The following is a 57,671-nucleotide window of genomic DNA, read 5'->3' on the forward strand; positions in this document are numbered from 1 at the left end:
AGGCAACTGTTCAATGTCGGGATCTGCAAACTTATACATGACACCCGGCCGCACCAGTTGCAGTGGATAACTTTCATCAGGCGTTGCCAACAATACCTCTATCGCGGTAATAAGTTTATTTTTAAATAACTCATCAGGATAGCCCTGCTCTGCATAAGCTTGTTGTAATAAGGGTTCATAACGGTCAAATAACGTTATCAATTTTGCTGGAGGAACACTTTCTAATAACTGAATATAAGGTTGGAAACGAGCAAAACTCTCATCATTGAGCTGCATAGCGTCCTGACCAGATGGCGTAAATTTTTGCTCAAGGGGTTGCAGTAGAGGATGTTTTTTTGCCAATTGTCCCTGAGCAATATTATCAACTTGCAGCGCAAAATTACGTAACATATCTTCGGTAATAAATAATCCAGCCAAACCAGGCTGCCATTCTAACGCCAGTAATTTTTGCTTTACCTCCTGATCAGAATTATCTAATGCAGGAAGGGGCAACTCAACCGGCGCCTCAACAATGTCAACACTCTCATTCTGCGCTGATACCTCAGGTTCTGGCTCAGCCTCCTCATTGTCAATCTCAGGCTGTGGTTCTGGTGGCAGGTCAATTATTACTGGTTCAGTAACTACCTGCGGCACGATAACGGCAGGTTTAGCTGGCATGTCCTCTTTTTTCAACAACATCCAGGCGGCAATAAGTATCACCACAACAATTGCTGCAATGGCCAACAAATAAACCTGTTGGTTTTTGTTCTGCTCTTGGTCTTTTTCCTGTTCAGCCATAATACCCTCTGTAGCAATATAATCGCACAACGCGATTAAGCGTTGCATTCTGCATTGAATCCAGCAATATATTAAGCAATGAGCATATATACTGGAAAAAGTTCAACTAAGTTATGTCTGAACACGATGTCAAAACGGTAAAAAAAACGGCTTTGCTATTAACCGGCGGTGGCGCTAGAGCAGCGTATCAGGTTGGCGTATTAAAAGCGATTGCCCAGCAATTCCCGCGTAGTAGCAAGCTACCGTTTCAAATAATATCGGGTACCTCCGCCGGTGCCATGAACGGTATTGCCATGGCATGCTACGCGTCTTGTTTTCATTTGGGTGTGAAGAAACTGGAATGGATTTGGCGTAACTTTCATACCAGCCAGGTATATTATGCGGATTATCCGAGGGTTTTTCGTCAGCTGTTACGCGGCGCTTTTAGTGCATTTCAGGCTGATTATGCTAACAAGCAACCGGTCAGCTTGTTTGACAATAAACCGCTTAGACAAATGCTGACAAAGGTGCTGGATTTAAAACGCATAGACCGCAATATTATGGGAGGGTATCTCTCAAGTGTATCGGTTACCGCGTCTTGCTATAACAATGGCGATTCGATAACGTTTTTTCAGTCTGACAAAGCGCAGGAATGGCGCCGGGCTAAACGTTGCGGCCAGCGAACCTTGCTTGGAGTGCAGCATTTAATGGCATCGGCTGCCATTCCCTTAGTGTTTCCAACAGTGCGTATTCATCAACAGTATTTTGGTGATGGCTCGGTAAATCAGCTCGCTCCGCTAAGTGCACCAATACACCTGGGTGCTGATAAAATTATGGTTATTGGCGTGGCAGACCCTCGCAAAAATGAGTCCAATCAGCGCAGTTTGCACCACCCAGATCTAGCAACCATTGCCGGACACTTACTCGATACGGTATTTACCGACAGCCTTAACTCAGATTTAGAGCGGATGAAGCGTATTAATAACACCATTAAAATTATGCGCCAGCACAATATAGAAACGGAATTAAAACCAGTAAACAGCCTGGTGATCAATCCCAGCCAAAATTTTGGTCAAATTGCCAGCGAACACTTTTTGTCGTTACCTATGGCGGTACGAACAATATTGCGAATGACTGGGATACGCCAGCATTCAGACTCCAGCTTAGCCAGCTATTTACTCTTTGAGCAACTCTATACCCGACGTCTGATTAGCTTAGGTTATGATGATGCGATGGCGCAGATGGACAGCATACTGCAGTTTCTGGCAGACGACAGTGATTAAGGTTTAATTACTCGTCAATACCTTGACTGCCCGAAACGCGCGACAAGTTAAGTCATTGATAAATAATAACTTTAAATATTGGCCCATTATTTGCTTTAAAATTTATAAAAGCATTATTGGATACCATTATGGAATACCTGTTAGTACAAGACGTCGCGTTAAGCAGTGCTCCTAGTTATGCCGCCATGACAAAACTGCAGCAATGGCCGCAGTTACCAGAATGCACGGAACAAAGCCTGATAAGCCAGTTACAAACTACGTTAGACATTCAGCAGCAGCTAAATATCGTATCAATGGCCGTCGGCAAAGTTTTGCCGCTTTCAGCAATGTCATTAAAAACCGCGGTGGGTGATTTTTCCGCTATTGGCTCATGCTCAGGGGAATTTGAACACCGTAGCGTACTCGTACTCAACCAACAGTGCTTAGCTGAACTGGTTTATCACAGTGACTACGCCTTTACGCCAATGGCACAACGTGAGTTACTATTGCTTGAAAGTGAATGGTTGTTTGCTCTGCGTAATGCGTTAGTCGTGAGTCGTCTACAACAAATGGCGCTAAAAGATACGCTAACAGGTTTAGGTAACCGTCGTTTTTTTGACGATAGTTTTGAAAAAGCGGTGATGTTGGCAAAACGTCACAACGAGCATTGTGCACTGATTTTGCTGGACTTAGATAACTTTAAGCAGGTTAATGACTCAAACGGTCACAGTGCTGGCGATGAAGTATTGCTGGCAGTAGCTGATTGTTTACGCGATACCCTGCGCGCAACGGATAGTTTATTCCGCTTCGGTGGCGACGAATTTGCCGTTGTTTTATCTGGTCAAGATACCGACAATGCCGAATTAGTTGCCCGACGCTTGGTTAAGGTTATAAACCAACATTACCTGTGCCAACAGTACGCAGTAAGCGCCAGCGTTGGCTTAGCGGTATTTAATACTGACCAATGCAGTAAACAATTATTTTCCGCTGCTGACAGTGCGCTATATGCAGCTAAAGAAGCAGGCAAAAATACGGTTCGCGTAGCCTGACACAATATAAAAACGTTAAGTATTGCTTTATTTTAGCTTTGCCAGCTTATCCACTGTGTCGCTTGCTCTGCCGTAATGCAGCTGGCGTAGCCTGCAACAGCAACTAACTCGCCATCAACTAAAAGAAGTGGCGTGCGTAAGCGCTGCCAGGGTGGTACCTGCCATAATTTAAACCACTGCTTTAACGGTTTACTCATCAAAGCCCCAGCCGGTTTAAACCGCAAACTAAGTTGACCAAATATAATTTGTCCAGAACTTGCAGCGATAGGCAGAGCCGATGACGCTTGTTGGGTTAAAAACTGCAGGCTGCCGCAATGCTCTGGTAGTAATACCGTATTTTGCCCGCGCCAATGGATCTGTTGCGAGGGTACTAAAGTGTCTTTATGGGTAAGCAGATAAAGCTTGCCATCAAAACGTCGTACCTGATACTCAGCCAATTGCAGCGTAGGCGTTGCATCTGGCCGCGCTCCAATAACCTGACATTTAAGGGTATCAAGCCATTCTAAGGACGGATTAAGCCCTGCATGCGCTAACCAATGCCGGATCACTAAATCCTGTTGTAATGGTAACTCCTTCGCTAACGCCGACAACACCAGATGATTGTCACTAACACATTGCTCAAATGCACGTTCTGTATAATGCTCTGCTAACTGTTGTAGCTGTGTTAAGTGCAGCATGCTTCGCGCTGCAGTACGGCTAAAATGTGGCCAACGCTGTCGAATAACCGGCGTAATATGCTGACGAATAAAATTCCGCTCAAAACGGGTATCCTGATTACTTTCATCTTCGACATAGCTGAGCTGTTGTTGCAAAGCATAATGTTCCAGCTCACTGCGGCTAAACGCCAATAATGGCCGCATCAATTTGCCCTGTGCAAACGGACGACTGCTTGCTATACCACTTAAACCAGCCGCACCAGCGCCTCGCTTTAGCGCCAAAAATAAACTTTCTAGTTGATCATCGCCATGATGTGCCGTAACCAAGGTATGTTTTTCGGTGTGAACAAATTCGTTTAGCGCCTGATAGCGCCCTTCCCGAGCGCGTTGCTCCAGATTATCACGCCCACTCAGCTGTAGATGGCGCATTGAAAAACGCACTTTGCGCATGGCACACTGAGCCGCACACAATTCGCCCCACGCACTGGCGTTGTCGCTAATGCCATGATGTATATACACCGCTTCTAACGTAAATGGCTGCATTTGCTGCGCGTTACATAACAAATCCAGCAACACCATAGAATCCAGGCCACCACTAAGCGCCAGCACAATATGGCTGTGGTTTTGCAATTCTAAGGTTTCGATAAGATACGCAGAGCTTAGCTCAGGCATAAGAACATCTACCGTGATAAACACAAAAGGTAAGGCTAACACAAATTAAAAAGCCAGTGCAGCTGCACTGGCTTAAAGTACTCATGATTAAGCACTTATGGTTAAGTGCTTACGTTTACTTAGCAGTATCCGTAAGACATCAAACGCTGGTAACGCACATCAAGCAGCTCTTTAGTACTCATTTTCTGCAGCTTCTGCAAGTCGCGTAGTATCGACTGTTTTAACGTTTGTGCCATTTGCTCTGGCGAGCGATGGGCACCACCGAGTGGCTCAGGGAACACCTCGTCGATCAGTTTAAGCTCTTTAATACGCTCGGCCGTAATACCCATGGCTTCAGCAGCCAAAGGGGCTTTATCGGCACTTTTCCATAAAATAGATGCGCAACCTTCTGGCGAAATAACCGAATAAGTACTGTATTGCAACATATTCACTTTATCGCCGACACCGATAGCCAAAGCGCCACCAGATCCGCCTTCACCAATAACTGTGCAGATCACCGGTACTTTTAAACCTGCCATGACTTTTAAATTGCGGGCAATGGCTTCAGATTGACCACGCTCTTCAGCACCAATACCCGGGTATGCACCAGGGGTGTCAATAAAGGTAACAATGGGCATATTAAAGCGCTCAGCCATTTCCATCAGACGTAGCGCTTTACGGTAACCTTCAGGACGTGGCATACCAAAGTTACGCTTAATCTTCTCGCGCGTATCACGGCCTTTTTGATGGCCAATAACCATAACCGGTATATCGCCTATCCGGGCTGTTCCGCCTACAATCGCCTGATCATTAGCAAAAGTTCTGTCACCGGCCAAATCATCAAAGTCAGTGAAAACATGCTTGATGTAATCCAGGGTGTAAGGTCTTAGTGGATGACGGGCCAATTGTGCAACCTGCCAGGCACCCAGCTCAGCAAAAATTTTCTTTGTCAGGCCCAAACTCTTTTCTTTTAGTTTGTTGATCTCTTCTTCTAAGCCCAAATCGTAATCGCCATTGCGACTTACGTTCCGCAATTCGTCTATTTTTGCTTCTAGTTCAGCAATAGGTTGCTCAAACTCTAAATAATTCAGCATCATCGACTGTCACTACCTAATTAATTAAATTCCAGTTCTATTGTTGCCAATTGCTTTAACTGGTGCAACAAAGCGTCGGCCGGCGTTACCCACCATTGTGTTCCTAGCTGTAGCACTACCTCACCCTCCTGGCGTTGATAGCGCAGCTTTACGGGGACGGTACCGGCATTAAACTCTCCCAGTACCTGCTGCAATCTTTGCAGGTAATTGTGGTCTATTTGCGCCGATTGTACAGTGATATTCAAGGATCTCAGAGATTTTTCCCGTACTTGGGTTATCTCGCTGACATCGCGGCCGGTCATTGTAAGGCCGCCATTAAAATCATCAAAGCTGACCTGTCCCGTTATCACCAAAATACGGTCTTTTTGTAACAGTTGTTCGAACGTTTCCAGCAAATCCGGAAAAAACCGTACATCTAGCCGCGCCGATTTGTCATCCAGGGTTACGATTGCCCAGCGTCGGCCTTTTTTGTTGATCATAATCCGCACTGACACGACGAGTCCGGCTACAGCAACACTTTGATCTTTCTTGGTCGGCTGTAGCTCAACTAAACGACAGTTTGCATAGCGTGGGATTTCATCCAAATAACGGTTTATTGGATGGCCGGTTAAATATAGACCTAGTGTTTCACGTTCACCTTCCAACCATACTTCATCTGGCCATACTGCAACCTGTTTAAACGCCGCTGCTGCATGCTCCGGCTCTGGGCTTAGTAAACCGAATAAATCATCCTGGCCCACTGCTTGAGCTTTAGCGTGTTGATCGGCTGCTTTCATCGCTTCTTCGAGCGTTGCAGAAAGCGCGGCGCGATGTGGCCCTAAACGGTCCATCGCACCTGATAAAATCAGTTTTTCTATCACGCGTCGGTTTAATTTTTTTAAGTCTACTTTGGCGCAAAAATCAAACAGGTCGCTAAAGCTGCCATGCTTATTACGGGCATCAAGAATGGCATCTATTGGGCCTTCACCCACACCTTTGATGGCACCGATGCCATACACAATATGCCCCTGCTCGTTTACGGTAAATTTATAAACACCGGCATTTACGTCAGGCGGGATCAGTTTTAACTTCATCCGCTCACACTCATCAACCAGGGTAACAATTTTGTCGGTGTTATCCATATCTGCCGACATTACCGCCGCCATAAACTCAGCCGGATAATGCGCTTTCATCCATAACGTCTGGTAGGACACCAGAGCATATGCTGCAGAGTGCGATTTATTGAAACCGTAACCGGCGAATTTTTCTACCAGATCGAAAATCTTGATTGCCAGTTCAGGATCAATGCCGTTTTTTGCCGCTCCCTCTTGGAAAGTGTCACGCTGTTTCGCCATTTCCTCGGGTTTTTTCTTACCCATTGCCCGGCGTAATAAGTCAGCACCACCGAGCGAATACCCCGATAGCACCTGCGCAATCTGCATCACCTGTTCCTGATACAAAATAATACCGTAGGTAGGCTCCAGGATAGGAATTAAGCAGTCGTGCTGCCAGGTAGCGTCCGGATACGATATGGCTTCACGGCCGCGCTTACGATCGATAAAGTTATCTACCATGCCCGATTGCAAAGGGCCGGGCCGAAACAGCGCTACCAAGGCAATCATATCTTCAAAACAGTCAGGCTGTAACCGGCGGATCAAATCCTTCATACCGCGAGATTCAAGCTGAAATACCGCAGTAGTATCGGCTTTTTGCAGCAGATCGAAGCTTTTCTTATCTACCAGCGGAATGGCATTAATGTCTATTGGCTCGCGACCCTCTTTTTTCAGCCGCGTATTAGCCATGTTTACCGCCCACTGCAAAATCGTCAGCGTGCGCAAGCCTAAGAAGTCGAATTTAACCAGACCGGCGTATTCAACATCGTTTTTATCAAATTGAGTAACCGGATTATTGCCTTCGTCGTCACAATAAAGCGGGGAGAAATCGGTAATTTTAGTCGGCGCAATAACCACACCACCAGCGTGCTTACCCGCGTTACGGGTAACCCCTTCCAACTGGCGGGCCATATCTATCAGATCTTTTACTTCCTGATCTTGCTGATACAACTCCGGCAGCCGAGGCTCTTCTTTAAACGCTTGCTCCAGCGTCATACCTGGCGTAGGCGGAATTAACTTTGAGATCCGGTCAACAAAACCGTATGGATGCCCCAGCACACGGCCTACGTCACGAATAACTGCTTTGGCCGCCATGGTACCGAAGGTAATAATTTGCGACACGGCTTCACGGCCATACATGTCAGCAACATGGTCGATAACCTCATCGCGCCGGTCCATACAAAAATCGACATCGAAGTCGGGCATTGATACCCGCTCCGGGTTTAAAAACCGTTCGAACAGTAAATCGAATTCCAGCGGATCCAAATCGGTAATTTTAAGTGCATAGGCCACTAACGAACCGGCACCTGAGCCGCGGCCCGGCCCTACCGGAATATCATTGTCTTTACTCCACTGGATAAACTCCATAACGACCAAAAAGTAACCCGGAAAACCCATTTGGTTAATAACGTCAAGCTCAATTTGCAGCCGCTCATCGTAAGGCGCGCGTTTTTCAGTACGAAGTACTTCATCTGGGAATAGCTGCAGCAAGCGGTCTTCCAAGCCTTCGCGAGATTTCATCACTAAAAAATCGGCATCACTCATACCGCCAGTTGGAAATGCGGGCAGAAAATACTCACCTAAACGAATGGTGACATTACAACGTTTAGCTATTTCAACCGAGTTGTCTAATGCTTCTGGTAAATCGGCAAATAACTGCTGCATTTCATCAGCAGATTTTAAATATTGCTGATCCGTGAAGTTTTTGGGTCGACGCTTATCATCCAGGGTAAAACCATCGTGGATTGCGACACGAATTTCATGTGCAGGAAAGTCTTCTGCTTGTAAAAACACCACCTCGTTGGTGGCAACCAAGGGTAAGCCATGCTGTTCTGCCAAAGTAACGGCGTGTTGAATATAACGTTCTTCGTCTGGCCTGCCAGTACGGATTACCTCAAGATAAAACCGGTCAGGAAAATACTGCTGATAAAATGCCAGTAACTCACTAACACTTTGGTTGTTTTCCTTTAGCAGGGCCTTACCCAGAACACCGTCTTTTGCTCCGGACAGGACAATTAAGCCTTCGGCATATTCGGCTAGCCAGTGATGATCTATTTGCGGCTTTTCATCAACATGTCCACGCAAGTAGGCTTTAGAAATGAGCTGACTAAGATTCTGATATCCGGCATTGTTTGCCGCCAATAGCAAGATACGGCTACTTTCAGTGCCAAACAACGGATGCTGTACATAGCAGTCCACACCAATAATAGGCTTTATGCCAGCGTCATGCGCGGCACTGTAAAACCGAACCAAGCCACAAAAATTCATTTGGTCCGTTAATGCCAATGCCGGCATCGCCAATTTTTGCGCAGCTTTAACTATAGGTTTTACTTTGGCAACACCATCGACCATAGAAAAATCGCTGTGTACGCGCAAATGAATAAAGCCAGGAGCATTCATAAGCCGTGTTGCTCCAATAACAGGCGTACCGGTTTAAAACTGCGCCGATGCTCAGCTAACACGCCATGTTGCTTAATTGCAGCCATATGCGCAGCGGTGGGATAACCTTTATGGGCAGCAAAACCATATTCTGGGTGAAGCTGATGTAAAGCCTGCATTTCTGCATCACGGGTAACTTTAGCTAAAATAGACGCCGCACTAATTTCAGGTACCAAAGCATCCCCTTTTATCACGGCAGTTGCAGGCACACCGAAATCTGTAGTGCGGTTGCCATCAACCAGCACCCACTTTGGCCGAAGCGTTAATGCAGCCACTGCACGTTGCATCGCCAGCATCGTGGCATGCAGAATATTCAGCTGGTCAATTTCTGCCGGTTCAGCGCGGCCTAACGCCCAACATAATGCGTTGGCTTTAATAAGCTCTGCCAGCTCAAGCCTGCGTTTTTCAGACAGTTTTTTAGAATCATTTAAACCCATTATAGGTTTCGCTGGGTCAAGAATAACAGCAGCAGTAACCACAGCGCCAATGAGTGGGCCGCGGCCAACTTCATCAACACCGCAAATTAGCTGAACGTCAGGACGCTGATACAACATCATTATTTACTACCTGTATAATGGCTTGCGCGGCTTTAACACTGGCATCGCATTTTATGCTTTGATGAATTTGCTGATATTCGCTGAGCAAGGTATCGCGCTGTGACGTTAACAGCGGCGTCATTGCCGCCACCAGTGCTTGTGGCGTTACTTGGTGCTGCAATAGCTCTGTTACCATGCCCCGCCCTGCTAATAAATTGGGTAGGCTAAAATGGGCCAGTTTAACCAGCCGTCGGCCTATTTGATACGTTAGCCAATTAGCACGATATGACACCACCATCAGGCATTTTGCCAGCATAGCTTCTAATGTCGCTGTACCAGAGGTGATAAAAGTTGCATCCGCTGCTAAAAGTACCTGCCTTGCTTGGCCAATAAACAATTTAACATCCAAATCGGGGGCCAACTGTGCCTTAATCGCTTTGAATTGCTCAGCCTTTGCATCTGTAACCATATTGCAAACAAACTGCAAATCTGGAAATTGTTGCTGTAATAATAATGCCGCGCTTAAGAAATCGGGTGCGAGTAATTTTATCTCGTTAGTTCGGCTACCCGGCATGAGTGCCAGCACCGCTTTTGTGCTATCCAGCCCCAGCTCAACCTTAGCTACCGCCTTATTTACCTCTAACGGCATGCTATCTGCCATGGTGTGACCGACAAAAGTACATGGTACCTGATATTTTTCATAAAACGCTTTTTCAAAGGGCAGCAATGACAACACCATATTGGTGGCCGCCGCAATTTTAAATATACGTTTATGCCGCCATGCCCAAACGGAGGGGCTAACATAGTGCACTGTTTTAATACCGGCTTGCTTTAGTTGCAACTCTACCGGTAAGTTGAAGTCTGGTGCATCGATGCCAACAAATACATCGGGCTTGTCGGCCATAAAGGTGGCAAGAATTTCACGCTTAACCTGTAATAACCGACGTAAACGACCAAGCACTTCTACAATGCCCATTACCGCCAGCTCTTCCATATCAAAATGCGCGGTAAACCCCAATGCCTGCATGCGAGGGCCACCAATGCCGTAAAACACCGCAGCAGGGTGAGTTGCTTTAAGCGCTATCATCAGATCAGCACCTAAAATATCGCCGGAGTGTTCCCCGGCGATAATGGCTATTTTAAGAGGTTTAGCTGCCTGCATCAGCGCACAATTCCCCTACTGGCATTAGCGATAAAATCAGTAAATACTTTAAGCTCCGGCACTAAAGCGGCTTTCTCTTCAAGCGCGGCTAAGGCTTCGGCTACGGTAAGGCCTTTACGATACACTTCTTTATACGCACGGCGTATTTCTAACAGCGCTTCGCTACTGTAACCACGACGTTTTAAGCCTTCCGTGTTAATACCTGCTGGCACACAAGGCGCACCGTGAACCATAAGATAAGGTGGTACGTCTTTAAGTACGATAGAGCCGCCGCCACAAAAGCTGTGAGGGCCAATGTGTACAAACTGGTGCACACCTGTCATACCACCTAGAATGGCCCAATCTCCCACATGCACATGCCCTGCAGCTTGCGCACCACTAGCAAAAATAGTGTGGCTGCCAATTACACAGTCGTGAGCGATATGGGTGGTATTCATAAACAGGTTATGGCTACCGATCATGGTTTTACCCTGATCCTGAACAGTGCCGCGGTGTACCGAGCAACCTTCACGAAACACATTGTAATCACCCACGATCAACTCTGTGGCTTCACCTTTATACTTCTTATCCTGACAAGCTTCACCTATGCTGGAAAACTGGAAAAAGTGATTACCTTTACCAATAGTGCTAGGGCCTTTAATCGCAACATGCGATTCCAGGATACAGTCGTCTCCGATAACAACATCATGGCCAATATAGCAAAATGGGCCTACCTTGACGTTGTTACCTAGCTTAGCACTGGCTTCAATTACTGCGGTTGCATGGATCACGTTATAACTCTCTTCTGGCACACATCAACTCAGCTGAGCAGACAACCTGTCCATCAACTTTCGCTTCACCGTAGAACTTCCATATGTTGCGGCGCTCTTTTAAAAACTTCACATCTATTATCATTTGATCGCCAGGTACTACTGGCTTTTTAAAACGCGCTTCATCAATAGCCGCGAAAAGATACAATTCGTTTTCTGAGCGCTCTGTAACGGTTTTAAAACCAAGAATACCTGTGGCTTGAGCCATTGCTTCAAGAATTAATACGCCGGGGAAAATTGGCATCCCTGGAAAATGGCCGGTAAAAATGGGCTCGTTAATGCTGACATTTTTTACTGCGGTCAGGCTTTCACCCGGCGTGAAATCTAATACGCGGTCAATTAACAAAAATGGATATCTGTGTGGCAACAAGGCCATGATTTCCTGAACTTGAAGGCTGTTAAGTTGGTTAGCCAAAGCTATTCCTCTGTCTAGTGGTCAGTATCTTGTGCATTAAGCATATTTGCGAGCTGGATTTCAAGCTGCTTTACTCGTTGATATAGTTGATCTATTTGGCGTAATTTAGCCGTATTTTTGCGCCAATCCAGATTACTGGTGGCAGGAATACCTGACGAGTATACTCCTTTTTCAGTAATTGATTTCATTACCATGGCCATACCAGTTATCTGAGCGCCATCACAAATGTCGATATGGCCATTAATACAAGCGCCACCACCAATTATGCAATAACGGCCAATCTTGGTGCTACCCGCGACTATTGAAGCACCGGCTATTGCTGTGTGGTCACCAATTCGTACGTTATGGGCTATTTGACATAGATTATCAATAATCACATTGTTGCCAATGATGGTGTCATCAATCGCGCCGCGATCTATCGTTGTGTTAGCACCTATATCTGAGTCATTTCCGACTCTAACCGTACCTGTTTGTGGTATTTTAAGCCAGTTACCGCGTTCATTTGCAAAACCAAAACCATCTGAGCCAATAACAGCGCCACTGTGTATGATGCAACGCTGGCCAATACTAACACCGTGTAAAATAGTAACATTCGGCCAAAGTTTACAACCAGCATCAAGGTGCACGCGCTCACCTATGACGCAGCCTGCGCCAATCTGTACATCAGCGCCAAGTACCACGCCTGCTGAGATAACGGCATTTGCACCAATAGCCACCCTTTCACCTAAAGTTACGCTAGGGTCAATAACCGCTGTAGCATGAATGCCGCTAGCTATCTTTGGCGTGCTATCTAGTAATTGTGCCACCTTAGCAAAAGCGACATAAGGATCTTTTACCACCAATGCATTGACTGCCGGAGCTACAAAAGCAATATCATCTTGAGTAATCAGTACGGCTGACGCTGCTGTTGCAGAGAGAAACTTTCGATACTTAGCATTGGATAAAAAACTTATCTGGCCAGGGCCCGCATTTTCAAGGGTGGCAATTGAAACGATGCTGCAAGCAGCATCGCCAATCAGCTGAGCATCTAAACGCTCAGCGAGTTCAGAAAGGATAAACTGTAGCATTATTTCGCTTTGCTAACCTGAGTCATAACCGCTTCAGAGATATCAAATTCAGGTTTGGCATAGACTGCTGCACCAGAGTTTAATACCATATCGATTTTTTCACGCTCAGCAACGACATCAATAGCCGTTTTAATCAACGCCAGCACTTTGTTGCGCTCTTCTGCCTGGCGTGTACGAATTTCTTCATCCAGCGGGCGCGCTAACTCTTCATACTGCTTGCGTTGGTTAGTAACAGCAACTTTCAGTTCCTCTTGTTGCTGTTCACTCATCGTTGGGCCATCACGACGCAGCTTTTCAATGTTAAAGCCAATATCTTTTTCCAACTTATTTACCGCTTCAATGCGATCAGAAAATTCTTTTTTAATCGTTTCCTGCATGGCAACAGCTTGAGGAATCTTAGCGGCTACGGCCTGCACATCAACATAAGCAATTTTCATTTCTTTGGCAGCAACAGTACCTGCCATTAATAAACCTGCTACTAAAATAATCGCCGATTTTACTGCATGTGTCTTTAACATCTTTTGTTCCCTATTTTTCTAATCTAGAAAGTTGTACCAATATTAAAACTAAAGTTCTCTTGCAAATCACCTTCTTGCTTTTTAATAATTTTCGCCAGGCTGAAGGTTAAAGGACCCATTGGCGAAATCCATTGTAACGATACACCAGCAGTGGCGCGAATCAAACCAGCATCGGCGTAATCTGCCAGTTTTGGTCTGCGTTGGCTACTGGAAACCTGTGTTAATCCATCATATCTATTAATATCAAACTCAGTATCCCAGATATTACCTACATCAACAAAAAAACTGGTACGCACGGAATTGCGATAGTCGTCACTTAAAAATGGCGTAGGCGTTATCAACTCTAACGTAGCAATAGCCATAGCGTTGCCGCCTGTTGAGCGTTGTGATACATCATAAATATCATTTTCCGGTGTACTAGGAAAACTGCCACCATCGCCTGGCAATCCTGGTACTGAGGTTGCGCCTAAGATAACAGCATGCGGTCCGATGATCCGGCTTTCAAAGCCACGAATATTCTGGCCACCGCCATAGTAGTTTTCGGTAAACGGTAGCGTGTAATCGTAACCATTTTTACTGCCATAGCCATTACCGTACCCCACTTCAAGTTTCGATAAAAACGACCAACTATGATCAGTACTTAACGGAATATAGTTTCGCCCTTCAAACGAGGTTTTGAAGTATTTTAAGTCAGAGCTTGGCGCTGTAACTTTGATGTTTGCGCCCAGATAGTGACCTGCAGTTGGAAACAAACCACGGTTCAATGTGCTACGCACCCAGCCTGCAGACAATTCGTAGTTGGTAAAATTGTAGCCGCCGTCAGGGTTTTCCGCGTCAAGCAAGACCGCTCTGAAGTGGCGCAACTGATCGTAATCACTTATAGAGTTAATCTTGTTTACAACGTAATTAGCACCAAAATTTAACCGGTTATATTCGTTTATTGGATAACCAATACTGGCGCCAAAACCATAACGGGTATAGTCGTAAGCTTCAAGATTAGACGAGCCGTAATCTAAATCGCTGTAAAATATCTGGCCGCCTAAACTCACACCGTCTAATGTAAAGTAAGGATCAGTATAAGAAAAGCTTAACGTTTTTTGATATTTATTGGTGTTTAAGTTTATGCCTGCACTGTTACCGCTACCAAGGAAATTTTCTTGTTGCACACCAATCTGGAAGGACAATCCCATATAGTCGCCATAAGAAATACCGGCATTAAAACTGCCTGAAGGTTGCTCTTTGACTGTAAAGCCAATATCAATTAAATCATCTTCACCTGCAACAGGTGCTGTTTCAAACTCAACTGACTCAATATAAGGCAGACGCTGAATACGCTGTTTAGATAACTCCAGCGAATCATTTGATAACCATGCACCTTCCATCTGGCGCAGTTCCCGGCGTAATACTTCATCCTTGGTCGTGCTATTGCCCATCATATTGATACGGCGCACATAGACACGTTTGCCAGGGTCAACGCTTATTGTCAACTCAACTTCTTTAGTATCATCGTTTACTTGCGGTATGGTACGTACCTTTGAGTTAGCGTAGCCAAACCGAGCCAGCAACTTAGCAATGCTCTCTTCGGTGTAAGTTACCAGTGCACCATTATAAAGCTGACCATCTTTTAACGGCAAAACCTGAGTAATAAATTCGTCTTGACCGATAAGATCACCAACAAATTTCACACCTTTGATGGTGTACTTTTCGCCTTCAGTCACATTTAACGTGACATATACAGATTCTTTGTCCGGACTTACTGAAACCTGTTCAGAATCGATTCTAAACCGCAGATAACCGCGATCAAGATAATAACTCGTTATCTTTTCTATATCGCCGTTAAGCGTTTGCTTTTGATACCGATCTGATGACATAAATCGCCACCAAGGTAAGTCTTGTTGAGACTCAATATTTTTCAGCAGCTCTTCATCAGAAAACAGGGTATTACCTACAATGTTTATCTGCCGAACGGAGGCTGCATCACCTTCTTCAAACTTAACTTTCAGATTAACCCGATTACGCGGTAAATAAGTCACTTCAACTTCAACGTCAGCTTGATACTTACCCACACCGTGATAAAACTCAGTCAAGCCGTTTTCAATGCTTTTAAGTGTTGTCTTATCTAGTGGCTCGCCTACTTCGACTTTATTGCCGGACAAGCTTTCAATTAACTGCTCTTCTTTGATGTCTTTGTTGCCATCAAACTCAATCGCGTTAATCGTAGGCCGTTCACGCAGGCGATAAATAACGGTATTACCGTCGCGAAATACTTTGATGTCATCGAAATGACCCGCGCCATATAAAGTACGGATACTGCGAGACAGATTATACTCTGTAACGGTATCACCTACGTTGAAAGGCAAATTATTTAACGCCGCGCCAAGCGCTACGCGTTGCAGGCCTTCTACCTGAATATCTTGAACCGTAAAAGATTCTTCAGCAAGCACCGAGCTACTGGCCGAGGCAAGTAACATCGCAGCTACTAATCGGTTAATTGTCATTATTTGAACTACTTATGATTAGTTATTTACAAACGAGAAACGTCGTTGAGCAGCGCAATTCCCATTAACACCAGCAGGATAAGCGCACCAAACTTGAAACCTATTTCCTGTGTCTTTTCAGAGACAGGTTTACCGCGTATTAGTTCCAGCAGCATATACATTAAGTGTCCGCCATCCAGCACGGGAAGCGGCAACAAATTAATGACGGCTAAGTTAACACTTATCAGTGCTAAAAACGATAAAAAAGCTACCAAGCCTATACTGGCCGTGGCACCTGCTCCCTGAGCAATAGAAATAGGGCCACTTAAATGTTTTACCGACACATCTCCCGTCAGCAGCTTGCCAATCATGGCAAAACTTAACCGTGTCAGCTGCCAGGTGTGCGACACACCCGCGCCAATCGCAGCGAAAGCACCGTAACGCTGAGTGTAAAGTACGCCGGGTGGCCATTCGCTTACTTTAGGCGTAACACCAAGTACACCTTGAGAAAAACCATCGGAGGCTTGCACAAGCTCAGGAGTTGCAATTAGTGTTAATTCATTACCGTCTCGTGCAACGACAAGGCTTAGCGCTTTTTCCGGTGCATTAGCGACAATCTGCTGAAACTGATTCCAATCAATGATGTCTTCATCTGCAATCCGCAGTATTTTATCATTGACTTGTAAACCGGCCCTTTGCGCAGCAGAGCCTTTGGCAACGCTGGCAATTTCAGTCAGCGCCTGTGGCCTTGCCAGGCCAAGGCCCAGGCTAGAGAATACACTTTGTGTCTCGGGATCAAACTGCCAGGCACGGATATCCAACTCAACGTTGTAACGTCGCTCAGTAACGATGTCTTTTAAACCTAATGTGATGGTATCGTCACCAATTTGTTCTACTAATAACAGATTCACACTACTAACATCGGTAGCTTGGTGCTGATTAACGGAGACAATCTGTTGTTGCGGCGAAATACCGGCATAAGCCGCAATAGATTGTGGCGCAACATCCTGAATAATTGGCCGCATGGTTTGTACGCCAACCATATACATTAGCCATAACACCACTATGGCAAAGATAAAATTCGCGGCTGGGCCTGCAGCAATAATAGCCATGCGTTGCCAAACCGTTTTATGGTTAAACGCCGAATCTTTAAACTGCGGTAATACCGGATCTACTCGTTCATCCAGCATGCGAACATAGCCACCAAGCGGGATTGCCGCAATAACAAACTCGGTTCCCTGCTTATCTCGCCAGCGTAATAATGCTTTACCAAAACCAATGGAAAAACGTTTTACCAGCACGCCATTTTTTCTCGCCACCCAAAAGTGACCAAATTCGTGCACAGTTATCAGTATCCCCAGTGCGACAATAAACGACATTAAATTCCAAATCGCACCGGACATTAAATTAACTTCCTCAGCAGTAATTGCGCTTGTTGGCGTGCGTCTTCATCGAGCGCCAATATATCATCCAGTGTACTGACCCTAAAGTCAGCAAAATGTTCAAGACTCATTGAATTCAGTCGAGCAATATCGGTAAACCGTATTTGCCCAGCCAAAAATGCCGCCACCGCTATTTCATTCGCCGCATTAAGTGCCGTCGTTGCGCCCTGACCATAAGCACAAGCAGCCATTGCAAGATACAGGTTGGGATATCGCTCAGGCTCAGGTTCAGAAAAGGTGAAATCACACATTTGTTTAAAGTTTAATGGCGCTACAGGGCTGGCAATACGGTTTGGAAAGGCAAGTGCATGTGCAATTGGGGTGCGCATATCGGGTTGGCCTAACTGAGCCAATACTGACCCATCAGTGTACTGGACCATCGAGTGAATAATGCTTTGTGGGTGAATAACCACCTCGATATCGTCAGCTTTGCAGTTAAACAACCACCGTGCCTCAATAAACTCTAAGCCTTTATTCATCATGGTGGCACTGTCGACTGAAATTTTATGCCCCATACTCCAATTTGGATGCGCAATGGCTTGCTCTGGAGTAATGCCATTAAATTGGTTCAGCGGTGTATTGAGAAAAGGACCGCCACTACCGGTTAGCAACAGTTTGCTGATGCCATAATGTTTTAGCGTCTGGTCATGGGTATGCTGTTGTAAGCCTGGTGGCAAACACTGGAAAATAGCATTGTGCTCACTGTCAATTGGCAAAAGTGTTGCACCATGTTGCTTTACTTTGCTAATAAACAGCTCACCACTCATCACCAGTGCTTCTTTGTTTGCCAATAGAACCGTTTTACCTTGTTCTACGGCTGCCAGCGTCGGTAACAATCCTGCTGCACCAACAATTGCAGCCATAACAATGTCGGCATCCGGGTGCGCCGCTAACTGACACAGAGCATCTATGCCCGATAACACTTCTGTTTTGCACCCTGCCAATGCTAACTCAGTTGCTAATCTATTGGCGGCATCCGTATCAAGCATCGCAGCAAAACGTGGTTTTACTGCAAGACACTGCTGTAACAGCTTGTCGGATTGCGTCGCAGCTGTCAGTGCTAAGACCTGATATTCGTCTGGATGAGCCGCTAGTACCGACAAAGTACTGACACCTATAGACCCGGTAGAGCCAAGAATAACGACCTGACGCATCAGTAAAAACCGCCAAAAACAGCCACGATAATCGCAAACAAGGGTGCTGTGGCCGTTAAACTATCAATACGATCTAAAATTCCGCCGTGTCCGGGTAAAAACGCACCACTGTCTTTTTTTCCGGCAACGCGTTTAAACATACTTTCGGTAAGATCACCAAACACCGATAGTATGGTCAGGAAAAATGCCGAAACATACCAAACCCAAAGTTGGGCCGGCCAACCTTGCAACTTAGCAACGACTGTCACAACAACAGCGACCAGTACCAAACCACCTAACATACCTTCCACTGTTTTACCGGGGCTAACGCGTGGCAATAACTTACGCTTACCAAATGGCTTACCAACGATATAACCGCCAATATCGGCCGCCCATACCAATGCAAGTAAACAGAATATTAACCAAGCACCGGTAAAAGTGGATGAGGTATAATCGGTTGAACGGATGAACAAAATAGCTGCCCAGGCTGGGATTAGCGTTAACCACCCCATTAAAGCTTTACCCCAATCACTTTTCGCCCAAAAAGTTTGACTTCTTGGGTAAGTGAGCACTAACACCACTGCCAGAATCCACCAACAAACGCCCGCTAGCAGCAAGCTACTTAACAATACATTGTGTTCTAGTGGCCAAAGTACTTGTGCAGGCAATTGCCAATACAACACACCAAAAATAACGGCGGTTACGCCAACATAAACAGCCCGCATGGCGTTGTTGGCTAAACTACAAAGACCACTCCATTCCCATGCCCCTAATAAAAACGCGCCTGAAATAAACAACGCAAACCCAGCCAGGGGCAAATAAAATACTGCCAATAATGCTAATGGCGCCAAAATCAATGCTGTAATAACCCGTTGTTTAAACAATCTCGTTATCCTTTACCTTGCGTCGCCAGTTGCCGGATTTGCTCACCGGTACAACCAAAGCGTCGCTCTCGGTTGACAAAAGTAGCTAGCGCTTCTGAAAATACCTGCTGATCAAAATCTGGCCATAAGGTTTCAGTAAACCAAAATTCAGCATATGCGGCTTGCCACAATAAAAAATTGCTAATGCGTAAATCGCCACCAGTTCGGATAAGAAGATCGACCTCCGCCTGATCATGCATCTGCACATGTTGAGCAAATAATTGCTCATCTATTTGTTCGGCGGCAAGTGCTCCCTGCTCTACTTGAATTGCCAGATTTCTTGCTGCATTGGCCATATCCCAACGGCCACCATAATTCGCTGCAATGTTTAATGTAAGTGCAGTATTATTGAGCGTAAGCTGTTCGGCTTTATCGATACTTAACCGCAATTTATCACTAAAGGGTGACAAATCGCCAACCACTTTCAATCTCACATTGTGTTTATGCAATGTTTTCACTTCACTTTGTAACACCAGCAGAAACAGCTGCATGAGCGTTGAAACTTCTTCATCAGGCCGGCGCCAGTTTTCACTACTAAACGCAAACAGCGTTAACGATTCAATGCCAAGCTCGCGACAAAAACTGACGCTGCGACGCACGGCTTCTACGCCTTTTTTATGCCCCCAAACCCGTGGTTTACCCTGCCGCTGTGCCCAACGACCGTTACCATCCATAATAATTGCCACATGCTTAGGCAAACTTTGCGGGTTGAGCTGCGTCAATGCAGTCATAACGTGCGACCTGTCCTTAACTTTAGAGAATCAGTCTGTGCTGATTTACTTTGTTGCGTGCAATACTAAACTGCCAAATAGAAAAAAGCGCCGTAAAGCCCAAGCGTCACGACGCTGATACATTAACAGAAGTGTAAATTACACTTCCATCAGTTCCTTTTCTTTATCAGCTAATACTTCATCAATTTTTTTCACAAAGATGTCGGTGATTTTTTGAATTTCTTCGGCTGCGCGGCGCTCATCATCTTCACTAATTTCTTTGTCTTTTTGCAGCGTTTTTAAATCAGCATTGGCATCACGGCGAATATTACGCACGGCAACACGGCCACCTTCAGCTTCGCCACGCACTAACTTAACCAAGCTTTTACGACGCTCTTCTGTAAGTGCAGGTAACGGCACACGAATGACCGTGCCAGCAGACATTGGATTTAACCCCAAGTCAGAGGCCATAATGGCTTTTTCTACTGCCGCCGCCATGCTCTTATCAAATACAGTAATGGCTAAAGTACGGGCGTCTTCAATTGATACGTTAGCTACCTGACGCAGTGGCGTATCACTGCCGTAGTAAGATACGGAAATACCGTCTAATAAGCTTGGATGGGCACGACCCGTGCGCACTTTAGTTAATTGTACTTTAAGCGCATCAACGCTCTTTTCCATCCGCACTTTGCTGTCTGTAATAATGTCGTTAATCACGATCTTTATCCTTGTTTATTCGTTGCTGCTGTTGCATGAAACTGTACTAAGCGCACTAGTTTACTGTAAATTTTCCGCGTGGTCGATTACCGTGCCTTCTTGCTCGCCCATAATCACGCGTTTTAACGCGCCGGCGGTGTTCATATTAAACACCCGAATTTGCAGATTATGATCGCGAGCCAAAGTGAATGCCGCTAAATCCATCACTTTAAGTTCTTTATCTAACACTTCATTATAGGTAAGTTGGCTATATAGTGTAGCGCTGGGGTCTTTAACCGGGTCTGCAGAAAACACACCATCAACTTTAGTCGCTTTTAGTACCGCATCAGCTTCAATCTCGATACCACGTAAACATGCAGCTGAGTCTGTGGTAAAAAACGGATTACCGGTACCGGCAGAGAAAATGACAACACGGCCTGATTTTAACAAGCTTATCGCTTCAGCCCAGCTGTAGTTATCACACACACCATTTAACGGAATGGCGCTCATCATGCGGGCATTAACGTAAGCGCGGTGCAGTGCATCACGCATAGCAAGACCATTCATCACTGTAGCTAACATGCCCATGTGGTCGCCAACAACACGGTTCATGCCCGCTTTAGCCAGGCCTTCACCACGGAAGATATTGCCACCGCCAATAACAATACCCACCTGAACGCCAAGTTCAACCAGTTCTTTGATTTCCTGCGCCATACGGTCCAGCACTTTGGGGTCAATACCAAAGCCCTCATCGCCCATCAGTGCTTCGCCACTGAGTTTTAATAAGATCCTGCGGTAAGTCGGTTTTGGATTCGTGCTCATGACATCCTCGTAGTGCTGGTAAATTAGGGATATTGCGGGTAAAAAAAACCGCGACCCGGTCGTTAAGACCGAAAGCCGCGGTTATTCTAGCGGGTTTTGCCGTTAGGCAGAAGAATAAATTACTTCTTAGCTGCTGCGATTTGAGCAGCAACTTCTGCAGCGAAGTCTTCTTCTTTCTTCTCAATACCTTCACCCACTTCTAAACGGATGAATGATACGGCTTTGGCGCTGCTTTGCTTCAGGAAATCACCAACAGATACTGATGGGTCTTTCACAAATGGCTGACCGGTTAAGCTTACTTCGCCAGTAAACTTGCTCATACGGCCTGCAACCATTTTCTCAGCAATTTCTTTTGGCTTGCCTGAGTTAACGGCGATATCGATTTGGATTTCGCGCTCACGATCAACAACATCAGACGGTACGTCGTCTGGTGTTAAGAAGCCAGGATTGTTTGCAGCAATGTGCATTGCAACGTCTTTAGCGATGTCTTCGTTACCACCGTCTAACACGGCTAATACACCGATACGACCTGAGTGAACGTACTGACCGATAACCGCACCTTCAACTACCGCAGCGCGACGTACGTTGATGTTTTCACCAATTTTAGCAACCAGTGTAGCGCGAGTATCTTCAACTGAAGTACCGTTTAAATCAGCGGCTAAGATAGCTTCTGCGGTAAATAACTTGTTTGCATGTGCTAAGTCAGCAACTGCGTTGGCAAAAGCCAGGAAGCTTGCATCACGGGCAACGAAATCGGTTTCGCAGTTGAATTCAACGGCTAAACCTAAACCGTCCGCAACGCGAGTGATAATAGTACCTTCTGCAGCAATACGGCCAGCTTTCTTGGCAGCTTTGGCCAAACCACTTTTACGCATCGCATCAATTGCGGCTTCGATATCACCGGCAGTTTCTTCCAGTGCTTTTTTACAATCCATCATGCCAGCGCCAGTGCGCTCGCGAAGTTCTTTAACTAAAGCGGCAGTTACAGCCATGGGAGCTTCCCTCGTAATAATTCTGGTTAGACAAACAGGGGCCTAGGCCCCTGTCGCAATTTTGCACTGCGTCAGCGCAAGCTTAGCTTGCGCTAATGACAGAGAAATTACTCTGCTTCAACAACGAAGGCTTCAGCTTCTGCCTGTACTTCGATGTTTTTGTCACGACCTTCCAGGATAGCTTGACCAACTGCACCCAGGTATAACTGGATAGCGCGGATCGCGTCATCGTTACCTGGAACGACATAGTCAACGCCTTTTGGATCAGAGTTGGTATCAACGATTGAAACAACTGGAATACCCAGGTTGTTTGCTTCTTTGATAGCAATGTGTTCATGGTCAGCATCGATAACGAACAGTACGTCTGGCAAACCGCCCATATCTTTGATACCGCCCAAGCTCTTTTCCAGCTTGTCCATTTCACGGGTACGGTCTAAAGCTTCTTTTTTGGTCAGCTTGTCAAAAGTACCGTCCTGGCTTTGCGATTCCAGGTCTTTTAAACGCTTGATTGACTGACGAACTGTTTTCCAGTTAGTCAACATACCACCTAACCAGCGGTGGTTTACGTAGAACTGGTCAACCTTGCTTGCAGCTTCTTTGATTGCTTCAGATGCAGCACGTTTAGTACCAACGAACAGGATTTTGCCTTTTTTCGCTGCTACTTGCTGAATGAATGCCAGTGCATCGTTCATCATAGGAACAGTTTGTTCCAGGTTGATGATATGTACTTTGTTACGCGCACCAAAAATGAAAGGCTTCATTTTTGGGTTCCAGTAACGAGTTTGGTGACCGAAGTGCACGCCCGCCTGGAGCATGTCGCGCATAGAAACTTTTGCCATGATTTATTTTCCTGTATAAGGGGTTAAGCCTCCATGTATCCCATATGCCGACCTTGGTCTGACTGTTGTTCAGTGCAAAGCAAAGCACCCCGGTATATGTGTCGATACATGTGTGTTTTGTGTTTAATTTCGCTATCAGCGCCGTGTTATCTTTAATTAAGAACAAAAGGTTCTGCAATATAAGGTAATGCGATTTGCTAATTTGCGGCGCGCTTTATACCATAGACACCTTACAAACACAATCAAATGTGTATTTTTGCAGCAGTACGGCCAGTGCATTAATCTGGCGGTACCTAAGAGAGAGATGGCATGACAGCAAGCATCAAAACCCCAGCTGAAATTGAGAAAATGCGCGTTGCAGGCCGCCTGGCTGCAGACGTTCTGGAAATGATAACGCCTTATGTTAAAGCCGGTGTCACCACCGATGAGCTAAACACCATTTGCCATGATTATATTGTTAACGAGCAACAAGCCATCCCTGCACCACTAAACTACCATGGCTTCCCCAAATCGATTTGCACCTCAGTGAATCAGGTTATTTGTCACGGCATTCCGGCAGATAAGAAATTGAAAGAAGGCGATATTATCAATATCGACGTTACAGTAATTAAAGATGGCTATCATGGTGACACCTCGCGCATGTATGTTGTAGGCAAGCATAGCATTATGGCCGAACGACTTATTCGGGTAACACAAGAGTGCATGTATCTGGGGCTGAAAAAAGTCAAAAACGGTGTGCGTTTAGGTGATATTGGCCATGTTATTCAACAGCATGCAGAGGCACATAGCTACTCTGTTGTTCGCGAATATTGCGGTCACGGTATTGGCGCAGTGTTTCACGAAGATCCGCAAGTATTGCATTATGGCAGGCCCGGTACCGGTGAAATGCTAAAAACCGGTATGTGTTTAACCATAGAGCCAATGATTAATGCCGGTGGTCGCCACAGTAAATTGTTAGCCGATGGCTGGACAGTGGTAACCAAAGACCGCAGCCTTTCAGCTCAGTTTGAGCATACCATTTTAGTTACTGATACGGGCTGCGAAATTTTAACCCTGCGCAGCGATGACACTATCGAGCGGATTTTAACCGCAGAATAACCCCACAACGGAGCATTAGCATGAGCCAGGCGATAACCTTTAGCAAAACGCTTCCTGATAGTTACAGCCTGGAGGGCTATAAAAAGCACTTCGCCGATTTTCATGAGTGGTTAATCAAAAGTTTTTCTCAGCATCCGGTTAATACCCTTGTTAAAGCCCGCGCCCATTTTATTGACGACGTGTTAGTGCAGTTGTGGCATAAATTTGAGCTGCATAAAAATAAAGATTTATGTTTAATTGCCGTCGGCGGCTACGGCCGCGGCGAGCTGCACCCGTGTTCAGATATTGACTTGCTTATTCTGGCAGATGGCCGTTTATCTGCTGCACAGCAGGACGCTATAGGCCAGTTTATCACCACACTGTGGGACTTACGCCTCGAAGTAGGCCACAGTGTTCGTACGCTCAAAGAGTCTATGAAATTGGGCAAAGACGATATAACCATAGCGACAAACTTGCTGGAAATGCGTCTGCTCACTGGTAATAAACCGCTGTATGAGCAATTACAAACCGACGTCAGCAAAGACAGTTTCTGGACCAGTCAGGCTTTTTTTCAAGCGAAACGGCACGAACAACAACAACGTCATGCGCAATATCATGGTACCGCCTATAACCTTGAACCCAATTTAAAGGCTAACCCAGGCGGTTTGCGCGATATACAAACCATTGGCTGGGTAGCGAAACGACATTTTCAAACCCGCACCATGCGAGAATTGGTTGCCTATCAGTATCTGACTGAAGATGAATATCAGGAACTGATGGAGTGTGAAGCCTACCTGTGGCAAATGCGTTTTGCGCTACATATTGAAGCAGGCCGCAACGAAAACCGCATTTTATTTGATTACCAACCTGCCGTTGCTGAACGCCTTGGCTTTGGTGCTGATGGCAAAGCATCGGTTGAACGCATGATGAAACGTTTTTTCCGCACCGTGCAACGGGTAAGTGAACTGAACGAAATGCTACTACAGCATTTTGACGGCAGTATTTTGAACCACAAAACAAAAATTAAAACCCTGCTACTAGATGACTACTTTGAGCTGCAGGGGCACTTAATTGTGGCTCGTGACAACGCTATTTTCGCCAGACGTGACAACTTGTTGCGATTGTTTTGGCATATTGCCAACAACTCGAATATTGCCGGCATACACTCATCCACTATGCGTCTTATTCGTCAGGTGCGCCGACGCTTAATGGGCGATTTACAAGACTACGAAGCCTGCCGCCAGCTATTTTTAGCCATTATCCGCCATCCACGCGGCATGGACAAAGCCATTACCCTGATGCACCGCTACGGTGTATTGGCAGCCTATTTACCACAGTGGCGTAATATTGTCGGCCAGATGCAGTTTGATTTGTTTCATGCTTACACTGTAGATGAACATACACACCGTTTATTAAAAAATCTTTATAAATACACGCTTAGCGAACACGAAAGCGAATTTCCGTTGTGCAGCGATATCGTAAAGAAAATGGAAAAACCCGAGCTATTGTATTTAGCCGGTATTTTTCATGATATTGCCAAAGGCCGTGGCGGCGATCACTCCGAATTAGGCGCGATGGACGTGCGTGAATTTGCCAAGTTGCACAAACTCGGTGAATTTGACAGTAAGCTGATTGCATGGCTGGTAGAACATCACTTATTAATGTCGGTTACTGCACAACGGCGGGATATTCATGATCCTGCTGTGATTGCAGAGTTTGCTGAAAAAGTCCGTGACGAAACCCGACTTAACTACCTGTATTGTTTAACCCTGGCCGATATCCGCGCCACCAACGACAATTTATGGAATGACTGGAAAGGTTCATTACTACGCGAACTGTTTTTAGCCACTCAAAAAGCGTTTCGCCGCGGCTTGGAAAAACCAATGGATTTACGCGATCTAATTCGGGAAAACCAAGCTGAAGCTATGCCAATGCTATTAAAACAAACCTTTAGCGAAAGTGAAATATTGCATTTATGGAGCCGGATTAAAGCCGACTATTTTGCCCGCTATAGCGCCAAACAAATTGCCTGGCATGGCGAGCATATTCTACGGCACAAAAACCCGGACGAACCGCTGGTACTGATTAGCAAAGCACCCATTCGCGGCGGTACTCAGGTATTTATCTACACCAAGGATCAACCCAAATTGTTTGCTCGCTTAGTGGCTGCACTAGACAGCAAGAAAGTGAATATTTTTGATGCCCAGATCATGACCAACAAAGACGGTTATGCCATGGATACCTTCGTGGTACTGGAGCAAAACGGTGATCCGGTAAATTCACCGTCACGCCAGCAAAGCATTAAACGCGCACTGGAACTGTTTATTGCTGGCAAGCCGGACCTATCGCGGCAAAAGACTAAGCTGTCACGCCAGATGCGTCAGTTTAGTGTGCCACCCAAGGTGGTGTTTTTACCGGGCAACACCAGTAAACGCACTATGATTGAGCTTGCGGCATTGGATACGCCAGGGTTATTGGCCAATATTGGCGAAGTGTTTCAGCGCTGCGATGTCAATATTCATGCGGCCAAGATCACCACCATCGGCGAACGGGCAGAAGATTTTTTTATGATTTCAAATAGCGACGATCAAGCCTTATCCAGTGAGCAACAAAGCGCACTGAGGCGGGCACTTATCGAACAACTTTCACAGCAAACAGAAGGCTAAAAGGTACAATGTCAGAGTTAAAAAGCATTATTGAACAGGCATTTGAGCAACGCGCCGATATCACACCTACCACCGTTTCTGCCGAAGTAAAACACGCGGTTGAATCGGCCATCAGCATGCTGGATAACGGCAGCGCCCGCGTTGCCGAAAAAATTGCCGGCGAGTGGGTAGTACACCAGTGGCTTAAAAAGGCCGTATTATTGTCATTTCGTATTAATGACAATGCGGTAATGGACGGCGCTGAGAATCGCTTTTTTGACAAAGTGCCAATGAAATATGCCAATTATACAGATGCACAGTTCCGGGCAGACGGCGTACGCGTAGTGCCTCCGGCAGCTGTTCGCCGTGGCAGCTACATCGCAAAAAACGTCGTGCTAATGCCCTCCTACGTGAATATCGGCGCTTATGTTGGCGAAGGCACTATGGTTGATACCTGGGCAACAGTAGGTAGCTGTGCCCAGATTGGTAAAAACGTGCACTTGTCCGGCGGTGTCGGTATTGGTGGCGTACTTGAGCCTTTGCAAGCCAACCCGACCATTATTGAGGATAACTGCTTTATCGGTGCGCGCTCTGAAGTAGTCGAAGGCGTTATTGTTGAAGAAGGCGCTGTGCTTTCAATGGGCGTATACATCAGCCAGAGCACGCGTATCTATGATCGCGAAACAGGCGAGATAACTTATGGCCGCGTGCCAGCGGGCGCGGTTGTTGTGCCGGGTACAATACCAAGCAAAGACGGAAGCCACAGTTTATACGCCGCAATTATTGTTAAAAGAGTCGATGCGCAAACCCGAGCTAAAGTAGGCATTAATGCCCTGCTTCGAAGCATAGAATAGCATTAAGTATAAATGCAAAACGGCAGCCGAAAGCTGCCGTTTTTATTACTGGCACGTGATTAACCAATCACCATCAGCACGCCAAAGCCTACCAAACCAACTAATGTAAATATGCCGTACTCTAAACGCTTTTCAAAACGTTTCTCCGGACCAATCTCAGCGGGTACCAGCAGTGCAGAGAACAAACAGGACAAACCTGTCAGTAAAAACAGTGTCGTTAAGCCAAATACCAGCGCAGAACCTAACATCGCCATATCTCACCCTTAATTTATGTTGTCAGTAAAACCAATAATACCGCGCTGCGGCTAAAAACTTATCGTATTCTAGCATAAAAACCAGATACAAAAGCCAGCAACCTGTGTGTTGCGTTATATTCTGTTACCAAAAATTAGGTAACCGTTACGCCAATATCTAACAACACCCCTTATACTGCCATCAGAGCGGTCGCAGATATTTATTCAGGTGATGTAATGTACTACTTTTTCCGTGGCGTAAGTTTGATCCATACCAAAGGTTTGAAGCGTTTTGTGCTGGTACCGTTAAGCATTAATTTGTTGCTGTTTTCATTTGCGTTTTATTTTTTGCTGCAGCAGGTCAATGCCATGGTTGCTGCCGTACAGCAATACTTGCCTGGCTGGTTGCATTGGCTGGAATACCTGCTTATTCCGCTTGGGGTAATGACGTTGGTGATAGGCCTAGCCTATACCTTTACTATGATAGCAAACTTTATCGCCGCGCCGTTTAACGGTTTGCTCAGTGAAAAAGTTGAAGCACACTTAACCGGAAAAACCTTGCCGAATGTAAGCTTTGCTGCTTTTATGCACGACGTACCCCGCATGCTAGGCCGGGAATGGCAAAAATTTATTTATGCCCTGCCTCGGGCAATAATTTTGTTTGTGTTGTTTTTATTCTTGCCGGTAGTAGGGCCAATTTTATGGTTTTTATTTACCAGCTGGTTAATCGCTATTCAGTACTGCGACTACCCATACGATAACCATAAAATTCCATTTCATACTATGCGCCAGCAGTTGCGCAGCCAACCTGGCAATAGCTTTGCTTTTGGCATAACGGTAAACATTGGCTGCATGATCCCACTATTTAATTTATTTGTTATGCCGATTGCGGTTTGTGGTGCTACCGCAATGTGGGTAGACAAACTGGCCGAAAAAAACGACCCGGCACTAACAGCGCCGGGCGCAAAAGCCTATAACAAACTGGATAAGTATTGTTAAGAAGAAAACTGCTGCTGTAGCCAGGGCAGCGCTATTGTTTCAGGCTCTAAGGTCTCTCCCGCATCAATACGTAACATGGGCGCAAGTTCTGTGCCTTGTATTTCAGTTAACAGCTGGCGAAACTGCTCGCCAGCACCACAAAAAGTATCGTAACTGCTGTCGCCAAGTGCAATAACGGCAAAGTGTTTACCGGTTAACAGCGGGAAGCGATTTTGTACATCAAGAAAGAAAGGGAAAACATTATCTGGAATATCGCCCTGCCCAGTGGTAGACGTAATCACCAGCCAGATATCGGCATGAAACGCTAATACCTCATCCAGTTTAGCTTCTTCAAACAAATTAACCTCATGGTCCAAGCCAGCGAGTAATGCTTTTGCCTCTTCCGCAACATACTGTGCTGCGCCGTATACCGTCCCTACGATTACTGCTATTTTTGCCATTTATCCTCCGCAAAAAATTCTTCAAATTGTTGTTGGTAATAGTGCTCGTCTACCGGCCAACCAAACTGGGCAAACAGCGGCTCAAGCTCGTTAAGACCTGCACTTAGGCATAAAGTTTCACCACTTACGGGGTGTGGCAACTGTAACTGCTTGGCAATTAATAACAAACGCCGGCAATCAAAGTGCTGTTTAAACAACGCATTGTGCTTACCATCACCATGACTAGTATCGCCAACGATAGGATGACGCAAGTGCGCCAAATGCCTGCGAAGCTGGTGTTTTCGGCCGGTTATAGGCTGCATAGCCACTAACGAATAACGGGCTGCAGGGTATTTACTCACCGGGATAGGTAGCTCAACGTATTGCAATGGTTTATAGCGCGTAATGGCTTCTTGCGGGGCTTTATCATCACGGCTGAATTTATCGGCAATTTTGTCCAATTCTTCTTTGAGGGCATAATTCAACTCTCCCGCATCAGGCAAAAAACCTCGTGCAACAGCAAGATAGTTTTTACGCCATAACTTTTGCTCTTGCTGCTCACCCAGTAATCGTGCAACATCACTTGAAAGCGCAAACAACAAAACGCCAGACGTAGGACGGTCTAAACGATGCACAGGGAAAACATGTTGGCCAATTTGGTCGCGCAGTGTCTGCATAACAAAGACAGTTTCATGTTTATCTAAAAACGAGCGGTGAACCAGCATACCGCTGGGCTTATCTATCGCAACAATAAAATCGTCTTGATACAAGATAGTTAGCGGCGCGTTTAATACAAAAGGCTCAGCTGAACTCATACATCATCCGACAGGGTTGTATCTATGCGTGAAATAATTGCCAACAGCGGTGCTAAAACCTCTCCCCGCTGTTTAAATACTTCTTCTGCCATCGGCAATATACTGATTTTATTAGGTAAGCCATGGTTGCCGTCGAGCAATGCCTGAATACGCGGTATAAAAATAAACTGCAGCCATTGCTCTAAGGGCATGGTGTCACAGCAAAACGGCATAGTGCTTGCCAAGGCAACGGGATTGGCGGGTTGCAAACACCATAATTCCTGCTGCTTAAGTTCAGCTTCCAGCTCGGACAACAACCCTTTAACTTCGTCTGACATAACCACCTCATTTGATGCTTGCCAGTTTACCACAAGCTAACCTTGCAGCCAGCCCTTGTAAATTAGCCAAACTAGCAGCATGATCAGTCAATAGTTTCAGGAGGAACCCATGGGGTCAGTATTACTACTGCTGGTTATCAGCACCATTTGTTATATGTTCTGGTTACAACGCAAGCAAGACGAACGCGCTATTGTGGTTGCTAGCCAGCTATGTCAGCAGCAGCAGCTACAAATGCTTGATTGTGGGCGCAACGGCCACAGCCTAAAAAAAATAAACGGCAAGTTGCGTTTTATCACCATTTATCAGGTTGATTTTAGCGGTGATGGTGAAAGCCGTTATCAGGCAGAATTACAATTAAACGGTATGCGTCTGGCGGCGTTTAATTTACCGGCATACCGAATTAATTAGGGCCTTTTGTCTCAACCGGCAGCTTATGTTTTAGCTGCCCGGTTAAAAAGTCTTTTAGCATTACCCAATCGGCAGCCAAACTGTAAAATGGATAGCTAAAGGTAGCGGGTTTATTATGTTCAAATAACAAATGCCCTAACCAGGCAAAACCATAACCGATTACTGGCAGCAGCCATAACCATTGCCATTGCTGGCTTAACAGAACGTATAACAATACTATGATCACCAAACTGCTGCCGATGTAATGCATAGCACGACATACAGGGTGGCGGTGTTCAGTTAAATAATACGGATAAAACTCGCTAAAACGACGAAATGTCTTCATGTACACTTACTTTGAAAGTTGTTGTCTAGGCCGAAACATTAAGCTGCCTTTAACGGTATTAAACGCTAACTCACTCACGACCTGATACTTATCATCGGCAAAAAACGCCCGATATTTGTCTAATGTGACAAACACCCCAATACCCGCAGAACTTTGGTCTTTGTCAACGATAGAGTCAACAGCGTGAATCAGATAGTGCCCCAACCCCAAATGTTGCTGTTTAGGTAATACGGCAATAAACGCTAACATGTGATACCGCTCAGCTGGCATAGCGGCATGAATTTTTTGCTCTTTATCTAATAACTGCTTTGTTGATACATAACCAGCAGTTAGCAGCATCTTTAACCGCCAGTGCCACAGACGACCGGCGCCTATACCGGAGTCTGGCTCGATAACACAGGCTACACCATAAAGTTGTTCGCCGAGAAACAAACCCACCATGGGCTGCTGGGCTTGCCAAAATGTATTGAGTTCTTCCCGAATGGCTGCACGCAACCGTTGCTCATAATCGGGCTTTTCGGCACGAAAAATTTCCATAAACAGTGGGTCATCATAATAAGACTGATACAAAATTGATGCTGCCAGTTTTAACTCATCAGCACTTAGCAACACGGCTTTAAGCCGCTCCAATTCAACGGTGCTTTGCTCAGTTATCATATTTCCCCCTGCTTTATTGTTTTCTTTTTAACCACCATAGCAGTACGGTTAATAATTGCCAAGCAGCACTTGAACGCAAGATTTTGCAAAACTGACTATGCTTAACGTACATCTCTCCACCAAGGAATTGTTATGGACACCTCAGCACACACATTGCAAACATTGTTTACTCAGTTGGGCTTAGAGAGTTCGGATCAAGCCATACATACATTTATTAGACAGCATAAACTGGCGTCCAACCTGTCAATTCAAGACGCACCGTTTTGGTCGACAGCACAGGCGGTTTTTATACGTGAGTCACTCAAACAAGATGCTGACTGGAGTGAGGTTATTGATGAGCTTAATATCCTGCTGCACTAAGCAGCAGGATAGTCAAAACAGCGTTTACAGATATTGATAAGCTTTATCGCCCCAGCCAACCAGTTTATTTTGCTTGAAAATAAGCGGTGTGCATTCTTCTTTCGTGGTTTTACCATCGCTTTTATCGTGATGTGTACGATAAAACAACACTTGTACTGTCTCACCGTCTTTATTAAATGACTCACTGAAATCTGGTTTACCCATTAATGTACGGATATCTTCGGCTGACATTTCCAATACTAACTTATTGACTTGCTCCTGGTTATAGCGCTGTGTTTTTTTCCAACTACTGTCATCGTCAAAATCATGATCTCCGCCAACCGCTACGACACATCCAGATAAGGTTACTGCCAATGCGGCTGCAACAAAAATTTTTCCTAACATAATGATTTTCCTGTGTTGTTTATACATTACATTTGGCTTCAAGGCCTACAATGAAATTTGCAAAGCCTATGCCAGAAATTTAAATGTTTAAAAACAGCAACTTAAAATAAACTTACTATCCTTAAAGAACAAACAATGGTAAATTTCACCAATTGTTAGTCAAACAGGCATAAGTGATGTCAGATACTATACAACTGATGCAACAAGTCGCGGCTCAGTTACAGCAAGAAGGTAAAACACCTAGCCTGGCACTATTTAGAGCTCGTTTAGCGGGGCAGTTAGCCCCGCAACAACTGTTTGCTGCTTACCAACACTGGCGCAGTAACCCTGTTTTTGCGTCAGAGATTAACCGTGCCTCCCCCTCAACCCCCGTTACTGAAGAAGTCACTGATGATCTGGCGGCGACTCTGGCACGCATTGAAGCAAAACTGGATAAATTACTTAGTAAGCTGGATAACTGAACATGTATCTAGCCGAGCTTCAATTTAAGGTAATTGCTGATACTGATTTCACCCGCGCTGAAATAGCAATCCGCGGCTATATTGAAAAACTAATTTTTAGCGGCCAGGTGCTAGGTCGCGAATTCCCAACGGCCTGGCAGCAAGATGTTTTTAGTAGTCGTATCGTAATACCTGAAGAGCAAGCGTTACTGCATAAACACCACAGCACACCAGGATTATACGCGTTACAGCAGCTGGCAACAGCCGGTTTAGCCTATCCGCAATTACAGCTGCTGGGTATGGATGTTATGTCTCAGCATACCGACCCTTGTGAACACGCGGACAATTACATTCTGTATAGCCGCTTTAACGATACTTGCTCAGCCGTTCGTTGTGCTGAACATTTCGCGCCGATCCCCTTGTATAAGCTTATTCCTCATGGTGTGGATCATGAAGCGCTCATCCGTTGGCAACTGCAATTTCAAGCATTGGACGAGATCCAAATGCAAGAAACACGGGTGTTACGAAAAGGAGCCGAGCGCAGTCTGCAGCTACTACATAGCCAACTTAACCGGCAGGGCCGTAAACTGGCGTCGCAATTAGAAAGAGACAATAACACCAGGGTTTACTTTGCCCTTTACAGCGGCAGTAGTACTAACTGTGCGCATGAGTTTGACAAGCAATGCCCTGGATGCGGCAACAACTGGCGGCTACCACAACCGCTACATGATCTTTTTGACTTTAAATGCGATAACTGTCGCTTGGTGAGTAACATTGCCTGGGATTGTCAGAGCCCATCATAGTTGCATGGGGTAATGTCCTGAATAAACGTTGCCAGATCATCGGCTAATTTTTCCGTCACTTCCTGCCCGACATACTCCAAAAATACTTCACCGGTACTGTTTAACACAGACAGCAAAATATCATCGTCCTCTGTAGTGGCAAAAAACACCGTTTCACGTTGCTTTAAGCGCCGTTTCATCAAAATATGACCAATGATGTTCTCCTGCAAGCGTTTCACATCCTCACTATTCCACACCATTAGCAACGCCAATTTGCCTCTTTTATGCTCCGCCGCTAAACCTGCACCATAATACAAACTATAAAACGCTTTAATATCCTCGTGCAGTGTCAGCTCTAGAGCCTGTTCCACATTAGTAAAATCTGCCATGGGTTGTTGCTGAACTGGCTGCCAAGGTACTTGGTTATCAACAATATCACCTTGCTGACAGGGCGATGGACTGGCCGGATCAGCCCAGGTAATTAACAATTGCTGTTGTTGTTGATGCCACTGAATGGCCTGTTGCACAAACTGTGTGTAATTGCTTGCCAGAGTCACGCGATTTTCCGTCGATATTTATGATAAACTGACGCCATTGTAACGTTAACCTCGCCGTGATGACAGTAACCGACATGAGCAGCAGCCAATCAGACATTCTAACCGGGTTAAGCCTGGGTAAAATAACCGCCTATGCCGACAAGTATGATGCCAGCCTGTTGCAGGCCGTGCCGCGAAGTTTAGGCCGCGATGATATTGGCTTAGACGCTGGCGCTTTGCCTTTTGTTGGGCAGGATATATGGCATGGTTACGAACTGTCTTGGTTAAATGCTAAAGGTAAGCCGGTTGTTGCACTTGCCACTTTTACCGTCCCGTATGATTCAGCTAACTTAATAGAATCTAAATCTTTTAAGCTGTATTTAAATAGCTTTAACCAAAGCCGATTTTCAGATTTAGGCCAGGTTTATCAGCATTTACAGCGTGACTTATCGGCTTGTGCTGGCAAGTCTGTAAAAGTAAGTCTGCATAACGTTAACGAAATTATGGCGTTTCAACCAACCTGGATACCCGGACACTGTATAGACGATCTTGATATTGAGATTGCTCACTATCAGTACGATGCCAGTTTGCTCAAAACGCAGCCAGATGCTGATATTGTAGAAGAAAAACTCCATTCGCATTTGCTCAAATCTAATTGTTTAATAACCTCTCAGCCTGACTGGGCGAGTATTTATATTCATTACCGTGGTACCGCATTAGATCATGCCGCATTACTACGTTATCTAATTAGTTTTCGTAGCCATAACGAATTCCATGAACAATGTGTCGAGCGTATATTTTCTGACATCTGGGCACATTGCCAGCCCAGCTTTCTGGCGGTATATGCCCGTTACACTCGTCGTGGTGGCTTAGATATAAACCCCTACCGCAGCAGTGAACCCTATACCCCACCGGCTATCCGCTTAAGTCGTCAATAAGCTGTAACATTACGAGTTGGATTACAAAAATTAAATGACAAATAAAAACTCAAGCTATTGAAAAAATTGATTTAAATTTTTTAGCTATACCTTGCAGACTGGATAAAAATGAAAGTTAAACTGAAATAGTACAATCTAACTTTCAAAAAATGCGCTTTTCTGGTTAAATATGCAGCGCTCGGTAGATGGACTGTCGGGCAGCAGTACCAAAACAGGAGTGCAATGCATGCAATATCTTACCTCTACAGAAGAACAATCTTGGTTACCTTACTATTTGTGTAAGAAGTAAATCAGAAAAAGAATCATTCCTTACCTCAGCGGGCCTTAATGCCCGCTTTTTTACACATTTTGCGCATTTACGTCTAATCAGAGATCGCATTTACAGCGATAGTCGATATACTTAGTTTAAACATGCATTTAAACATTGCTAAGCAGGTGATGCCTTTGCAGAATGACACTAAACAACAACTAACTAATGCACTTCGGGCTCGCAAAGCACTGGAAGATACCTACGAAGCACAGTTTAAAATTCTGGCGTTGTTTGTTTCCAGATTGTCGCTGGTGTGCAAGGGAGTTGATGTTGAGCTGGACAATAGGTTGGCCAAACTGCGAACCGAACTGAGCCGTGGCACAGATTTAGAAAAACTACTGCCGTTTATTGAAGGCACTAGTGAGAGCCTTAAACAGCTCGAAACGAAGCAGCATTTAGAAATGCAGCGCGTTCAAAAAGGGCTGACACAAGCCGGTAAACTTCTGCAACAACAAAAAGGCTTACCTGATCAGCTAAGACGCTCACTACGTGAATTATTAGGCAAAGTAGAAGCGCCGTCGGCCACGGTACATGCATTTTTACCCCACTTAACAGACCTGACAACACTTTACCAGCACGCGCTGCAGGCAAAGCAGTTGCTGGCATCTGAAAACACTGACGACGATCGCTATGGCCATATTTGCCGGCAAATAAGTGTTGAATTGACTAATTTACTCAGTGAGTTAGCCTTTGCCGAAGACAGTGCAGTAGAGATGGATAATATCCGCTTAAGCTTGTTGGACAAGTTGCCAATAGACGCTTTGCTTGAAGCCTGTTTAAAAACCATCAGTATTATTATCAATAGCATAAATAGTGAACGACAGTCAGCAGAGCAATTTCTACTAAAGCTAAACGATGCATTGTCGTCGGTACAGCAATCAGTCGTGTCGTCGTTAACGACATCATCTGAATTAAAACAGAAGATGCAGGTGCTTAATCAACAGATTGAGCAGCAAATTGAACACTTGAGTGAAGCGAGCGAAAAAGCCACCTCGTTAGAACAACTAAAAGCCTTGGTTGGAGATAAATTATCCGCTATTACCGGCTCTTTGCGGGAAAAAGAGTTGCTGGAACAACAGGAACGTCAAAGCTTGTTGGCAACACTCGGTGATATGGAACGTCGTCTTAACCAATTAGAAACTGAAGCCAGCATCTTTAAGAAACGGATTTCAGATCAAAACTTCCGAAGTTTACAAGATGCCCTTACTGAAATTCCTAACCGTGCAGCCTTTGATGAACGTTATCAACTAGAAATCAAGCGCTGGCAGCGTTACAAAAAACCACTTTGTGTTGTGTTAGGCGACGTTGATCATTTCAAAAATATCAATGATAGTTATGGCCATAGCGCCGGTGATAAAACCCTAAAAGTGATCGCCAAAACCCTGAAGAATAGTTTACGTGAAACTGACTTTATTGCCCGATATGGTGGTGAAGAATTTATTATCCTTTTTCCAGAAACCTCACTCAGCGAACTAACTGAGCCCCTAAATGCGCTAAGAGAAAAAATAGGCAAAATTCCGTTTAAATTCAAAAATGTTAGTGTGCCTATTACCATTTCATTTGGTGGAACGCAATTTGATATTAAAGATACTAATCGTAGTGCTTTTGACCGGGCAGATGAAGCCCTTTATGAGGCCAAAAAAGCCGGACGGGATAAAGTCATTTTAAAGTAGCCTGCCTTCTCATTTATTTTAAGGAGCACATATGCATGTGCAGCTAAACCCACTAGGGTCTATGGATTTATTGTCACAACTCGAAGTTGATCATTTAAAACAAAACACCCAACAAGAAGCCTTCAAGCTGTTTCGAAACTGCTGTCTTGCGGTGCTAAACGTTGGTAGCCACACTGACAGCTCCGCTGAAATTTATGAGCAATATCAAAACTTTGTAGTCAACTTAATAAGCCGTGAACGTGGAATAAAAATTGAGTTATTTAATCCACCGCAAAGCGCATTTGTTGACGGCCAAATTATTAAAGGTATTCATGAACACCTGTTCGCCGTACTAAGGGATATTTTGTTTTATCACAGCCGATTACTAAGCCACAAAAGCTGGTTAGATCTTAGTAATAGTGATCATATTACGCACACTGTATTTGATATTCTGCGCAACGCCCGGGTGATTGACGCAAGCAATGAGCCAAATATGATCGTCTGCTGGGGAGGACACTCAATCAATGAAGGCGAGTATAAATATACTAAAGAAGTTGGCTATGAATTAGGCCTTCGAGGCATGGACATTTGTACTGGCTGTGGCCCGGGAGCGATGAAAGGCCCTATGAAAGGTGCCACTATTGGCCACAATAAACAACGCCGTAGTAGCGGCCGGTATCTTGGCCTAACGGAGCCCGGTATTATTGCAGCTGAGCCACCGAATCCTATTGTTAACGAGCTGGTCATCCTGCCCGATATTGAAAAGCGACTGGAAGCCTTTGTTCGCGTTGCTCACGGAATCATCGTTTTCCCGGGGGGTGCAGGCACAGCGGAAGAATTACTGTATTTACTAGGCATCATGTTGCATAAAGATAACCAGCAACAAACCTTGCCCATCATTCTAACTGGCCCCAAGCAAAGCGAGGCCTATTTTAATGAAATTGCCAGCTTTATCGAGCAAACGCTTGGCAAACGCGCGCTCGCGCTGATTGATATAATTATTGACGATGCAGCAGCCGTTGCACGTAAACTAAAACTGGGCGCAGCAGAGGTCAGACATTACCGTAAATCTGTTGGTGATGCTTATCATTTCAACTGGACGCTACAAATTGAATCCGGATTCCAGCAACCTTTTGTCCCGAATCACCAGAATATGGCCGCACTGGACTTGCACCTTGATCAGGACAGCGCCACACTCGCGGCTAATTTGCGCCGTGCATTTTCTGGTATCGTTGCAGGCAATGTGAAAGACGAGGGTATTAAAGCCATCCGTCAACATGGTCCATTTCAATTAAGCGGTGAACCCAAACTGATGCAAATGATGGATACGTTATTAAACGCCTTTGTCGAGCAAGGCCGGATGAAATTGCCCGGTAGTAAATATGAACCCTGTTACAAGGTTGTTCGTTAAATGGCCCATCTGTTACTCATTGACGCGTTGAATTTAATTCGACGCTTATACGCCGTGCAAGAGCGTCCCCATCTCCCTATGGCAGATGACGTAGCAGAAAGTACCAAACTCCAAATTGTACGAAATACTGAACAAATGTTGCAGCAGGCTTTAACGCGCCTCACCCAGGAATTAAAGCCTAGCCATGCCTTGCTGGTATTTGATGGCCGAGGTAGTGCGTGGCGCAAACAACTGTATCCAGAGTACAAAGCAAACCGCAAACCGATGCCAAGCTTATTAGCTGATGCTCTGGGGGCATTACGGTTAAGCATGAATAAGCTGGGTTTTAGTAGCCTGTTACAGGAAGAATACGAAGCTGACGATATTATCGCTTCAATTGCCGTTAAACTTGCTCAGCATGATCAGCAGGTAACGATAATATCTACAGACAAAGGTTTCTTACCATTGTTAGCTGCAAACATTCAAATTTATGATGCCTTTACCCGACAGTTTCATTCAGAACAAAGCGTACAAGAAAAATTTGGTGTGGGTACAGCACAGCTGGTGCGTTACTGGAGCCTGGTTGGTGATAACACCAATAATGTGCCAGGCGTGCATGGTATTGGCCCCAAAGGCGCTCATGACTTGTTAGCGCTAGGAGCAACGCTTACCGAAGCGCTGGAACATCCAGACTGCCATAAAAAGCTGCGTGAAAAAATCCTGCAGCACAAAGAGCAAATCAAAATTTTTATGCAAATTCTCACGCTTAGAACTGACGTGCAACTTGGCTTAAATCTTCAGGATATGCGCGTTGGTCTGGTTGACGAATGCTAATCATGTCCAGAGTGCAACCTACTATGGCAAAATTTCGTATCAGCAAAATGACCCTGTTTGGCTGTGGTCTGGTGATTTATGTACTACTCACTATGGCGGTGTTGTTCTGGTATCAGGATGATGTTGAGCAAATGAGCTGGGTGGACAGGCAAGTATTTAATCATAAAATTATCAGTCACTATCAACTGCAGGATAATATTTCTCAACTGCAGGTGCTGGAACGTCTGGGTAGTCCAGATATCACGATGGCACTGCTCAAAAGTGGCTTTACCTACCAGGTTTTATATTATCGCACGCATCGTAATGCCGTAGATGGCATCACCACTGCCGATGAGTGCACAGCGTTACTGTTTAAAAATCGCCAACTAATTGCTATTGGAGATGCTGCCGTGTCTCAATACCAGACTATTGCAGCCAATGCCAATTAATGATCCGGCCTGGCAGCACTACCTCAGCGCACTAGAACGAGGCTCTGCGACGCTGGCATCAAATGACGACACCGTTAAACTTATTAGCCTGAGCCATCAACTTAGCGCACAACGTTTGGCATTGCCTGCTGCAAGCGTAACCCTTTGGCAGCAGCCGATACCGTTACCCAGCACAGTATTGCAACTAGAATTGCTGTTGCTACTTTGTCAGCATTACCGTTGGCCTGATGACAGTATTCAACTCGTGCTTCAAGCAGGATTTTGCAGTGTACTGGCAACAACAATGCCGCAAGTACGACAATGGCCGAAACTACAACGCTACCCTGCGTTAGCTGCTGCACGGCTATTACAAGGTGCAAATAATAGTACTGCTTTACACCGTGTTCTGGCTGGTTGCTATCCTACGGAGCGCAATATTGCGCCATGGCAACAACAACCACTTAGCCTGTTACTGACTGAAGTGGAATATCTGACCAGGCCCAATCTTCATCCTTCTTTACTGCTTCAGCATATCGGCCAGCGAATTAGTCAGACTAAAAGTGAGTACGAGATTAGCTTGCTACGACACATACTGACGATGTTTTGCCATAGCCAAACACCGCTGTCAGTAAACACAGACAGAAGCGACTTAATCACCAACTCCAGGTTTAGGCAGTTATATCAAGCTAACACGGGTCAATTAGTAGAATATTTAAGTCAGTCTAGTGAGCTGGCAGCCCCCCTTCTGGCTTTGGCCAGCCAGCTAAACCGGCAACAACAACAAATACACGACATTCGCCTTGCATTAAATTTAATAGGTAGCGAACAGGTACCTTATGTATTAGCCGAGTCAGAATTACACTCTAGCATGGCGCAGTTGCATCATCCTAAGCATGCTTTGTTACACCAATTCAGCGCCTGTTTGGGCCATACCATTAATAAATTACTACCAGGACGCGCTCGCAGCCGGGCGTTGGCGCTATGCTTATGTGCACCGCTATGGCTTGAACCCCATAGTTACAACAACAGTTTACTGCAACGCTGTACTCAAGGCGTGCGACCAGCGTTGGACTTTAGCTGCTACAATAATTCATCAACGTTGTCTTTTTTATTGGCATTATTAGACCACTACCATCTTAACGAGTGGATTGAACCTGTGCGCTTATGGCTACAAAGCCTGCAACAGAATATACCCACCGCCGGAGATATCAACGTGCTGACGCTACAACTGGCCTGGCATAGCAATCTGGTGCTGTTTGCAAACCTCAACGCCCAACCACTAATACGTTGCTTGCAACACGCCAAGCAAAAAAATATATCGGATACTGGCAGCCCGGCAAACTGGCTAATGCAGCTGGCCACTGACAGCCAATGCTATTTTCCGCTTGCACTTACATTGTAGTTTTATTACACCATTCACCAGCGTTATATAGGGTATAACGCAGATAACTGGCGTAAACTTGCACCAAACTGGCGTAATCCGCCGAAAAATGCTATATTCTGCGCCGTTTTCAGGCCCGCCAGAGGCCCTCTTTCCGAAAAATATACGACAGCTAAGGATCCCCATGAGCAAGCAAATTATTACTGTCATTAAAGGCGATGGCATAGGCCCAAGTATTGTTGAAGCCGCCATTGAGGTACTTGAAAAAGTTGGCTGCGAATTTGACTACGAATACGTTGATGCTGGCTTAACAGCACTGGAAAAAACCGGTGAATTATTACCACAAGCCACATTAGACGCTATTGCACGTAATAAAATCACATTAAAAGGCCCATTAACGACCCCTGTGGGCGAAGGCTTCACGTCAATTAACGTGACACTGCGTAAGAAATTTAACCTGTACTCTAACGTACGCCCAGTGATCTCCTTTAAAGGCACTAAAGCCCGCTATGAGAACATTGATATTATTACCATCCGCGAAAATACCGAAGGCATGTACTCAGGACATGGTCAGGTGGTTTCAGCTGATGGAATGGTAGCAGAAGCCACCAGTATTGTGACGCGCGATGGCGCAGAGCGCATCGCAGTATTCGCCTTTGAAACTGCTCGGCGCGAAAAACGTAAGAAAGTGACTATTGTACATAAAGCCAATATTCTGAAATCAACCTCAGGTTTATTTTTGAAAACTGCACGCGAAGTCGCAACACGCTACCCTGATATTGAAGCACAGGAAATGATTGTTGATAACGCCTGTATGCAACTGGTAATGAACCCACAGCAGTTTGACGTTATTGTTACTACAAACTTGTTTGGCGATATTCTGTCAGATTTATGTGCTGGTTTAGTTGGCGGTTTAGGTATGGCACCGGGTGCAAATATTGGTACTGACTGTGCTATTTTTGAAGCAGTTCATGGCAGCGCACCGGATATTGCCGGTAAAAACCTGGCTAACCCAAGTTCAGTTATCCTGGCGTCAATCCAGATGCTGGAATACTTAGGTATGCAGGATAAAGCAGAGAAAATCCGTTCAGCTCTGGCTGACGTTATTGCCACCGGCGATCGCACCACTCGCGATTTAGGCGGTAGCTTTGGCACAACAGACTTTACCGCTGCAGTATTAGAGCGTTTATAAGCGCTTGCTCTGATAGAATAGCCACCAAGAGTGGCTATTTTTTTGTCTGCCCGTTGAAGGAGTTTTTATGTCACAAGCGAATAACCCGCTGCATGGCGTTACGCTGGAACAAATTGTTACCGCACTGGTAAATCATCTTGGCTGGCCAGGCTTAGCCAAACAAATTGATATCAACTGTTTTAAAAGTGATCCTTCGGTAAAAAGCAGCCTGAAATTCTTGCGCAAAACGCCTTGGGCGCGGCAAAAAGTAGAAGAGTTGTTTGTGGCGAAAAAGCTGTATCAGAAGCCTTGATACAGCTTTCACTGATCGGCCTTAACCGTTGTAAATGGTACCGCCATCACTGACATAATGTTGCAATACCGCATTGGCGGCATCACGCTGCACCAGTCTGACGACTTCAACGCCAGCATTTTTTAAATACTCATAGCTGCTGTCGTAAACCGGCCCTTCATCAAAGCCAATTGCCCTCGCATCATCGGCTGTAGCGGCGCATACTAAACGCTTAACGCCACTCCATAAAGTGCCACCTAAACACATAGCGCACGGCTCACACGAGGTAAACAGTTCGCGTTTTACGCCATCAGCGGACAGGCTGAAACTTTGAATATTATGCTCGGCCAACATAATCGCCATCATTTCGCCATGGGCAGTAGAGTTATGTAGCGGCATCACGCGGTTAACACCAACACTGACTAGTTTGCCACTGCTTATATCAAAAATCGCGCTACCAAAGGGCCCACCGGTGCCACGCAGCACATTTTGTTTAGACAGCTCAACGGCCAGCGCCATTTTATCGTCATCGTTTTGATACACTTTCTGCCAATCGACCAGCTCATCAACCCAAGCTGGTAGATCCAATATTATTTGATGTTTACTCATCATTCGTCCTTCAAAACAAAGCCCGCAAAAGCGGGCCCGTTAATGCTGTTATTTTTCCGCCAGCGGGGCGCTGTAGGCTAGCTCCATATCCCATGGCAACTGGATCCAGGTGTCTTGCTCAATATCGGTAACGTAATGGTCAACCAAGGGTTTACCCTGTGGTTTGGCATACACGGTAACAAAACACGCTTTAGGGAAGTGCTCACGCAAGGCTTTTGCTGTTTCGCCGGTATCCACCAGATCGTCCACAATAAGCAGACTTGTCGAATCTGCTAAACTGGCATCTTTTAACACACTAAGGCTGCCCTGTTTGTCATGCTCGTAGCTGGCAACACAAATACTGTCTACCACACGAATGTTTAACTCGCGCGCCAAAATAGCAGCAGGCACCAAGCCGCCGCGGCTAACTGCCACAATAGCGTCGTATTTCTTGTCCAGCAACTGATGCGCCAACTCTTTAGTAGCACGGTGAAAGGCTTCCCATGATACATAGAACATTTTGTTGGTTGATAATGACATAGCGTTATCCTGCAAAATCAGATAAGAAAAATTATAAGCAGCCTAATGCCACTTCCACCATTTCATTGAAACTGGTTTGACGTAACTCTGCGCTTAACGCTTCTCCAGTGCGGATATGATCGCTCACTGTAAAAATGGCTAAGGCATTAATGCCGTACTCTGCCGCTACACCATATAACCCGGCAGCTTCCATTTCAACGGCTAATACACCGTATTTTTCCAGCGTATCGAACAAGGTTTCACTTGGGTTATAAAACAAATCAGAGGTAAAAACATTGCCCACTTTAACGTCAATATTTTTCGCTCGCGCCGCTGCAACGGCTTTCTCTAATAACGAAAAGCTGGCCATAGCAGCAAAATCCATACCGGCCAGACGGTTGCGGTTCACGTTAGAGTCCGTACTGGCGCCCATACCGATAACCACGTCACGTACGTTTACACTCAGCGGCAAACCACCACAGGAGCCAATACGGATAATGTTTTTCACACCGTAAAACTTTACCAACTCTGTAGCATAAAGCGACATCGATGGAATACCCATGCCAGAACCTAATACGCTAACCGGCTTACCATTATAGGTACCCGTGTAACCAAACATGTTGCGTACAGTATTAACGCAAACTGCATCCGTTAAAAACGTTTCTGCGATGTGTTTTGCCCTAAGCGGATCGCCTGGCATTAAAACAGTTTCAGCAAAGGCGCCTGCTGGCGCATTAATATGCGGAGTGGCCATAATGGTCTCTTAGTTTAAGTTGGTTAAAAATGAATCGCCGTGCGCCATAGCGTCCAGCCCAAAATAGTCGGCCAAAGTCTGGCCTATATCAGCAAACGTCATACGTTCGCCTAAATCAACGTCTTGTATGCCGGGTTTATACACTAGCACCGGAATATATTCCCGAGTGTGTTCAGTACCTGGCCAGGTTGGATCACAACCGTGATCTGCGGTAAGTATTAATAAGGTATCAGGTTCACAAGCTGCAATTATTGCTGGTAAACGCTGGTCAAAATACTCCAGTGCTTCACCATATCCAATAGGATCGCGTCGGTGACCAAAGTTTTGATCAAAATCGACCAGGTTAGTAAACACTAAGCTATTGTCTGCTTGGATTGCCATCTGTTGCAGTGTTTGATCGACTAAGTCAGGTAAACCAGTTGCCTTAATACTTTCACTGATACCCTGATGCGCATAAATATCAGCAATTTTGCCAATACTAACTACCTTGCCGCCTGCAGCCGTAAGCTTATCCAACACTGTAGCCGCAGGGGGCAGCACAGAATAGTCACGACGGTTACCCGTGCGGGCATAGTTTGCCGCGTTATCACCTAAAAATGGCCTGGCAATGACTCGACCAATGTTATATTTGTCTAGCAACTGCCTGGCAACCAAACAAAAATCCAGCAACCGCGCTAAACCAAAGTGCTCTTCATGTGCCGCAACCTGAAACACACTGTCAGCTGAGGTATAACAAATAGGCATTCCAGTTTTGATATGTTCGTCACCCAGTTTAACTAGAATGTCGGTGCCCGAAGCATGGCAGTTGCCCAATATACCGGGCACGCCTGTTAAGCGACATAATTCATCGAGAAAATCGGCAGGGAAGCTGTTGGTTTTGTCATAAAAATAGCCCCAGTCAAACAACACAGGTACACCGGCCATTTCCCAGTGCCCGCTAGGGGTATCTTTACCGCTGCTAAGTTCCCTCGCAAAACCATAACCGCCATTAACCGTTGTCGCATCAACAATATCAGCTTGCTGGCCACCAGAAGCCGCAGCGCCTGCTTTTACCAGCCCCAGTTTAGCCAAATTAGGCAACGCTAGCTGGCGACCTTTTTTTGCATGAAATACTTTAGCAATACTGGCAAAGGTATTAGCGCCGACATCGCCAAATTTGTCGGCATCGGGAGCATAGCCAATGCCAAAGCTATCTAGTACCAGAATTACTGCTTTTTTTGCCATTGTCCCGCTCCTGCGTTGAATGTTAGCCAGGCGTTTAGCTTGTCACGCTATATTGCAACCGACTGCAAGCAGCAATACGGTTTTAACAATAACACCAGCACACTTTTTAAAAAGGGCACGCAGTGTAAAACGAAGCGCTTTGCTTTACAAGATTGATGTAAATTAATAGCATCGGGAAATAAAAGAACCCGCCAAAAGTGGCGGGTTCTTTTAACTAAAAACGTTTTATGGCAGTTGTTTATAACCCATGTTGTAGAGGGTAAAACTAAAAATATCCGCCATTTGCTCTATCTGCTTAGACACAGGTGTACCGGCACCGTGTCCAGCGTTGGTTTCAATACGGATTAGCTGTGGGTTTACACCCGCATCTTTCGCTTGTAGCTCTGCCGCAAACTTAAATGAGTGTGCAGGAACAACCCTGTCATCGTGATCTGCCGTGGTCACCATCGTAGCAGGGTATGCGACACCAGCTTTGACATTGTGCACTGGTGAATAGCCACGCAAGTAGTCAAACATCTCTTGGCTTTGCTCACTGGTACCGTAGTCATAAGCCCAACCCGCCCCTGCGGTGAATGTATGATAGCGAAGCATATCCATTACCCCAACTGCAGGTAAGGCAACCTTCACCAGTTCAGGCCGTTGAGTCATCACGGCACCCACTAACAAACCACCATTTGAGCCGCCGCGAATAGCCAATTTAGCGCTAGAGGTGTAGCCTTCTTTTTGTAAAAACTCAGCAGCGGCAATAAAGTCATCAAACACATTTTGCTTCTGTAACTGAGTGCCCGCTTTGTGCCACGCTTTGCCGTATTCGCCACCGCCGCGCAGATTTGGCACTGCATACACGCCACCCATGTCTAACCAAACTGCATTAGGAATGCTAAATCCCGGCGTCAAGCTAACATTAAAACCACCATAGCCATATAAAATGGTTGGGTTGGTGCCATCACGCTTCAGGCCTTTTTTGTAGCTGATGATCATCGGTACCTTAGTACCATCTTTAGAGCTGTAAAAAACTTGTTCTGAGACATAGTTTTCGCTATCAAACTCTGCGCCAGATTTACGATACACGTCCGAGCTACCTGATGCGGGGTCAAAGCCATAAATGGTCTGTGCCGTGGTGTAATTGGTAAATGTATAGTACAAGGTTGAGTCTTGCTTTTTACCGCTAAAACCGCCAACACTGCCAATACCGGGCAAACTTACTTCACGAACCAGTTTACCGCTGTAGTCGTATTGTTGAATTTTAGAAATTGCATCCACCATATACTCAGCAAAGATAAAACCGGCACCGGTTGAAACGCTTAGTACATTGTCAGTTTGCGGGATAAGATCTTGCCAGTTTTCCGGCTGCGGTTGGGCAACATCAACCGTTACAACTTTTTTGTTTGGCGCGTTAAGGTTTGTCACCAAGTACAACTTACTACCGTCATTATCCAGTAAATCAGTGTCTGAGTCAGTATGGTCTAAAATAGTAACCAAGCCACTTTCAGGTTTGGTTAGGTCTTTTAAAAACAGCTTATTACCCGATGTAGAAACCGCTGCAGAAATAAGCAAGTAACGATCATCCTCCGTGACAGATGCGCCTACATAACGGTGTTTTTCTGCGTCAGTACCACCAAATATAACCGGATCATCTTTTTGTGCAGTACCCAGTTTATGGTAATACAATTTATGTTGATCTGTTTTCGCTGATAATTCACTGCCATCCGGTTTATCATAACTGGAGTAATAGAACCCTTCATTGCCAAACCAGTTAATACCGCTAAATTTCACATCGACCAATGCTGTTTCCAACTGCTGTTTGGTCTCAACGTCAATCACGATAATTTTGCGCCAGTCACTGCCGCCTTCTGAAATAGAATAAGCCAGTTTTGAACCGTCTTTTGAAAAACTGGTTTCGGCTAAAGACGTAGTACCGTCTGTACTAAAGGTGTTAGGATCTAAAAACACCTCACTGCTACCATCCTCTAATACACGGTACAATACGTACTGATTTTGCAAACCGTCATTTTTGTAAAAATAACTATACTTACCCTCTTTGAAGGGTGCTGAAACCTTCTCATAATTCCATGATTTAGCAAGTTTCTGCTTAATTTGCTCACGATAAGGGATTTGTTCAAGATAGCTAAAAGTGACTTTATTTTGTGCTTTTACCCAGCTCTCAGTTTCACTACTGCGATCATCTTCCAGCCAACGGTAGGGGTCAGCAATGCTTTGCGTAAAATAGGTATCTACTACGTCGCCCTGTGCAGTTTGTGGGTAGCTTAATGCGTTTTTTGTGGCTTCAGTCATGGTTACACTATTGGGTTCTACGACGTTGTCGGTTTTTTGTTCGCTGCCGCAGGCAGCCAATAAGGAGAGCGTTAGGATACTTAGCACATGTTTCATCTACGAAAACTCCGTGTTACTTGTTGTTTTATTTTGTCGGAGCTTAACAAAGATGTGGCGTTTTGCCTATTTCAGTTCTGCGCTTTTTATGCATGAGCTGCCGTAAAGCAAAAAGGCCAGTCATAAGACTGGCCTTTAAACATGGTGCCCAGACCCGGAATCGAACCAGGGACACGCGGATTTTCAATCCGCTGCTCTACCGACTGAGCTATCTGGGCAAAACTGTGCTACGTAAATGGTGCCGCTTATCCGAGTCGAACGGATGACCTACTGATTACAAGTCAGTTGCTCTACCAACTGAGCTAAAGCGGCAAACTACGTAATGGAAAAAGCTGTTAAAGTTTGATACTTTACAACAACTTTGACACCAAAACTAATGGTGCCCAGACCCGGAATCGAACCAGGGACACGCGGATTTTCAATCCGCTGCTCTACCGACTGAGCTATCTGGGCAACGCGGGTCGTATTAAACGGATTTTACGATATTAAGTCAACAGATATTTTAATGCTTAACGTGCGTTAGCTTATTAGTTGAGCAATACGGTAAAATACTCAACGTTTAGCGATTAAATTGCGTGCAATGAACGAATAAAACATAACGACTACCTAATCGGCTAAAAGTTGTTAAAATGCATCGCAAAATACCAAGTCTGCATGAAGTGCAGCATATTTGGATAAAAAATGAAAAACACGTCGTTTAGTAAACCGCTATTTAAACGTCTAGCGCTAATGTCTTTGCTTATGTTGTTAGTACAAGCAGCTCTATTCATCCTATTGAATAAACCTGATCCCAACTTAACGCAGAGCAAACTTGAGCGTCTTGGTGCCGATGCAAATTTGGTGGCCAGAGCAATAACACCACTGATGTTAGTTGGCGATATAAGCGGGACTGAACAAGTCTTAATGCAAGCAAGGCACGGCGATACCAGCCGAGCTTTGTATCTGTATCGTCAAACTGACAATAATGATGCGGAACTTATCGCTAATACTAATAATGTTGTTGGTTACGTACCACAGCCACAGTGGCAGATGCTTGCTGAACAGCAACAGAATTATCTGGTTGTGCACCAGGTGGTTACCTTGGCAGAGCAACAATCCGTATTACTTATTTACGTACAGCAGCAAGATATAGCGCCACTATGGCCGTCTGGCGCCGTTTTTGCTATCAGCTTTATTTTTGGGCTCGTCCTTTGTGGTATCTTTGCATCTGCCATTTCAGGTTTCTTTAGTCGTCGCATCAAACCGTTAATGCAAGGCACACAGCAAGCGCTGGACAAAACTAAGTTTGATGCCAGCGTAGACAGTAATAGCAAAGACAGTTATGGCATCTTAGGTGGCTACATTAACCAACTGTTTCGCAAGATAGAGCAAGCACAGGAAGCACTGGCAGCGTCTGAACAGAATATAAAAAACTTAAAACAAGAAGTAGAAACGCGCATTAAAGAGCGCACAGATGCACTTGAAACGGCCAAGCTAACTGCAGAAAAAGCCAATGAAGCAAAATCGACCTTTCTGGCGACGATGAGCCATGAAATTCGCACGCCGATGAACGGCATTATTGGTACCATAGATTTGTTGCGTAAAACACAACTCTCTACCTCACAGTTTCGCATGACAGACACGGTACGCGAATCATCCTTTTCATTATTGCGTATACTCGATGACATTCTCGACTTTTCTAAGATTGAAGCAGGTAAGCTTGAACTTGAGACCATACCGCTGTCGCTCGTTGAAATCATTGAAGCAGTCGGTCGTATTTTGGTTTCAGTGGCTTACCAACGCCAAATCGATTTAAAACTCTTTGTCGATCCCCGCATTCCAGATGGCTTGGTAGGTGATCCCGTTCGGTTACGACAAATTCTGTACAACCTGGCAGGCAATGCGATTAAATTTACGCAAACAACACCTGAAAAAACAGGGTTGGTTATTATAAAAGCTGAGCTGCTGGAAGGTAATATGGATTTCAATCAAATCCAATTCAGCATTATCGATAACGGCAAAGGCATGACACAACGTCAAATCAGCCACGTTTTTCAACCGTTTAATCAGGCTGAAGGCTCCATTACCCGTAAGTTTGGCGGTACCGGGCTTGGTTTATCTATCTGTCAGCGCTTAGCCACATTAATGTATGGTGACATTACCGTTACCAGTGAAGTTGAAAAAGGCACTGAGTTTAGCGTGCGCATTCCAATGCGTACTTCAGATGAAATTCGCTATTTGGACAAAGAACTACTGCGCGATATTCATCTTTGTTTGTTTACTACTGACTCACACAATCAGTCGCATTTAACAACCTACTTCAACTATGCCGATGCCGATTTCGAAGTCGTTAACACTTTTGAAGGCTTATTGAATCGTGCGCAGGCAATAAAACCTCTTCCGCCCAAGCAGGCTGCAGTTTGGTTGTTGGACGCCACATACGAGCAAATTTCGGCAAATGAAATAGATCAACTGCAACAAATGCCTCAAATGAGTCAGGTTCAGTTTGTGGTAATAACCAATCTGGTTGAGCTATCTGAGCGCAGCAATGACCGGGTTTATTATTTACACAGTTCGCCAATTTGTCGCAGCCACCTGTATGATGCAGTGCTCATTGCGGCAAAGCGCAAGCCTAAACCGGTTTACCCAGGTGAAAAAACCATTGTTGCGGCGGCTCCTTCTATTGAGCAAGCCCGCAAAAGTCGTCAACTAGTGTTGTTGGCAGAAGACAACCTGATGAACCAGCGTGTGATTGTTGATCAGCTTAATGCACTAGGGTATGCCGTTGAAGTAGCAGATGATGGTGCCATAGCACTGGAAAAATGGCGTAAGTTCCATTATCCACTTATCTTGACTGATTTACATATGCCAAACATGAGCGGCTATGACCTTGCCAGCGCTATCCGTAAAGAAAGTTTACATTTAAGTGAAGGTGCTGAGTTTACTCGTATCGTCGCGGTAACAGCTAACGCGCTAAAAGGTGAAGAGCAAAAATGTCTAAGCATTGGTATGGATGGTTACATCACCAAACCACTTGAGTTGGCTACGCTGGAAACGATGATGACACGCTGGCTGCCACAGCCAATTGACAAGAAAAAAGCCATCACAGCGAATGGCGAAAACAACCAGAACAGTTCACCAATTTGTTTCACCACTATCGCCAATTTTCTTGGTAATGACTCAGCAAAACATGAAGAACATCTGAACTACTTCGTTAAACATGCCGCAGATTTACTGGCAAATATAGCAGCACATGCTTCTGCGCATGAGCGCAGCGGTGTTCGCGCCATTGCGCATCAATTTAAATCTGTAGCAAAAAGTATCGGGGCAATAGCCGTATCTGAACAGTCGTTAAAACTGGAAAAAGCGGCTGAAGAAAGCGACTGGGCGGTAATTAACGAGTATATCCGCTTACTTCAGGAAAAATATCAAGATGTTGTTAGTTATGTAAAGCAACGTTATTAATTAGAACGATCGATAAGCCTGCATCCAAATAGCGGCCATGGAATTTATCCATGGCCGCTATTTGATTAAAACGTAACAACACGTTGTTTAGTTGGTTCTATCACTGTTCGCTGAGTCGCGCTGACGTCTGACCCTGGAACCTGATTTGCGTTTTGCGGTGCCGTTTCATTCCAATAATTTACCGGAATTTCTTCATAGATATTTATTCTGCCACCGATAGTGCGCGCTCCAGTTGACGCATTGAAATTCTCTTCTCTGACATACAGCCTGCGCCCAAGCAGGCCTTGTTCTTCTTTAAGTAGCTGCCAAAAACGCTTACTACTACCATAGGTAAAATTCATTGACACAGGGTTAGTTTTTAGCCAGCTAAGCGGGTTGGAGGTTATTTCAAAGGTTGGCGGCACACTACTCAGTGGGTAACCTGCAGTATATTGATTGCCTGTCCCCCCCGTCGTAAACTGCCAGCCAAATACTGGTATGTATGTATCTGCAGGCGCTGCGCAAAGTGAATCGCCTTGGCAAAACAACAAACGGCCATTTTCCCAGCTGTCTTTGCTCCAGGAGTTAATCATAGTTTGCCAATAAACGCTGCCTAAGTTTGCCGGCTGAGCCTGCCCGTTTAACAAAGCTTTAAAACCATAATCTGCTTGTGCTGCAATAAGGTTGTCAGCACCATCATAGACGCTGGTAAATACCTGATAATCGTTACCAGACTTGTCCATAATTTCAATGCTGATATGGCTGCCATCCGACATTGCTAAGGCCAGCTTGTCTTCATTAATTTGCCAGGTGAAGCTTCTTCCCGTTGAAACGCCTTGCCCTGTGCCATTGACATTAAAACTTAACGGATCAAGATAAAAATTGGCTACATCCCCGCCCTGGTTTGGCAAGCTAACCGCATAGTACGTGTTTAATGCCCAAGTGCCTGCCATATTATCAACATTAAAAGCCAAGGTTGAGTTAAGCTGCTTACGCATTAAAATATTGCTGGTAAAATCGGCCTGAGCAGTGGACTCAACAACGCCTTGAGTCGTTGTTATCGGCCCCACTTTGAGTTGTTTTACACCGACTTGACGAAACGTATCAATAGCTTGCCCTGTTGTTACTCTGGTCAGCTCTGCATTATTTATTATCTCTGTAACGCCAACTTGCTGAATATTGTCGGCCACTAACCAATCAACCTGTTGTTGCGTCAAGCCAGCAGAGCCGACCTCTGCCGAGATTAGATAACTGTTGGCATTGTATCCATTGGTATACAGCAGCTCGATATTGCCATCCTGTAATTGCCAGTTAAATGCAGCTTCGCCAAAACTACCTGCATGTGAACCCGTACCATCAGGGTTAAATTGCCAGCGCTCTCCACCGCGGGATAAAAACCCGGGCGCGGCTGAAAACGTTTGAAAATATAATGGCGCTACAGTCTCTGCAGTTAACGGTGGTGTCAGTATTGGATCGGCAATAATTGCCAGCACCGTAGCAGCAATAAGACCAGGTCGATCGGTTTCAAGCTGGTTAGCAAAAGCATTATAGGCATTGATGTCCAGCAATAACGCAACAAAGTCTGTGCTACCTTCGGGTAACATAATATCTGGATTATCTGTCAGAATTTTTACTACAGCCGCCGCTTCTGCCAGCTCATCAGCATCTATTGACTTCTCAACAACCATTAATGCATCAATATTGGCAGGCACTACACCATTGTTGGCCGCAACAAGTAAGGAGTATAAAGCCGTTGATACAGCAGTTACCGATACAGTATTACTGCCGTCATCTTCGGCACTATTGGCAGCTGATGCTACCGCTGTTTGCGCCGAAACCTCAACCGGTGCCGCAAAGCCGGAATGTAACGCACTGTATTTAACTCTGCTGTCCGTTGCTGACGTCACTTCAATCGCTAAAAGCGCAGTGTCGAGTGCATCATCATCCAGCTGTAACGTAAAAGAAAAACCGCCGTTTTCATCAACTGTACTGATAACCGGTGCTGCCGCGCCGTTGAGTATGGCCTGCCCTCCGCTAAAATCCGCGCCGGTTATTTGCCCATCTAATGCTACGTTAACCAGGGTTGGCGTTACATCAACGCTAAACTCCAGTTCAGCAACTTCTGCATCATCATCCTGCACTAACAACTTAAACGTTAGTGCTGTTAGTTCTGTCACCGCAGGCGCAACAAAGTCAACCGTCATGGTGTCATCACGACTTAACTCTACCAGCGGTCCTGCGCTTTGTTGCCATCGAATAGCTCTGATTTCACCATCATCGGTCACCGGAGCTGTCAGAGAAACTTCGGTTTTTTCCGCTATAGCCTCAACATCACCACTCAATATTGGCAGAGTGTTATTAATGATGTTTATGCTCATAGTATCTTCAGCAACCTGGCCTTTGCTGTCAGTTACAATCATGCGCAGCTGGGCAACTGAGTCGGCATCAACGGACTGCGCAATAACTGTCGGCGTAAGTGTGTTTCCGCCAGTAATAATTAACTGTGGGCCTGACAGTTGCGTCCAGGCAATCTTCACATTGCCCTCACCAGTGGCAGTGGCGGTAGATAATTGCATTGCACGACGCTCTTTGACCGTAATATCGTCACCAGCATCAGCGGCGGCGTTTTCATCATCAGAAAAACAACCCGTTAGCAGCGTGGTCGCAACCAAAACGGCCAATGCATTTTTATTCCATATCATCTTCATAGCATCCCTATTGAATTCTTATCTGACAAGCAAGCTTAACATTCAACGCGCTGAACATTAAAACAAACTAAGACTATAGCCTAGGTTGATTTAAAACTACCAGATGTTTACAGCATAGTGAGCTGTAAAAGAGGTTATGTAAAAAAAAGGGCAGCCACTAGGCTGCCCAACTGTCAGTTACCTGACCACATAGCATAAACGTTAAAATTGGTTCATGGTGTTATCTTTACCACCCGCTTTTAGCGCTGCTTCGCCAGAGAAATATTCTTTGTGATCATCGCCAACGTCAGATCCTGACATATTCTGATGTTTTACACAGGCAATACCCTGGCGAATTTCTTTTCGTTGCACGCCTTCAACGTAGCCCAGCATGCCCGCAGCACCAAAGTACTCTTTGGCCAAATTGTCAGTAGACAAGGCCGCAGTATGGTATGTAGGTAAGGTGATAAGGTGATGGAAAATTCCTGCTTCACGTGCACCATCGGCCTGAAAGGTGCGAATACGGTTGTCAGCTTCCAATGCCAGTTCAGTAGTATCGTACTCAGCACTCATCAACAACGCTCTGTCATACGCTGATACGTCTTTACCTTCACCTTTCCAGGCGTCAAACACCTGTTGGCGGAAATTCAGCGTCCAGTTAAAGCTTGGGCTATTGTTGTAAACCAGTTTGGCATTCGGCACGACTTCTCGGATACGGTTAACCATTTCAGCAATCTGGCCTACATGCGGTTTTTCAGTTTCAATCCACAACAAATCAGCGCCATGCTGTAATGAGGTAATACAGTCCAGCACCACACGATCAATACCACTGCCTTGCTTAAACTGGAACAAACCACTGGCCAAACGTTTTGGCTTTAACAGCTTACCATTGGCTTTTACCACTACATCGCCGTTGGCAATATCGTCGGCCCCCGTAATGACATCACCATCGAGGAAACTGTTGTATAAGTCACCCAAATCACCAGCTTGGTTGGTTACAGCAATTTGCTTGGTTAAACCCGCGCCCAAAGAATCGGTTCGAGCAACAATAATTCCATCGTCAACACCCAGCTCTAAAAAAGCATAACGAACCGCGTTAATTTTGGCTAAGAAATCAGCGTGCGGCACGGTTACTTTGCCATCTTGGTGGCCACACTGCTTCTCATCAGATACCTGATTTTCTATTTGAATAGCGCAAGCACCTGCTTCAATCATTTTCTTTGCCAGCAAATAAGTGGCTTCTTCATTACCAAAGCCCGCGTCAATGTCGGCAATAATAGGCACTACGTGAGTTTCAAAGTTGTCAATTTTGCTTTGCACCGCAGCCGCAGCAGCACTGTCACCTTTTGCGTTAGCTGCATCTAATTCTCGAAACAGACCGCCCAGCTCACGCGCATCAGCTTGCTTTAAAAAGGTATATAACTCTTCAATTAAGGCCGGTACAGCGGTTTTTTCGTGCATAGACTGATCAGGTAAAGGGCCAAAGTCTGAACGCAGCGCTGCTATCATCCAACCCGACAAATACAGGTATTTTCTTTTTGTCGTGCCGAAATGTTTCTTAATCGCGATCAGTTTTTGCTGACCCACAAAGCCATGCCAGCACCCTAGTGATTGCGTGTACTGACTGCTGTCTGCGTCGTAAGCCGCCATATCTTCGCGCATAATTTTAGCGGTGTATTTAGCAATATCCAGTCCGGTATGAAAGCGGTTTTGTGCCTGCATTCTGGCGGCGGATTCTGGGTTAATGGCGCTCCAGGCACCACCATTTTGCTGACGTAATTGCGCGATATGTTGTATTGCATCTTGGTAAGCTGACATAGCAGTATCCTCTTATTGCTTATTGCCCGGCTTGCCGGACGCTGACTGTTTTCAGGCTGACGTTTAACCTGTTGCATTACACTATAGGTTTCATTTCCATAATTCATAAAGGTGATTTTTGTGATGCTGGCCATTCACAGCATTAATACCAAAGTAGGCTTGACGCCGATCCCGCCGCTAATGCTATGATTCAGTTAAGTTATGAATATTGGCAGGACTATTTAAACAATGAATATTAATAAAATGGATTTAAACCTGCTGGTGTATCTGGATGTGTTACTGCGAGAAAAAAATGTTACCCGGGCAGCTAACCAACTCAACATTACACAACCCGCCATGAGCAACGGCTTGAAGCGGCTACGTGATTTACTTAGCGATCCTATTTTAGTGCGCACGTCAGATGGCATGGTACCAACAGAGCGCGCGCGTGAGCTGGCACCCATAGTTCGCGGTGTATTACTTACCTTGGAAGAAACACTACAGCCAAATAAAGACTTCGAGCCACTCAACAGCCAACGCGTGTTTCGTATTATGGCCAGCGATTATGCTGCTTCAACGTTAATACCGGCGTTGTTAAAGAAAATGCGCGTGCTGGCGCCACTTACCAGCCTGGATATTATGACGCCATCCGATGTCACCTTTCACGATGTGGAAAACGGTAAGGTCGACATGGCAATAAACCGTTTTGATCAACTGCCACAATCATTTCATCAAAAAACAGTCTGGCGCGATAGCTTCTCTTGTTTAATCAACGCCAAAAACCCTGTGTTGAAAAACTTTACTTTAGACAGTTACTTAAAAGCACAGCATATTTGGGTTAGTAAAACTGGTTTTGGTGTTGGCGTTGGAATGGACCCAAAAGATGTGCAAAAGCTGGGCTGGGTTGATGAAGCGCTTGCCAAGCTGGGTAAACAGCGCAATATTTCCGTTTTTACGCGTAATTACCATGTTGCTATGCACTTAGCTGTAGGTATTGATTTAATTGCTACCTTACCTAGCCGTGCAGCAAAATTGTATGAAAATGATGCAACCATGGCCATTATGGACCCACCTTTTGCCATACCGTCAATTGAATTGAAGATGATTTGGAGCCCGTTGCTG

Annotated in this window: 54 protein-coding genes and 3 tRNA genes (2 of these 57 cut by a window edge); 20 read left to right on the forward strand and 37 right to left on the reverse strand. The window is 45.3% G+C overall.

Going from position 1 to position 57,671, the window contains the following annotated elements:
* Positions 1 to 825, reverse strand: partial view of a DUF3014 domain-containing protein gene (locus ORJ00_RS03160; RefSeq protein ID WP_306138969.1) — the 5' portion only. Its footprint begins 96 nt before the window's first position; 825 of the gene's 921 nt are visible here — the first part of the coding sequence; its start codon is at positions 823 to 825; the stop codon falls past the left edge of the window.
* A gap of 65 nt (positions 826 to 890) precedes the next feature.
* On the opposite strand from ORJ00_RS03160, the gene ORJ00_RS03165 reads away from it, so the two are divergent.
* Both ORJ00_RS03165 and ORJ00_RS03170 read left to right on the forward strand, forming a co-directional pair.
* Positions 891 to 2,039, forward strand: coding sequence for a patatin-like phospholipase family protein (locus ORJ00_RS03165; protein ID WP_305975112.1), 1,149 nt, complete (start codon positions 891 to 893; stop codon positions 2,037 to 2,039).
* Between the two features lie 128 nt (positions 2,040 to 2,167).
* A complete protein-coding gene (locus tag ORJ00_RS03170; RefSeq protein ID WP_027669849.1) occupies positions 2,168 to 3,067 on the forward strand; it encodes a GGDEF domain-containing protein in 900 nt (299 codons plus the stop codon).
* A gap of 32 nt (positions 3,068 to 3,099) precedes the next feature.
* Here ORJ00_RS03170 and tilS read toward each other — a convergent pair whose 3' ends face one another.
* The 18 genes from tilS to rpsB all read right to left on the reverse strand — a co-directional run bounded on the left by tilS (position 3,100) and on the right by rpsB (position 23,539).
* Positions 3,100 to 4,395, reverse strand: a complete 1,296-nt coding sequence (tilS, locus tag ORJ00_RS03175; protein ID WP_306138970.1) for a tRNA lysidine(34) synthetase TilS — start codon at positions 4,393 to 4,395, stop codon at positions 3,100 to 3,102.
* Between the two features lie 119 nt (positions 4,396 to 4,514).
* The gene (accA, locus tag ORJ00_RS03180) at positions 4,515 to 5,471 is read right to left on the reverse strand and encodes an acetyl-CoA carboxylase carboxyl transferase subunit alpha (RefSeq protein WP_305975106.1); all 957 of its coding nucleotides are present in this window, start codon (positions 5,469 to 5,471) and stop codon (positions 4,515 to 4,517) included.
* 17 nt (positions 5,472 to 5,488) lie between these two features.
* Positions 5,489 to 8,959 carry a DNA polymerase III subunit alpha gene (gene dnaE, locus ORJ00_RS03185; protein WP_306126171.1) on the reverse strand — a complete coding sequence of 1,157 codons (3,471 nt, stop codon included), beginning with the start codon at positions 8,957 to 8,959 and terminating at the stop codon, positions 5,489 to 5,491.
* The gene (gene rnhB, locus ORJ00_RS03190) at positions 8,956 to 9,555 is read right to left on the reverse strand and encodes a ribonuclease HII (RefSeq protein WP_027669845.1); all 600 of its coding nucleotides are present in this window, start codon (positions 9,553 to 9,555) and stop codon (positions 8,956 to 8,958) included. Before rnhB ends, dnaE begins: the two co-directional genes overlap by 4 nt.
* Positions 9,533 to 10,696, reverse strand: coding sequence for a lipid-A-disaccharide synthase (gene lpxB / locus ORJ00_RS03195; protein WP_306138971.1), 1,164 nt, complete (start codon positions 10,694 to 10,696; stop codon positions 9,533 to 9,535). Before lpxB ends, rnhB begins: the two co-directional genes overlap by 23 nt.
* Complete coding sequence (gene lpxA, locus ORJ00_RS03200) at positions 10,696 to 11,466, reverse strand: acyl-ACP--UDP-N-acetylglucosamine O-acyltransferase (protein WP_306138972.1); 771 nt, start codon at positions 11,464 to 11,466, stop codon at positions 10,696 to 10,698. Before lpxA ends, lpxB begins: the two co-directional genes overlap by 1 nt.
* A 1-nt stretch (position 11,467) precedes the next feature.
* Complete coding sequence (fabZ, locus tag ORJ00_RS03205; RefSeq protein ID WP_027669842.1) at positions 11,468 to 11,920, reverse strand: 3-hydroxyacyl-ACP dehydratase FabZ; 453 nt, start codon at positions 11,918 to 11,920, stop codon at positions 11,468 to 11,470.
* 14 nt (positions 11,921 to 11,934) lie between these two features.
* Entirely contained in the window at positions 11,935 to 12,987 is a 1,053-nt protein-coding gene (gene lpxD, locus ORJ00_RS03210) for a UDP-3-O-(3-hydroxymyristoyl)glucosamine N-acyltransferase (protein ID WP_306138973.1), read from the reverse strand.
* The gene (locus ORJ00_RS03215) at positions 12,987 to 13,505 is read right to left on the reverse strand and encodes an OmpH/Skp family outer membrane protein (protein ID WP_027669840.1); all 519 of its coding nucleotides are present in this window, start codon (positions 13,503 to 13,505) and stop codon (positions 12,987 to 12,989) included. Before ORJ00_RS03215 ends, lpxD begins: the two co-directional genes overlap by 1 nt.
* 23 nt (positions 13,506 to 13,528) lie before the next feature.
* Entirely contained in the window at positions 13,529 to 16,003 is a 2,475-nt protein-coding gene (bamA, locus tag ORJ00_RS03220; protein WP_027669839.1) for an outer membrane protein assembly factor BamA, read from the reverse strand.
* A gap of 26 nt (positions 16,004 to 16,029) precedes the next feature.
* Positions 16,030 to 17,385 (reverse strand): sigma E protease regulator RseP, encoded by a 1,356-nt coding sequence (rseP, locus tag ORJ00_RS03225; protein WP_306138974.1) that lies wholly within the window; start codon positions 17,383 to 17,385, stop codon positions 16,030 to 16,032.
* Complete coding sequence (gene ispC / locus ORJ00_RS03230) at positions 17,385 to 18,578, reverse strand: 1-deoxy-D-xylulose-5-phosphate reductoisomerase (protein WP_306138975.1); 1,194 nt, start codon at positions 18,576 to 18,578, stop codon at positions 17,385 to 17,387. Before ispC ends, rseP begins: the two co-directional genes overlap by 1 nt.
* Positions 18,578 to 19,441: a phosphatidate cytidylyltransferase gene (locus ORJ00_RS03235; RefSeq protein ID WP_305975093.1), complete on the reverse strand. Its 864-nt coding sequence runs from the start codon at positions 19,439 to 19,441 to the stop codon at positions 18,578 to 18,580. Before ORJ00_RS03235 ends, ispC begins: the two co-directional genes overlap by 1 nt.
* Before the next feature lie 5 nt (positions 19,442 to 19,446).
* Positions 19,447 to 20,211: a polyprenyl diphosphate synthase gene (gene uppS / locus ORJ00_RS03240; protein WP_306138976.1), complete on the reverse strand. Its 765-nt coding sequence runs from the start codon at positions 20,209 to 20,211 to the stop codon at positions 19,447 to 19,449.
* Between the two features lie 138 nt (positions 20,212 to 20,349).
* On the reverse strand, positions 20,350 to 20,907 hold the full coding sequence (gene frr, locus ORJ00_RS03245; RefSeq protein ID WP_027669834.1) for a ribosome recycling factor: 558 nt from the start codon (positions 20,905 to 20,907) through the stop codon (positions 20,350 to 20,352).
* A 60-nt stretch (positions 20,908 to 20,967) separates the two neighbouring features.
* Positions 20,968 to 21,708, reverse strand: coding sequence for a UMP kinase (gene pyrH / locus ORJ00_RS03250; protein WP_027669833.1), 741 nt, complete (start codon positions 21,706 to 21,708; stop codon positions 20,968 to 20,970).
* A gap of 119 nt (positions 21,709 to 21,827) precedes the next feature.
* Entirely contained in the window at positions 21,828 to 22,700 is an 873-nt protein-coding gene (tsf, locus tag ORJ00_RS03255; RefSeq protein ID WP_306137699.1) for a translation elongation factor Ts, read from the reverse strand.
* Between the two features lie 107 nt (positions 22,701 to 22,807).
* Complete coding sequence (gene rpsB, locus ORJ00_RS03260) at positions 22,808 to 23,539, reverse strand: 30S ribosomal protein S2 (RefSeq protein ID WP_305975089.1); 732 nt, start codon at positions 23,537 to 23,539, stop codon at positions 22,808 to 22,810.
* 309 nt (positions 23,540 to 23,848) lie between these two features.
* On the opposite strand from rpsB, the gene map reads away from it, so the two are divergent.
* From map to dapD, 3 genes are read left to right on the forward strand one after another with little or no spacing between them, the layout of a single operon-like run.
* Positions 23,849 to 24,637: a type I methionyl aminopeptidase gene (gene map, locus ORJ00_RS03265; protein ID WP_306138977.1), complete on the forward strand. Its 789-nt coding sequence runs from the start codon at positions 23,849 to 23,851 to the stop codon at positions 24,635 to 24,637.
* Positions 24,638 to 24,657: 20 nt separating this feature from the next.
* The gene (gene glnD, locus ORJ00_RS03270) at positions 24,658 to 27,282 is read left to right on the forward strand and encodes a bifunctional uridylyltransferase/uridylyl-removing protein GlnD (RefSeq protein ID WP_306138978.1); all 2,625 of its coding nucleotides are present in this window, start codon (positions 24,658 to 24,660) and stop codon (positions 27,280 to 27,282) included.
* Positions 27,283 to 27,290: 8 nt separating this feature from the next.
* Positions 27,291 to 28,115 carry a 2,3,4,5-tetrahydropyridine-2,6-dicarboxylate N-succinyltransferase gene (gene dapD / locus ORJ00_RS03275; RefSeq protein ID WP_306138979.1) on the forward strand — a complete coding sequence of 275 codons (825 nt, stop codon included), beginning with the start codon at positions 27,291 to 27,293 and terminating at the stop codon, positions 28,113 to 28,115.
* 59 nt (positions 28,116 to 28,174) lie between these two features.
* Here the strand turns inward: dapD and ORJ00_RS03280 are convergent, their stop codons facing one another.
* Complete coding sequence (locus ORJ00_RS03280) at positions 28,175 to 28,369, reverse strand: hypothetical protein (protein WP_027669827.1); 195 nt, start codon at positions 28,367 to 28,369, stop codon at positions 28,175 to 28,177.
* A 216-nt stretch (positions 28,370 to 28,585) separates the two neighbouring features.
* On the opposite strand from ORJ00_RS03280, the gene cysZ reads away from it, so the two are divergent.
* Positions 28,586 to 29,347, forward strand: a complete 762-nt coding sequence (gene cysZ / locus ORJ00_RS03285) for a sulfate transporter CysZ (RefSeq protein ID WP_305975085.1) — start codon at positions 28,586 to 28,588, stop codon at positions 29,345 to 29,347.
* Here cysZ and ORJ00_RS03290 read toward each other — a convergent pair.
* The 3 genes from ORJ00_RS03290 to ORJ00_RS03300 are packed head-to-tail and all read right to left on the reverse strand — an operon-like array spanning position 29,344 to position 30,898.
* Positions 29,344 to 29,787, reverse strand: a complete 444-nt coding sequence (locus ORJ00_RS03290; RefSeq protein WP_305975083.1) for a flavodoxin — start codon at positions 29,785 to 29,787, stop codon at positions 29,344 to 29,346. The two genes, cysZ and ORJ00_RS03290, sit on opposite strands and share 4 nt — an antisense overlap.
* Positions 29,775 to 30,581 (reverse strand): tRNA pseudouridine(65) synthase TruC, encoded by an 807-nt coding sequence (truC, locus tag ORJ00_RS03295; protein WP_306138980.1) that lies wholly within the window; start codon positions 30,579 to 30,581, stop codon positions 29,775 to 29,777. The genes ORJ00_RS03290 and truC overlap by 13 nt, the downstream gene beginning before the upstream one ends.
* Positions 30,578 to 30,898, reverse strand: a complete 321-nt coding sequence (locus ORJ00_RS03300) for a YqcC family protein (RefSeq protein ID WP_306136817.1) — start codon at positions 30,896 to 30,898, stop codon at positions 30,578 to 30,580. The genes truC and ORJ00_RS03300 overlap by 4 nt, the downstream gene beginning before the upstream one ends.
* A gap of 109 nt (positions 30,899 to 31,007) precedes the next feature.
* Here ORJ00_RS03300 and ORJ00_RS03305 point away from each other — a divergent pair, with 109 nt between their 5' ends.
* Positions 31,008 to 31,307 (forward strand): DUF3301 domain-containing protein, encoded by a 300-nt coding sequence (locus ORJ00_RS03305; protein WP_027669822.1) that lies wholly within the window; start codon positions 31,008 to 31,010, stop codon positions 31,305 to 31,307.
* On the opposite strand, the gene ORJ00_RS03310 is transcribed toward ORJ00_RS03305, so the two are convergent.
* On the reverse strand, positions 31,300 to 31,632 hold the full coding sequence (locus ORJ00_RS03310) for an Mpo1-like protein (RefSeq protein ID WP_305975080.1): 333 nt from the start codon (positions 31,630 to 31,632) through the stop codon (positions 31,300 to 31,302). The two genes, ORJ00_RS03305 and ORJ00_RS03310, sit on opposite strands and share 8 nt — an antisense overlap.
* A gap of 6 nt (positions 31,633 to 31,638) precedes the next feature.
* Positions 31,639 to 32,289: a GNAT family N-acetyltransferase gene (locus ORJ00_RS03315; RefSeq protein WP_306126160.1), complete on the reverse strand. Its 651-nt coding sequence runs from the start codon at positions 32,287 to 32,289 to the stop codon at positions 31,639 to 31,641.
* 132 nt (positions 32,290 to 32,421) lie between these two features.
* Here ORJ00_RS03315 and ORJ00_RS03320 point away from each other — a divergent pair, with 132 nt between their 5' ends.
* Positions 32,422 to 32,649, forward strand: a complete 228-nt coding sequence (locus ORJ00_RS03320; RefSeq protein ID WP_027669819.1) for a DUF2789 domain-containing protein — start codon at positions 32,422 to 32,424, stop codon at positions 32,647 to 32,649.
* 24 nt (positions 32,650 to 32,673) lie between these two features.
* On the opposite strand, the gene ORJ00_RS03325 is transcribed toward ORJ00_RS03320, so the two are convergent.
* Positions 32,674 to 33,033, reverse strand: coding sequence for a DUF3192 domain-containing protein (locus ORJ00_RS03325; RefSeq protein ID WP_027669818.1), 360 nt, complete (start codon positions 33,031 to 33,033; stop codon positions 32,674 to 32,676).
* A gap of 176 nt (positions 33,034 to 33,209) precedes the next feature.
* Here ORJ00_RS03325 and ORJ00_RS03330 point away from each other — a divergent pair, with 176 nt between their 5' ends.
* Together ORJ00_RS03330 and ORJ00_RS03335 are read left to right on the forward strand one after the other, a co-directional pair.
* Positions 33,210 to 33,494 (forward strand): hypothetical protein, encoded by a 285-nt coding sequence (locus tag ORJ00_RS03330; RefSeq protein WP_306138981.1) that lies wholly within the window; start codon positions 33,210 to 33,212, stop codon positions 33,492 to 33,494.
* Positions 33,495 to 33,496: 2 nt separating this feature from the next.
* Positions 33,497 to 34,276 (forward strand): DUF2310 family Zn-ribbon-containing protein, encoded by a 780-nt coding sequence (locus ORJ00_RS03335; protein WP_306138982.1) that lies wholly within the window; start codon positions 33,497 to 33,499, stop codon positions 34,274 to 34,276.
* Here ORJ00_RS03335 and syd read toward each other — a convergent pair.
* A complete protein-coding gene (syd, locus tag ORJ00_RS03340; protein ID WP_306138983.1) occupies positions 34,261 to 34,812 on the reverse strand; it encodes a SecY-interacting protein in 552 nt (183 codons plus the stop codon). The two genes, ORJ00_RS03335 and syd, sit on opposite strands and share 16 nt — an antisense overlap.
* A 74-nt stretch (positions 34,813 to 34,886) precedes the next feature.
* Here syd and queF point away from each other — a divergent pair, with 74 nt between their 5' ends.
* The 8 genes from queF (at position 34,887) to ORJ00_RS03380 (ending at position 43,187) form a co-directional block, all read left to right on the forward strand.
* Entirely contained in the window at positions 34,887 to 35,729 is an 843-nt protein-coding gene (gene queF / locus ORJ00_RS03345) for an NADPH-dependent 7-cyano-7-deazaguanine reductase QueF (protein ID WP_306126155.1), read from the forward strand.
* A 438-nt stretch (positions 35,730 to 36,167) separates the two neighbouring features.
* Complete coding sequence (locus ORJ00_RS03350) at positions 36,168 to 37,712, forward strand: GGDEF domain-containing protein (protein ID WP_306139229.1); 1,545 nt, start codon at positions 36,168 to 36,170, stop codon at positions 37,710 to 37,712.
* Positions 37,713 to 37,743: 31 nt separating this feature from the next.
* Positions 37,744 to 39,102 (forward strand): nucleotide 5'-monophosphate nucleosidase PpnN, encoded by a 1,359-nt coding sequence (gene ppnN / locus ORJ00_RS03355; RefSeq protein ID WP_306138985.1) that lies wholly within the window; start codon positions 37,744 to 37,746, stop codon positions 39,100 to 39,102.
* Complete coding sequence (gene xni / locus ORJ00_RS03360) at positions 39,103 to 39,915, forward strand: flap endonuclease Xni (RefSeq protein WP_306136822.1); 813 nt, start codon at positions 39,103 to 39,105, stop codon at positions 39,913 to 39,915.
* Between the two features lie 23 nt (positions 39,916 to 39,938).
* Positions 39,939 to 40,343 (forward strand): DUF3192 domain-containing protein, encoded by a 405-nt coding sequence (locus ORJ00_RS03365; RefSeq protein WP_305975066.1) that lies wholly within the window; start codon positions 39,939 to 39,941, stop codon positions 40,341 to 40,343.
* Positions 40,333 to 41,724, forward strand: a complete 1,392-nt coding sequence (locus tag ORJ00_RS03370; protein WP_306138986.1) for a hypothetical protein — start codon at positions 40,333 to 40,335, stop codon at positions 41,722 to 41,724. The genes ORJ00_RS03365 and ORJ00_RS03370 overlap by 11 nt, the downstream gene beginning before the upstream one ends.
* A 163-nt stretch (positions 41,725 to 41,887) precedes the next feature.
* Positions 41,888 to 42,895, forward strand: coding sequence for an isocitrate dehydrogenase (locus ORJ00_RS03375; RefSeq protein WP_027669808.1), 1,008 nt, complete (start codon positions 41,888 to 41,890; stop codon positions 42,893 to 42,895).
* A 67-nt stretch (positions 42,896 to 42,962) separates the two neighbouring features.
* Positions 42,963 to 43,187, forward strand: a complete 225-nt coding sequence (locus tag ORJ00_RS03380) for a VF530 family protein (RefSeq protein WP_306126150.1) — start codon at positions 42,963 to 42,965, stop codon at positions 43,185 to 43,187.
* A gap of 21 nt (positions 43,188 to 43,208) precedes the next feature.
* Here the strand turns inward: ORJ00_RS03380 and ORJ00_RS03385 are convergent, their stop codons facing one another.
* From ORJ00_RS03385 to ORJ00_RS03420, 8 genes are all read right to left on the reverse strand, one after another.
* Positions 43,209 to 43,775, reverse strand: a complete 567-nt coding sequence (locus ORJ00_RS03385; protein WP_027669806.1) for a nucleoside deaminase — start codon at positions 43,773 to 43,775, stop codon at positions 43,209 to 43,211.
* 48 nt (positions 43,776 to 43,823) lie between these two features.
* Positions 43,824 to 44,294, reverse strand: a complete 471-nt coding sequence (gene gpt, locus ORJ00_RS03390) for a xanthine phosphoribosyltransferase (protein WP_370302819.1) — start codon at positions 44,292 to 44,294, stop codon at positions 43,824 to 43,826.
* 31 nt (positions 44,295 to 44,325) lie between these two features.
* Positions 44,326 to 45,027 (reverse strand): purine-nucleoside phosphorylase, encoded by a 702-nt coding sequence (deoD, locus tag ORJ00_RS03395; RefSeq protein ID WP_027669804.1) that lies wholly within the window; start codon positions 45,025 to 45,027, stop codon positions 44,326 to 44,328.
* Between the two features lie 9 nt (positions 45,028 to 45,036).
* Positions 45,037 to 46,251 carry a phosphopentomutase gene (locus ORJ00_RS03400; RefSeq protein WP_306138987.1) on the reverse strand — a complete coding sequence of 405 codons (1,215 nt, stop codon included), beginning with the start codon at positions 46,249 to 46,251 and terminating at the stop codon, positions 45,037 to 45,039.
* A gap of 225 nt (positions 46,252 to 46,476) precedes the next feature.
* Positions 46,477 to 48,642, reverse strand: a complete 2,166-nt coding sequence (locus ORJ00_RS03405) for a prolyl oligopeptidase family serine peptidase (protein WP_306138988.1) — start codon at positions 48,640 to 48,642, stop codon at positions 46,477 to 46,479.
* Positions 48,643 to 48,784: 142 nt separating this feature from the next.
* Positions 48,785 to 48,860: transfer RNA gene (locus tag ORJ00_RS03410), tRNA-Phe, on the reverse strand.
* Between the two features lie 18 nt (positions 48,861 to 48,878).
* Positions 48,879 to 48,954 (reverse strand) — tRNA-Thr (locus ORJ00_RS03415).
* Between the two features lie 65 nt (positions 48,955 to 49,019).
* Positions 49,020 to 49,095, reverse strand: a tRNA-Phe gene (locus ORJ00_RS03420).
* A 228-nt stretch (positions 49,096 to 49,323) separates the two neighbouring features.
* Between ORJ00_RS03420 and ORJ00_RS03425 the strand changes: the two genes are divergently transcribed.
* The gene (locus ORJ00_RS03425) at positions 49,324 to 52,086 is read left to right on the forward strand and encodes an ATP-binding protein (protein WP_306138989.1); all 2,763 of its coding nucleotides are present in this window, start codon (positions 49,324 to 49,326) and stop codon (positions 52,084 to 52,086) included.
* Between the two features lie 65 nt (positions 52,087 to 52,151).
* On the opposite strand, the gene ORJ00_RS03430 is transcribed toward ORJ00_RS03425, so the two are convergent.
* A complete protein-coding gene (locus tag ORJ00_RS03430) occupies positions 52,152 to 54,767 on the reverse strand; it encodes a PKD domain-containing protein (protein ID WP_306138990.1) in 2,616 nt (871 codons plus the stop codon).
* A gap of 207 nt (positions 54,768 to 54,974) precedes the next feature.
* Complete coding sequence (locus tag ORJ00_RS03435; protein WP_306137054.1) at positions 54,975 to 56,570, reverse strand: isocitrate lyase; 1,596 nt, start codon at positions 56,568 to 56,570, stop codon at positions 54,975 to 54,977.
* A gap of 228 nt (positions 56,571 to 56,798) precedes the next feature.
* On the opposite strand from ORJ00_RS03435, the gene ORJ00_RS03440 reads away from it, so the two are divergent.
* Positions 56,799 to 57,671, forward strand: partial view of a LysR family transcriptional regulator gene (locus ORJ00_RS03440; protein WP_027669798.1) — the 5' portion only. The gene runs 66 nt beyond the window's last position; only the first 873 of its 939 coding nucleotides appear in the window; it begins with the start codon at positions 56,799 to 56,801; the stop codon falls past the right edge of the window.

This window comes from Rheinheimera baltica, assembly GCF_030731985.1.
GTDB classification, from domain to species: Bacteria; Pseudomonadota; Gammaproteobacteria; order Enterobacterales; family Alteromonadaceae; genus Alishewanella; species Alishewanella baltica.

Excerpts from the sequence above, each read along its gene's own strand:
- ORJ00_RS03165 (WP_305975112.1), top strand. The coding sequence starts at position 891 with ATGTCTGAACACGATGTCAAAACGGTAAAAAAAACGGCTTTGCTATTA.
- ORJ00_RS03170 (WP_027669849.1), top strand. The coding sequence starts at position 2,168 with ATGGAATACCTGTTAGTACAAGACGTCGCGTTAAGCAGTGCTCCTAGT.
- tilS (WP_306138970.1), bottom strand. The coding sequence starts at position 4,395 with ATGCCTGAGCTAAGCTCTGCGTATCTTATCGAAACCTTAGAATTGCAA.
- accA (WP_305975106.1), bottom strand. The coding sequence starts at position 5,471 with ATGATGCTGAATTATTTAGAGTTTGAGCAACCTATTGCTGAACTAGAA.
- dnaE (WP_306126171.1), bottom strand. The coding sequence starts at position 8,959 with ATGAATGCTCCTGGCTTTATTCATTTGCGCGTACACAGCGATTTTTCT.
- rnhB (WP_027669845.1), bottom strand. The coding sequence starts at position 9,555 with ATGATGTTGTATCAGCGTCCTGACGTTCAGCTAATTTGCGGTGTTGAT.
- lpxB (WP_306138971.1), bottom strand. The coding sequence starts at position 10,696 with ATGCAGGCAGCTAAACCTCTTAAAATAGCCATTATCGCCGGGGAACAC.
- lpxD (WP_306138973.1), bottom strand. The coding sequence starts at position 12,987 with ATGCTACAGTTTATCCTTTCTGAACTCGCTGAGCGTTTAGATGCTCAG.
- ORJ00_RS03215 (WP_027669840.1), bottom strand. The coding sequence starts at position 13,505 with ATGTTAAAGACACATGCAGTAAAATCGGCGATTATTTTAGTAGCAGGT.
- bamA (WP_027669839.1), bottom strand. The coding sequence starts at position 16,003 with ATGACAATTAACCGATTAGTAGCTGCGATGTTACTTGCCTCGGCCAGT.
- rseP (WP_306138974.1), bottom strand. The coding sequence starts at position 17,385 with ATGTCCGGTGCGATTTGGAATTTAATGTCGTTTATTGTCGCACTGGGG.
- ispC (WP_306138975.1), bottom strand. The coding sequence starts at position 18,578 with ATGCGTCAGGTCGTTATTCTTGGCTCTACCGGGTCTATAGGTGTCAGT.
- uppS (WP_306138976.1), bottom strand. The coding sequence starts at position 20,211 with ATGACTGCATTGACGCAGCTCAACCCGCAAAGTTTGCCTAAGCATGTG.
- pyrH (WP_027669833.1), bottom strand. The coding sequence starts at position 21,708 with ATGAGCACGAATCCAAAACCGACTTACCGCAGGATCTTATTAAAACTC.
- tsf (WP_306137699.1), bottom strand. The coding sequence starts at position 22,700 with ATGGCTGTAACTGCCGCTTTAGTTAAAGAACTTCGCGAGCGCACTGGC.
- rpsB (WP_305975089.1), bottom strand. The coding sequence starts at position 23,539 with ATGGCAAAAGTTTCTATGCGCGACATGCTCCAGGCGGGCGTGCACTTC.
- map (WP_306138977.1), top strand. The coding sequence starts at position 23,849 with ATGACAGCAAGCATCAAAACCCCAGCTGAAATTGAGAAAATGCGCGTT.
- glnD (WP_306138978.1), top strand. The coding sequence starts at position 24,658 with ATGAGCCAGGCGATAACCTTTAGCAAAACGCTTCCTGATAGTTACAGC.
- dapD (WP_306138979.1), top strand. The coding sequence starts at position 27,291 with ATGTCAGAGTTAAAAAGCATTATTGAACAGGCATTTGAGCAACGCGCC.
- ORJ00_RS03280 (WP_027669827.1), bottom strand. The coding sequence starts at position 28,369 with ATGGCGATGTTAGGTTCTGCGCTGGTATTTGGCTTAACGACACTGTTT.
- cysZ (WP_305975085.1), top strand. The coding sequence starts at position 28,586 with ATGTACTACTTTTTCCGTGGCGTAAGTTTGATCCATACCAAAGGTTTG.
- ORJ00_RS03290 (WP_305975083.1), bottom strand. The coding sequence starts at position 29,787 with ATGGCAAAAATAGCAGTAATCGTAGGGACGGTATACGGCGCAGCACAG.
- truC (WP_306138980.1), bottom strand. The coding sequence starts at position 30,581 with ATGAGTTCAGCTGAGCCTTTTGTATTAAACGCGCCGCTAACTATCTTG.
- ORJ00_RS03300 (WP_306136817.1), bottom strand. The coding sequence starts at position 30,898 with ATGTCAGACGAAGTTAAAGGGTTGTTGTCCGAGCTGGAAGCTGAACTT.
- ORJ00_RS03305 (WP_027669822.1), top strand. The coding sequence starts at position 31,008 with ATGGGGTCAGTATTACTACTGCTGGTTATCAGCACCATTTGTTATATG.
- ORJ00_RS03310 (WP_305975080.1), bottom strand. The coding sequence starts at position 31,632 with ATGAAGACATTTCGTCGTTTTAGCGAGTTTTATCCGTATTATTTAACT.
- ORJ00_RS03315 (WP_306126160.1), bottom strand. The coding sequence starts at position 32,289 with ATGATAACTGAGCAAAGCACCGTTGAATTGGAGCGGCTTAAAGCCGTG.
- ORJ00_RS03320 (WP_027669819.1), top strand. The coding sequence starts at position 32,422 with ATGGACACCTCAGCACACACATTGCAAACATTGTTTACTCAGTTGGGC.
- ORJ00_RS03325 (WP_027669818.1), bottom strand. The coding sequence starts at position 33,033 with ATGTTAGGAAAAATTTTTGTTGCAGCCGCATTGGCAGTAACCTTATCT.
- ORJ00_RS03330 (WP_306138981.1), top strand. The coding sequence starts at position 33,210 with ATGTCAGATACTATACAACTGATGCAACAAGTCGCGGCTCAGTTACAG.
- ORJ00_RS03335 (WP_306138982.1), top strand. The coding sequence starts at position 33,497 with ATGTATCTAGCCGAGCTTCAATTTAAGGTAATTGCTGATACTGATTTC.
- queF (WP_306126155.1), top strand. The coding sequence starts at position 34,887 with ATGAGCAGCAGCCAATCAGACATTCTAACCGGGTTAAGCCTGGGTAAA.
- ORJ00_RS03350 (WP_306139229.1), top strand. The coding sequence starts at position 36,168 with ATGCCTTTGCAGAATGACACTAAACAACAACTAACTAATGCACTTCGG.
- ppnN (WP_306138985.1), top strand. The coding sequence starts at position 37,744 with ATGCATGTGCAGCTAAACCCACTAGGGTCTATGGATTTATTGTCACAA.
- xni (WP_306136822.1), top strand. The coding sequence starts at position 39,103 with ATGGCCCATCTGTTACTCATTGACGCGTTGAATTTAATTCGACGCTTA.
- ORJ00_RS03365 (WP_305975066.1), top strand. The coding sequence starts at position 39,939 with ATGGCAAAATTTCGTATCAGCAAAATGACCCTGTTTGGCTGTGGTCTG.
- ORJ00_RS03370 (WP_306138986.1), top strand. The coding sequence starts at position 40,333 with ATGCCAATTAATGATCCGGCCTGGCAGCACTACCTCAGCGCACTAGAA.
- ORJ00_RS03375 (WP_027669808.1), top strand. The coding sequence starts at position 41,888 with ATGAGCAAGCAAATTATTACTGTCATTAAAGGCGATGGCATAGGCCCA.
- ORJ00_RS03380 (WP_306126150.1), top strand. The coding sequence starts at position 42,963 with ATGTCACAAGCGAATAACCCGCTGCATGGCGTTACGCTGGAACAAATT.
- ORJ00_RS03385 (WP_027669806.1), bottom strand. The coding sequence starts at position 43,775 with ATGAGTAAACATCAAATAATATTGGATCTACCAGCTTGGGTTGATGAG.
- gpt (WP_370302819.1), bottom strand. The coding sequence starts at position 44,294 with ATGTCATTATCAACCAACAAAATGTTCTATGTATCATGGGAAGCCTTT.
- deoD (WP_027669804.1), bottom strand. The coding sequence starts at position 45,027 with ATGGCCACTCCGCATATTAATGCGCCAGCAGGCGCCTTTGCTGAAACT.
- ORJ00_RS03400 (WP_306138987.1), bottom strand. The coding sequence starts at position 46,251 with ATGGCAAAAAAAGCAGTAATTCTGGTACTAGATAGCTTTGGCATTGGC.
- ORJ00_RS03405 (WP_306138988.1), bottom strand. The coding sequence starts at position 48,642 with ATGAAACATGTGCTAAGTATCCTAACGCTCTCCTTATTGGCTGCCTGC.
- ORJ00_RS03425 (WP_306138989.1), top strand. The coding sequence starts at position 49,324 with ATGAAAAACACGTCGTTTAGTAAACCGCTATTTAAACGTCTAGCGCTA.
- ORJ00_RS03430 (WP_306138990.1), bottom strand. The coding sequence starts at position 54,767 with ATGATATGGAATAAAAATGCATTGGCCGTTTTGGTTGCGACCACGCTG.
- ORJ00_RS03435 (WP_306137054.1), bottom strand. The coding sequence starts at position 56,570 with ATGTCAGCTTACCAAGATGCAATACAACATATCGCGCAATTACGTCAG.